This is a genomic window from Peribacillus sp. NPDC097224 (assembly GCF_044761985.1).
In the GTDB taxonomy this organism is placed as follows: Bacteria; Bacillota; Bacilli; order Bacillales; family DSM-1321; genus Peribacillus.
In genome coordinates this window covers 229,333-287,003 of record NZ_JBIWDK010000001.1, presented here as the reverse complement: position 1 = coordinate 287,003, position 57,671 = coordinate 229,333, and the positions used below count along the sequence as shown (strand labels likewise).

General features: G+C 41.4%; 55 protein-coding genes (1 of these 55 running past the window's edge). 10 read left to right on the top strand and 45 right to left on the bottom strand.

All coding sequences use genetic code 11. The features are described from left to right. Positions 1-308, top strand: partial view of an aldo/keto reductase gene (locus tag ACIQXR_RS01475; RefSeq protein ID WP_403079357.1) — the end only. Its footprint begins 601 nt before the window's first position; 308 of the gene's 909 nt are visible here — the last part of the coding sequence; the start codon falls outside the window, past its left edge; the stop codon is at positions 306-308. A gap of 239 nt (positions 309-547) precedes the next feature. Then, a complete protein-coding gene (locus ACIQXR_RS01470) occupies positions 548-973 on the top strand; it encodes an Ohr family peroxiredoxin (protein WP_402869311.1) in 426 nt (141 codons plus the stop codon). A 58-nt stretch (positions 974-1,031) separates the two neighbouring features. Here the strand turns inward: ACIQXR_RS01470 and ACIQXR_RS01465 are convergent, their stop codons facing one another. Both ACIQXR_RS01465 and ACIQXR_RS01460 read right to left on the bottom strand, forming a co-directional pair. Beyond that, positions 1,032-1,469, bottom strand: coding sequence for a MarR family winged helix-turn-helix transcriptional regulator (locus ACIQXR_RS01465; protein ID WP_402869313.1), 438 nt, complete (start codon positions 1,467-1,469; stop codon positions 1,032-1,034). 251 nt (positions 1,470-1,720) lie between these two features. Continuing rightward, positions 1,721-1,984, bottom strand: a complete 264-nt coding sequence (locus tag ACIQXR_RS01460; protein WP_402869318.1) for a YqkE family protein — start codon at positions 1,982-1,984, stop codon at positions 1,721-1,723. 124 nt (positions 1,985-2,108) lie between these two features. On the opposite strand from ACIQXR_RS01460, the gene ACIQXR_RS01455 reads away from it, so the two are divergent. Beyond that, the gene (locus ACIQXR_RS01455) at positions 2,109-3,017 is read left to right on the top strand and encodes an alpha/beta hydrolase (RefSeq protein ID WP_402986135.1); all 909 of its coding nucleotides are present in this window, start codon (positions 2,109-2,111) and stop codon (positions 3,015-3,017) included. Positions 3,018-3,063: 46 nt separating this feature from the next. Here ACIQXR_RS01455 and ACIQXR_RS01450 read toward each other — a convergent pair whose 3' ends face one another. The 3 genes from ACIQXR_RS01450 to ACIQXR_RS01440 all read right to left on the bottom strand — a co-directional run bounded on the left by ACIQXR_RS01450 (position 3,064) and on the right by ACIQXR_RS01440 (position 5,107). Beyond that, positions 3,064-3,387 (bottom strand): iron-sulfur cluster biosynthesis family protein, encoded by a 324-nt coding sequence (locus tag ACIQXR_RS01450; RefSeq protein ID WP_402956617.1) that lies wholly within the window; start codon positions 3,385-3,387, stop codon positions 3,064-3,066. A gap of 102 nt (positions 3,388-3,489) precedes the next feature. After that, positions 3,490-3,822, bottom strand: coding sequence for a YolD-like family protein (locus ACIQXR_RS01445; RefSeq protein WP_402956615.1), 333 nt, complete (start codon positions 3,820-3,822; stop codon positions 3,490-3,492). A gap of 25 nt (positions 3,823-3,847) precedes the next feature. Then, positions 3,848-5,107: a Y-family DNA polymerase gene (locus tag ACIQXR_RS01440; RefSeq protein ID WP_403079355.1), complete on the bottom strand. Its 1,260-nt coding sequence runs from the start codon at positions 5,105-5,107 to the stop codon at positions 3,848-3,850. A gap of 396 nt (positions 5,108-5,503) precedes the next feature. Between ACIQXR_RS01440 and ACIQXR_RS01435 the strand changes: the two genes are divergently transcribed. Next, entirely contained in the window at positions 5,504-6,163 is a 660-nt protein-coding gene (locus tag ACIQXR_RS01435; protein WP_403079353.1) for an NlpC/P60 family protein, read from the top strand. A gap of 56 nt (positions 6,164-6,219) precedes the next feature. Here ACIQXR_RS01435 and ACIQXR_RS01430 read toward each other — a convergent pair whose 3' ends face one another. The 3 genes from ACIQXR_RS01430 to ACIQXR_RS01420 all read right to left on the bottom strand — a co-directional run bounded on the left by ACIQXR_RS01430 (position 6,220) and on the right by ACIQXR_RS01420 (position 8,690). Continuing rightward, positions 6,220-6,753, bottom strand: coding sequence for a DUF3221 domain-containing protein (locus ACIQXR_RS01430; protein WP_402869330.1), 534 nt, complete (start codon positions 6,751-6,753; stop codon positions 6,220-6,222). A 153-nt stretch (positions 6,754-6,906) separates the two neighbouring features. Beyond that, positions 6,907-7,698, bottom strand: coding sequence for an SDR family NAD(P)-dependent oxidoreductase (locus ACIQXR_RS01425; protein WP_402869331.1), 792 nt, complete (start codon positions 7,696-7,698; stop codon positions 6,907-6,909). Beyond that, entirely contained in the window at positions 7,695-8,690 is a 996-nt protein-coding gene (locus tag ACIQXR_RS01420) for an MBL fold metallo-hydrolase (RefSeq protein ID WP_402869333.1), read from the bottom strand. The genes ACIQXR_RS01425 and ACIQXR_RS01420 overlap by 4 nt, the downstream gene beginning before the upstream one ends. 521 nt (positions 8,691-9,211) lie before the next feature. On the opposite strand from ACIQXR_RS01420, the gene proC reads away from it, so the two are divergent. Then, positions 9,212-10,057: a pyrroline-5-carboxylate reductase gene (gene proC / locus ACIQXR_RS01415; RefSeq protein ID WP_402869335.1), complete on the top strand. Its 846-nt coding sequence runs from the start codon at positions 9,212-9,214 to the stop codon at positions 10,055-10,057. Between the two features lie 374 nt (positions 10,058-10,431). Then, positions 10,432-10,983 (top strand): MerR family transcriptional regulator, encoded by a 552-nt coding sequence (locus ACIQXR_RS01410; protein WP_402956605.1) that lies wholly within the window; start codon positions 10,432-10,434, stop codon positions 10,981-10,983. Between the two features lie 172 nt (positions 10,984-11,155). On the opposite strand, the gene ACIQXR_RS01405 is transcribed toward ACIQXR_RS01410, so the two are convergent. From ACIQXR_RS01405 to rnz, 5 genes are all read right to left on the bottom strand, one after another. Next, entirely contained in the window at positions 11,156-11,950 is a 795-nt protein-coding gene (locus tag ACIQXR_RS01405; protein ID WP_402869338.1) for an ABC transporter ATP-binding protein, read from the bottom strand. Beyond that, complete coding sequence (locus tag ACIQXR_RS01400) at positions 11,925-12,953, bottom strand: ABC transporter permease (RefSeq protein WP_402956603.1); 1,029 nt, start codon at positions 12,951-12,953, stop codon at positions 11,925-11,927. Before ACIQXR_RS01400 ends, ACIQXR_RS01405 begins: the two co-directional genes overlap by 26 nt. 33 nt (positions 12,954-12,986) lie before the next feature. Then, entirely contained in the window at positions 12,987-13,982 is a 996-nt protein-coding gene (locus ACIQXR_RS01395) for an ABC transporter substrate-binding protein (protein WP_402869342.1), read from the bottom strand. Positions 13,983-14,188: 206 nt separating this feature from the next. After that, a complete protein-coding gene (locus ACIQXR_RS01390) occupies positions 14,189-15,007 on the bottom strand; it encodes a squalene/phytoene synthase family protein (RefSeq protein WP_402869344.1) in 819 nt (272 codons plus the stop codon). A 65-nt stretch (positions 15,008-15,072) separates the two neighbouring features. Next, positions 15,073-16,005 (bottom strand): ribonuclease Z, encoded by a 933-nt coding sequence (gene rnz, locus ACIQXR_RS01385; RefSeq protein ID WP_402869346.1) that lies wholly within the window; start codon positions 16,003-16,005, stop codon positions 15,073-15,075. A gap of 216 nt (positions 16,006-16,221) precedes the next feature. Between rnz and zwf the strand changes: the two genes are divergently transcribed. Continuing rightward, positions 16,222-17,718: a glucose-6-phosphate dehydrogenase gene (zwf, locus tag ACIQXR_RS01380; protein WP_403079350.1), complete on the top strand. Its 1,497-nt coding sequence runs from the start codon at positions 16,222-16,224 to the stop codon at positions 17,716-17,718. Between the two features lie 42 nt (positions 17,719-17,760). Here zwf and ACIQXR_RS01375 read toward each other — a convergent pair whose 3' ends face one another. Next, a complete protein-coding gene (locus tag ACIQXR_RS01375) occupies positions 17,761-17,916 on the bottom strand; it encodes a hypothetical protein (protein WP_402986157.1) in 156 nt (51 codons plus the stop codon). A 269-nt stretch (positions 17,917-18,185) separates the two neighbouring features. On the opposite strand from ACIQXR_RS01375, the gene ACIQXR_RS01370 reads away from it, so the two are divergent. Continuing rightward, positions 18,186-18,359 (top strand): asparagine synthase, encoded by a 174-nt coding sequence (locus ACIQXR_RS01370; RefSeq protein WP_402956599.1) that lies wholly within the window; start codon positions 18,186-18,188, stop codon positions 18,357-18,359. Positions 18,360-18,454: 95 nt separating this feature from the next. On the opposite strand, the gene gndA is transcribed toward ACIQXR_RS01370, so the two are convergent. The 5 genes from gndA to mce form a co-directional block, all read right to left on the bottom strand. After that, positions 18,455-19,864, bottom strand: a complete 1,410-nt coding sequence (gene gndA / locus ACIQXR_RS01365) for an NADP-dependent phosphogluconate dehydrogenase (RefSeq protein ID WP_403079348.1) — start codon at positions 19,862-19,864, stop codon at positions 18,455-18,457. 28 nt (positions 19,865-19,892) lie between these two features. Continuing rightward, complete coding sequence (locus ACIQXR_RS01360) at positions 19,893-21,158, bottom strand: DNA polymerase IV (protein ID WP_402869356.1); 1,266 nt, start codon at positions 21,156-21,158, stop codon at positions 19,893-19,895. Between the two features lie 328 nt (positions 21,159-21,486). After that, positions 21,487-22,608 carry a tripeptidase T gene (locus tag ACIQXR_RS01355; RefSeq protein WP_402956969.1) on the bottom strand — a complete coding sequence of 374 codons (1,122 nt, stop codon included), beginning with the start codon at positions 22,606-22,608 and terminating at the stop codon, positions 21,487-21,489. A 147-nt stretch (positions 22,609-22,755) separates the two neighbouring features. Beyond that, on the bottom strand, positions 22,756-24,306 hold the full coding sequence (locus tag ACIQXR_RS01350) for an acyl-CoA carboxylase subunit beta (protein ID WP_402869359.1): 1,551 nt from the start codon (positions 24,304-24,306) through the stop codon (positions 22,756-22,758). Continuing rightward, complete coding sequence (gene mce, locus ACIQXR_RS01345; RefSeq protein WP_402869361.1) at positions 24,303-24,725, bottom strand: methylmalonyl-CoA epimerase; 423 nt, start codon at positions 24,723-24,725, stop codon at positions 24,303-24,305. Before mce ends, ACIQXR_RS01350 begins: the two co-directional genes overlap by 4 nt. A 169-nt stretch (positions 24,726-24,894) precedes the next feature. Here mce and prli42 point away from each other — a divergent pair, with 169 nt between their 5' ends. Continuing rightward, positions 24,895-24,990, top strand: coding sequence for a stressosome-associated protein Prli42 (prli42, locus tag ACIQXR_RS01340; protein ID WP_402869363.1), 96 nt, complete (start codon positions 24,895-24,897; stop codon positions 24,988-24,990). Positions 24,991-25,027: 37 nt separating this feature from the next. Here the strand turns inward: prli42 and ACIQXR_RS01335 are convergent, their stop codons facing one another. The 15 genes from ACIQXR_RS01335 to ACIQXR_RS01265 all read right to left on the bottom strand — a co-directional run bounded on the left by ACIQXR_RS01335 (position 25,028) and on the right by ACIQXR_RS01265 (position 43,861). Then, entirely contained in the window at positions 25,028-25,543 is a 516-nt protein-coding gene (locus ACIQXR_RS01335; protein WP_402869365.1) for a L,D-transpeptidase, read from the bottom strand. Positions 25,544-25,574: 31 nt separating this feature from the next. Continuing rightward, on the bottom strand, positions 25,575-26,564 hold the full coding sequence (locus tag ACIQXR_RS01330; protein ID WP_402986171.1) for an aromatic acid exporter family protein: 990 nt from the start codon (positions 26,562-26,564) through the stop codon (positions 25,575-25,577). A gap of 187 nt (positions 26,565-26,751) precedes the next feature. Continuing rightward, complete coding sequence (locus tag ACIQXR_RS01325; RefSeq protein WP_403079345.1) at positions 26,752-27,474, bottom strand: amino acid ABC transporter ATP-binding protein; 723 nt, start codon at positions 27,472-27,474, stop codon at positions 26,752-26,754. Then, positions 27,467-28,126: an amino acid ABC transporter permease gene (locus ACIQXR_RS01320; protein ID WP_402869370.1), complete on the bottom strand. Its 660-nt coding sequence runs from the start codon at positions 28,124-28,126 to the stop codon at positions 27,467-27,469. Before ACIQXR_RS01320 ends, ACIQXR_RS01325 begins: the two co-directional genes overlap by 8 nt. A 125-nt stretch (positions 28,127-28,251) precedes the next feature. Then, positions 28,252-29,055, bottom strand: a complete 804-nt coding sequence (locus ACIQXR_RS01315) for a transporter substrate-binding domain-containing protein (protein WP_402869880.1) — start codon at positions 29,053-29,055, stop codon at positions 28,252-28,254. A 325-nt stretch (positions 29,056-29,380) separates the two neighbouring features. Next, a complete protein-coding gene (locus tag ACIQXR_RS01310; RefSeq protein ID WP_402869372.1) occupies positions 29,381-29,818 on the bottom strand; it encodes a BrxA/BrxB family bacilliredoxin in 438 nt (145 codons plus the stop codon). A 127-nt stretch (positions 29,819-29,945) separates the two neighbouring features. Continuing rightward, entirely contained in the window at positions 29,946-31,103 is a 1,158-nt protein-coding gene (gene meaB, locus ACIQXR_RS01305) for a methylmalonyl Co-A mutase-associated GTPase MeaB (RefSeq protein ID WP_403079343.1), read from the bottom strand. Then, positions 31,103-33,295: a methylmalonyl-CoA mutase gene (gene scpA, locus ACIQXR_RS01300; protein ID WP_403079340.1), complete on the bottom strand. Its 2,193-nt coding sequence runs from the start codon at positions 33,293-33,295 to the stop codon at positions 31,103-31,105. Before scpA ends, meaB begins: the two co-directional genes overlap by 1 nt. Next, positions 33,292-35,175, bottom strand: coding sequence for a methylmalonyl-CoA mutase family protein (locus ACIQXR_RS01295; RefSeq protein ID WP_403079338.1), 1,884 nt, complete (start codon positions 35,173-35,175; stop codon positions 33,292-33,294). Before ACIQXR_RS01295 ends, scpA begins: the two co-directional genes overlap by 4 nt. A gap of 333 nt (positions 35,176-35,508) precedes the next feature. Then, a complete protein-coding gene (locus tag ACIQXR_RS01290) occupies positions 35,509-36,783 on the bottom strand; it encodes a dihydrolipoamide acetyltransferase family protein (RefSeq protein ID WP_403079334.1) in 1,275 nt (424 codons plus the stop codon). A 23-nt stretch (positions 36,784-36,806) separates the two neighbouring features. Further along, positions 36,807-37,790, bottom strand: a complete 984-nt coding sequence (locus ACIQXR_RS01285; RefSeq protein ID WP_402869381.1) for an alpha-ketoacid dehydrogenase subunit beta — start codon at positions 37,788-37,790, stop codon at positions 36,807-36,809. A 12-nt stretch (positions 37,791-37,802) separates the two neighbouring features. After that, positions 37,803-38,798, bottom strand: coding sequence for a thiamine pyrophosphate-dependent dehydrogenase E1 component subunit alpha (locus ACIQXR_RS01280; RefSeq protein WP_402869882.1), 996 nt, complete (start codon positions 38,796-38,798; stop codon positions 37,803-37,805). Positions 38,799-38,820: 22 nt separating this feature from the next. Next, positions 38,821-40,242, bottom strand: coding sequence for a dihydrolipoyl dehydrogenase (lpdA, locus tag ACIQXR_RS01275; protein WP_402869383.1), 1,422 nt, complete (start codon positions 40,240-40,242; stop codon positions 38,821-38,823). A 69-nt stretch (positions 40,243-40,311) separates the two neighbouring features. Further along, complete coding sequence (gene bcd / locus ACIQXR_RS01270) at positions 40,312-41,409, bottom strand: branched-chain amino acid dehydrogenase (RefSeq protein ID WP_403079333.1); 1,098 nt, start codon at positions 41,407-41,409, stop codon at positions 40,312-40,314. Between the two features lie 385 nt (positions 41,410-41,794). Continuing rightward, positions 41,795-43,861, bottom strand: coding sequence for a sigma 54-interacting transcriptional regulator (locus ACIQXR_RS01265; protein ID WP_403079332.1), 2,067 nt, complete (start codon positions 43,859-43,861; stop codon positions 41,795-41,797). Positions 43,862-44,034: 173 nt separating this feature from the next. Between ACIQXR_RS01265 and ACIQXR_RS01260 the strand changes: the two genes are divergently transcribed. Then, positions 44,035-44,271, top strand: a complete 237-nt coding sequence (locus tag ACIQXR_RS01260) for a DUF2627 domain-containing protein (RefSeq protein ID WP_402869389.1) — start codon at positions 44,035-44,037, stop codon at positions 44,269-44,271. 45 nt (positions 44,272-44,316) lie between these two features. Here the strand turns inward: ACIQXR_RS01260 and ACIQXR_RS01255 are convergent, their stop codons facing one another. From ACIQXR_RS01255 to xseA, 11 genes are all read right to left on the bottom strand, one after another. Next, on the bottom strand, positions 44,317-45,048 hold the full coding sequence (locus tag ACIQXR_RS01255) for a glycerophosphodiester phosphodiesterase (RefSeq protein WP_402869390.1): 732 nt from the start codon (positions 45,046-45,048) through the stop codon (positions 44,317-44,319). A 74-nt stretch (positions 45,049-45,122) separates the two neighbouring features. Further along, entirely contained in the window at positions 45,123-46,700 is a 1,578-nt protein-coding gene (locus ACIQXR_RS01250; protein ID WP_402869391.1) for a flagellar assembly protein A, read from the bottom strand. A 357-nt stretch (positions 46,701-47,057) separates the two neighbouring features. After that, positions 47,058-47,849 (bottom strand): sporulation transcription factor Spo0A, encoded by a 792-nt coding sequence (spo0A, locus tag ACIQXR_RS01245; protein WP_402869392.1) that lies wholly within the window; start codon positions 47,847-47,849, stop codon positions 47,058-47,060. Positions 47,850-48,160: 311 nt separating this feature from the next. Next, positions 48,161-49,462 carry a SpoIVB peptidase gene (spoIVB, locus tag ACIQXR_RS01240; RefSeq protein ID WP_402869393.1) on the bottom strand — a complete coding sequence of 434 codons (1,302 nt, stop codon included), beginning with the start codon at positions 49,460-49,462 and terminating at the stop codon, positions 48,161-48,163. Positions 49,463-49,615: 153 nt separating this feature from the next. Beyond that, entirely contained in the window at positions 49,616-51,331 is a 1,716-nt protein-coding gene (gene recN / locus ACIQXR_RS01235) for a DNA repair protein RecN (protein ID WP_403079330.1), read from the bottom strand. A 22-nt stretch (positions 51,332-51,353) separates the two neighbouring features. After that, the gene (gene ahrC / locus ACIQXR_RS01230; protein WP_402869397.1) at positions 51,354-51,803 is read right to left on the bottom strand and encodes a transcriptional regulator AhrC/ArgR; all 450 of its coding nucleotides are present in this window, start codon (positions 51,801-51,803) and stop codon (positions 51,354-51,356) included. 335 nt (positions 51,804-52,138) lie between these two features. Further along, entirely contained in the window at positions 52,139-52,966 is an 828-nt protein-coding gene (locus ACIQXR_RS01225) for a TlyA family RNA methyltransferase (protein ID WP_402869399.1), read from the bottom strand. Between the two features lie 4 nt (positions 52,967-52,970). Further along, on the bottom strand, positions 52,971-54,863 hold the full coding sequence (dxs, locus tag ACIQXR_RS01220; protein WP_403079329.1) for a 1-deoxy-D-xylulose-5-phosphate synthase: 1,893 nt from the start codon (positions 54,861-54,863) through the stop codon (positions 52,971-52,973). A gap of 247 nt (positions 54,864-55,110) precedes the next feature. Then, a complete protein-coding gene (locus ACIQXR_RS01215) occupies positions 55,111-56,004 on the bottom strand; it encodes a polyprenyl synthetase family protein (RefSeq protein ID WP_402869403.1) in 894 nt (297 codons plus the stop codon). A gap of 1 nt (position 56,005) precedes the next feature. Further along, the gene (locus tag ACIQXR_RS01210; protein ID WP_402869405.1) at positions 56,006-56,239 is read right to left on the bottom strand and encodes an exodeoxyribonuclease VII small subunit; all 234 of its coding nucleotides are present in this window, start codon (positions 56,237-56,239) and stop codon (positions 56,006-56,008) included. Further along, entirely contained in the window at positions 56,236-57,588 is a 1,353-nt protein-coding gene (xseA, locus tag ACIQXR_RS01205; protein WP_402869407.1) for an exodeoxyribonuclease VII large subunit, read from the bottom strand. Before xseA ends, ACIQXR_RS01210 begins: the two co-directional genes overlap by 4 nt. Positions 57,589-57,671 lie beyond the last annotated feature (83 nt).

Genomic DNA, 57,671 nt, shown 5'->3' with positions numbered 1-57,671 from the left:
AAGGGCTGCTAAGTGAAAAAATGCTTAACAAGGCTAGTGAGGACGGCTACCTCGACTATAGCTATCAAGCACTCAAGGACTTACTTCCACAATTAAAAGAGAAGATTTCCGGCAAGAAGCTGAATGCTGTGGCTCTGCAATATGTATTATCGAACCAAAGCGTTGCATCTGCCATAGCAGGGGCGAGCACGGTGCAACAGCTTCGCGAAAACTGTCAGGCTTACAACAGCCCTTCTCTTTCAAAAGATGAACTTGATCTGTTGAAGCAACTCACCAAAGCAAGCAAATATGCAAACCACCGGGAATAAATCTAACCTGAACACCCTTTAAAGACTAGCAATCATTTCTCTGTAAAGCTATCCTTTCCGTACACCTACGGTTGGATAGCTTTTTTTTATTCCGGGAGTCATACCCTACACTTTTAAATAACTCAGCTGCAAAAGTGTAGGGTGAGTTCTTTCTAAGATCTTTTCTGTTGCTATTTCTCAATTGATATTATACAATTCAATTGTGCACAATCTAAATGAAAAGATTGGGGAGATAAACAATGACAAAAACACTATTTACGACGTCCGTAACAGTTGATGGAGGAAGAGAAGGAACGGCCATTTCAGCTGATGGAAACTTTACGGTTGATATTGCAATGCCCGGAACGCCAAGGGCTAAACAGATGCCTGAAGCTTCAAATCCTGAACAGCTTTTTGCAGCAGGATATGCGGCTTGTTTTGATAGTGCTTTACAATCGGTTGGAAAGATTGAAGGTGCTACATTTACTTCAAACGTCACAGCCAATGTCAGTTTATTGATGGGTGATATGCATCAATACAGCTTGGCTGTAACATTAGTCGTAAAGGGATCAGGAATCGATAAAAATTCATTTGAAACTTTCGTTCATAAAGCTCACCAAATGTGCCCTTATTCAAAAGCAATCAACGGCAATGTGGATGTTGCTATTGAAATTGAAGTAGAATAAAGCAATTTCACAAAAAAACGCTTGGGTTTGAAGTGAACCCAGGCGTTTTTCTATTCCTTCAAAGTGCTTGCAAGGTTTTTAATAGTTGAAGCAGCGACGCTTTCAAATCCTCAACCACTTGCTTATCTTCACCGGACATATCCGAAATGCGTTCAGGAATGAAACAGGCTTCTTCCCTTAAATCAAGTCCCTTTCGAGTCAGCTGAATCATGACAGACCTTTCATCTTTAGTGGACCGTTCACGAACAATGAGCCCATTCTGCTCCATCCGTTTCAACATGGGAGTGAGCGTTCCTGAATCAAGTGCAAGTAACTCCCCTAATTTCTTCACTGTAAGCGTGTCTTGCTCCCATAGTAAAAGCAGAACGAGATATTGAGGATACGTTACGTTAAGTTTGGTAAGTAGTGGTTTATACTTCTTGGTCATTTCCCTCGAATTTGCATATAGAAGGAAGCATAGTTGATTTTCCAGTACAGATTCTATTCTTTTTTCCATTTCATCACCAACTAATAGTAGTCCATTCGATAAGCGGGTACCTATCAAACTTACTTTTAATATAATCGTTATGCTTTATAAAATAAAGCGATTCGGCCATCCAAACAGAATTACGAAGGAATTTAATTTGTTCCATGTCATTTTCTTCATACAAAAACATCCCCGTTATAAGTACATGGGTACCAACGAAGATGCTTTCCATTTATAGTTTTTTTGGTCGGGTCATAATAAACATCCCGATTTCTTTAAAATCATTTATAGTTTTTCCAGTTAAGATCACTTTCACCCAACAGCTCTTCGAATGATTTATTTTTCTCACGCTGTTTTCTTTCTTGACGTTTCTTTTCTTCTTCTGCTGCTCTCTTCTCTTGTTCCGCATCGTTTAATTCTTTTTGTTTTTGGCGAAGCTGCGACATGATATCTTGATTGAGCATATCACCAAGTTTCAATGATGACGATGCTTCTTTTTCTTGCTTTTTACTTTGATTTTGATTGCGCGGCTGTTTCTTTTTCATCCTTAAAACCCCCTGACATTATACATTATTATACCATGACTCCGGTTTTACCCGTGACGATTTCTTAACAGTATTTTCTTATTTTTCAACATGGTAAAATAAACTAAAAACAAGGAGGTTCACCATGAAAAAATGGGGTCTCGCAATTGCCGGCATCTTGACGTATATGGTCGGCATCGGTATTTATTTTTCTAATCGGCTCATGTACATGAAGAAGAAGGAAGATGATTTCATCAAAGATCGTGAAGTCTTGGCTAAACGGTTCATTCAAGAGGATTTTGATACCCTGCCTAAAAGCGAAATCTGGGTACCTTCTCCATCTGGGTATTCCTTGAAATGCATGTTTATTGAACCACATCCTACGAATAAGTGGATCATTATTGCTCACGGCGTGACAGAAAATAAAACGAACTCGATCAAGTACATGAACATTTTCCTTAAGCGTGGATTCAATGCGGTCATCTACGATCACCGTCGTCATGGAGACTCCGGTGGGAAAACAAGCAGCTATGGACATTATGAAAAATTCGACTTGAAAGCCGTGATTGACGAGTTAAAAAAACGTAAAGGTTCAGATCTTTTCTTCGGCATTCATGGTGAATCCATGGGGGCTGTGACCCTTCTTCTATATGCGGGCATGCTTGAAGATGGAGCAGATTTTTATATTGCCGATTGTCCATTTTCCAATTTTGAAAAGCAAATTCAACATCAAATCGGCATGGAAATCCCTTTTCCAACCTGGTCCATCTTTCCACTTGGGCGCATGTTCATCAAACTTCGTGATGGATATTGGACGAACGAAGTATCACCGATAGATTTCATTAGTACTATCGAAAAACCAGTGCTGTTCATTCACAGTGAACCTGATACTTTCATTCCCGCCTCCATGACACTTGAATTATATGAAGCAAAAAAAGGACCAAAACAACTTTACCTCGCAAAAAACGGGGCTCACGCACAATCATATAATGCTAATCCCAAGGAATATGAGGAACGGATCGACCAATTTCTCGAACAGCTTGTATTGAAATAGACAAAGGGAGAATCCCACGACTATCGGGATTCTCCCTTTGCTTTTTTTAGAGTTTATTAAAGTAACTCATCCTTGGATTCAAGATTTGATTCGGGCTTTTTAGCTGAAAGCAGTTTGCTTCGACCACAAAGTCTATTGTCATGATATCATCGAGAAAAATCATTTTAGATTTTTCGACATAAAGGGGAACTCCATTGGTCTCCACTTTTTGATTATCCTCCTCAAGCTCGTCAACGAGCCAAAGAGCTGTCACGCCACTTACTACGCAACCACAGCCATCTGTATCATATTTCAACTGTAAATGTCCTTCTTTTCCCTGTATTTTATCGGAAAGTTTTTCGGCTGCTCTATCTGTCCATTCAATGTACATCTCATTTCCCCCTATTCGTTCCATTCCCCCATTATAAACGATGAAAGGACCCCTGTCCTTTTCCCGCACTCTTGTGCATCCATGGGGATAATCCCACCATTCTTATTCCATCAATCTTACATCCGCTATATGGGAAAGTTGAATATAATGTGGTTGCTGAAAATGGTCAATAATATGAAGTCTTTGCAAGCATTCATCATAATAATGAATGCTTCCGATTAAAAGCTGGTATCGGGTTCTGTCATAATAGGCAATCATGACCTCTCTACCTTCTTCCATCGCTTCCCCCATCACAGCATTCATTTCTTCAAACTGCTGTTCATCGAGAATGCGTCTTGCTTCATGGCTATCCTCCGCCACCCAATCCCGCAACATCTTCACATGTTCCGGTAGCATCATGGATGTCCATTTGATACGCCCCCGATCATGAATCATTCTTTTTCCTCCTCTGACGACTTTGTCAAGCCTTATGCCCGCCAAGCAATCCGCTTCTATAAACGGCCGTCCCGGCTTTCGTATACGAAACCGCGCGCAACAGTGATTTTGAACCATATTTATGTCGAATGCGGTCAACGGTATAACTCAATTCCCGCTTTTTCCACCGTGAAGCATCAAATAAAGTCAGCTGCATCTCATTATCATCCACAATATTCGAGAGTGTGACCGAAACGCTACGAACCGTTTTTTGCTTATGATAGTTTTCATAAAAAAGTTCAAGACAGACTTTATACAATTCCATTGTGATATTTGTCGGTTCCTCAATCGAACGGGAGCGATGAAACCCACCGCCAAACTCATCCTTACTATAACCAATGCTCAGACTGATCGTCCGTCCAGCCTTCCTATGGGTACGAGCCCTTCTTCCGACTTCCTCACAAATTTCTACCATAACCTGCTTGATCTCGTGTTCTTCCTTGTAATCACGGAGTAAAATCTGACTTTTACCAAAGCTGACCTGCCCCTCGATGATCGGCGCCCCGAGATCTGACAAATCGATTCCCCAGGCATGATGATAAAGCTGATTGCCCATAATCCCGAACTTCGCTTCAAGCAATTGAAGGTCATAATTGGCAAGTTGCCCGACAGTGAATATTCCCATGCCATGAAGGGTCTTTTCCACCCTCCTTCCTATCCCCCACATTTCACGAAGCGGAGAAATCGGCCAAAGCTTAGCTGGTACGTCTTCATATGTCCACTCAGCTATTCCTGTATGTTTGGCCTCGAGATCAAGAGAAAGCTTCGCCATCAGCATGTTCGGCCCAATCCCGATTGCACTTGGAATCTGTAATTCCCTTTCAATGTCATCTTTTATTTTCCTGGCAATATTCCAGGCATCCCCCCATAAAGAAGCCGCTCCATCAACTTTCAAAAAACTTTCGTCCACACTGTATACATGAATCGCTTCTTTTGGAACATAGCGGTGAAACAAGCGCGTAATCTCCGTCGAAACTCTCAAATAAGTGGCCATTTTGGGTTCAACGACTAGAATGCGTCGATCTTTCGGTATCTCAAACTTCCGGGAACCGGTTTTTATACCGAATTCCTTCTTTAGCTTTGGAGAAGCCGCAAGCACAATGCTCCCCTCCCTATTCTTATCACCCACCACTGCCAAATAACATTCGAGCGGGTCCAATCCATGCATGACCGCTGAGCAGCTAGCATAAAAACTTTTCATATCAATACACATAATTGATTGTTTCGGCATCATGCTATAATCCATTTTTTCTTCACCCTATACAGAATATATGTTCGTGTTTATATTATATCCCTCATTCTAAACGAATAAACGTTCGCATTCAATGGAAGTTTCATGACAAATTTCCACCTATTTATGGGAACTTTTTAAATACCCATAAATACCCTTTAATTTAAAAGTAATCCATTATATCCAACTAGTTTTTATAAATATAATTAGTTGGTATCTTGCCTAAAAGGGGAACCGAGTCTTTTAACCCTTTTACTATTTAAGAAAAACGATTTCGCTGATTTTCACTAAGTATTACTACTTATTTTTTGTAATGAAAATGTAATCAAAAACTGGTTTGATTGTCACAATGGTATTGTAGGATAATATTGTTAAAGAAAAATAGAGAGATAGAGAGAGGAAATGAGATACATGAAGAAATGGATTGCCTCAGCTGCTGTTGCTTCTGCATTAATGCTGACGCCACTTCAGGCGTTTGCAAATATTGGAGATCAAACCCTCAGACCCGGAATGACACATAGTGATGTCAAACAACTACAGACCCTATTAAAAACTAAAGGTTATTTCACATATACTGGTTCATCGACTACTTACTACGGAACCTATTCAACAACTGCCGTAAAAAACTTTCAAAAAGCTAAAGGATTGACTGCCGATGGGATTGCAGGAAGAAATACCTTCAATGCGCTCGGTGTTTATAATGTCAATAATACAAGCATGATTAATTATGCAAAAACATTGATAGGCTCGCCATACAAATGGGCTGGCACGACACCAGCAGGATTTGACTGTTCGGGGTTCATCTATTATGTATTCCAAAAATCACAAGGAATTACCCTACCACGGACAACATCCCAGCTTTACGGGAATACCGGATTGAAAGTATCAACGCCATCAAAAGGCGATCTTGTATTCTTTGATACTTCTTCTGGAAAGACGGGTGTTTCCCATGCTGGAATCTACATTGGAAACAATCAGTTCATTCATGCTTCCTCTTCTAAAGGAATTACCATCACCGATATGAATAACTCCTATTGGGCGCCAAAATACCTGGGTGCAAAAACTTTATAAAAAAAACATGAGGTTAAAACAAAGCAGGGCAGAATCTATTTGATTCTGCCCCCTTATTATTTTAGATATAAGATTTCTTCAGTAGAATCGTCTACGGTCACAGTAAATGATGCGTCCAAGTTGGAGCGATTCATCATTTCAATATTGTATACATGCTCGGAAGGGAAATGAATGATTTCAAGAACCATGAAACGCTGACTAGGAGCTTTAGTCACATGCTCAAGTGCAGCAGTTACGGCCTTTTGCTCTTCTAGACTCTCTTCATCCTTTAAAATCCGTATCAATTCTGCATCCGCTTTCGAAGGAAATGATTCTTCGACCTCTCCACCGTACCATGGTTTAACTTTCATCCCGATTGCCAAGTCTGAATAACTGAGCTTTGCCCCATGTTCATCTTGTATATACGTATGATTTTTCACCTTGTAATACGTCCCTTTTATCAGAATCCGCTTATCATCTAAATCTGTAATGAATCCTTCTTCTCCCTTGCCAATGGACTTATGGGGTTGCTCTTCAGAGAAGGATTGACAGCTTCCCAGAATGAAAAAAAGGAATAAAAAGATAAAAGACTTTCCCATAACGAGCTTCATACAAAATCCCTCCTATAAAACAGACGAATTCACCAATGAAATGGTTACATAAGATGGAAAGATAATCCAAATAAATTCAAAAAAAGGGAATGTCAGATGACACTCCCTTAATTTCTTATTAAAATAGTAATCTTCACTTATATTTAGAAGTATCTATTTTTTAAAAAATGCTTTTTTCCCAACGGTCTCAGTGATTCTTGGAAACAAGGTATAAAACTTACTCACCATATTCATCCAGGCGGGCAGATTGACTTCCCGTTTATTAGTTAGCATGGCAGCAACGATTTTGGCTGCTACATCCTCAGGCTTAAGCATGAATTTCTTAATGCCCTTCATATATGTCCCGGATTCATCCGCTATAGTAAAAAAGTTGGTTTCGATTGGCCCAGGATTAACGGTGGTCACATGAATGTTGTCTTCCATCAATTCAAGCCGGAGAGCATTCGAATAACCAAGCACCGCGAATTTAGTGGCTGAATAAAGTGTGGACTTAGGTGTTGCAATTTTCCCTGCCTGTGACGCAATATTAATGATGTGGCCCGCTTGTTTGCGCTTCATATGTGGAAGCACAAACTTCGTACAGGCCATCAAGCCGATTACATTGACAGCAAACATCCCTTTACTCTCTTCTAAATCCGTATCAAGGACTTCTTTAAACGTACCGTGCCCGGCATTATTGACCAACACATCCACGGTGCCGACCTGGTCGTGGATGTCAACGAAGACCCTTTCCACTTGTTCTGTATCGGAAACATCCAACTTCCATACAAAAACATCGACCCCGTATTGGCTGGTCAGGCTCTCCTTCAGAGTCTGCAATTTATCCAGGCTCCTTGCCAAAAGAACGAGTCTTGCCCCAAGTCGGGCAGATTGAATCGCAATTTCCTTTCCAATTCCTCCCGAAGCCCCGGTAATGACAATGACTTTCCCGCTTAATTTACTCAATAGATTATCCCCTTAGAAACTGTCGTCGCACTTGAATATAAAATGACACCCGATTGCATTTCCAATTCGATTTCACCCAAATCCTCCAGATAATCCAACTGACCGACCGTTTCCGAGAGTGTCAAGTCGACTTCCTGACGATAAACTTTTGGGAAGAGACGCTGACACACTTCAAATCCCGTTAAAGGTTTTTCTTGGAGCATGCTTTTCACCTGCATGGCCCGATTATGCTGTCGCTCAAATCTATATCGAATCAAATCGGACACTTTCTCTCCATCAATTTCTCCCCCATGTCCTGAATAAACCTTAGAAATCGGAAAGTCTAATAGTTTTTGAAGGGAGGCATTGTATTGAAGCAATGGCCGTTGACGAACGCCACCCACAATCAAGGGTGGCTCCATTAATGGATTAGGCGAAATTCTTGCAAGTAAGTGGTCTCCTGCAATCATTAAGCCGTCACTCTCCCGATAAAAGGAAACATGGCTTTGCGCATGACCAGGAGTCTCGATCACTCGCCATCCTGGAAGGCCCGGAAGTTCGTCACCCTCAGCCAAATGTGCTTGCATGTTCCTTTTACTAAGGAATTGGATTTCTTCTTTGTCATGGGTCAATCTATGTTTCAATTCTTCAGCCACGCCCAATTTCCCTGCAAAGTCTAGAAAGAAAGAATTATGGGTGTCAAGGAACTCATCGCTTAGAGTCAGCCACCGCTGATTGTTTTTATGACCATACACCGGGACTTTCTTATCGAAGAAATCGAGTGCACCAGCATGGTCTGGATGATGATGCGTCAAGATTATTTGTTCAATATCAGATAGTTGCAGCCCTAATTCCCCAAGTCCAGCATTCAGTGCCTCTTTTGATTGTACGGTTTTAACCCCCGTATCAATTAAAGTTAAGGCATCTCCTTTAACTATGTAAACATTTACATCGCCCACTGCAAACGGCGTCGGCAGAGAAAGCTTTGCGATATCCCCATTCCAATTCACCATGTCTATTTCCACCTTAATATTATATTTAAATAAGCTTATATATCCGTAAAATTTGGTATTTCCTTATTTTATTAGAAAACTGTGTATGTAATCACTATTTTACATATAATCCTGAACATTGTCATTATTTTCACATAATTAACGACTATATTTTAAGGCTCAGCATATATTACTATTGACAGAGTACTCATGCATCCTTCATAATCACAAGTAATTAAAGACGGCACGGCTATGATTGAGGCCAAGTAAATAATGGATGGCGTAAAGAGAGTGAAGTTCTTAAATGTGCTGAAAAGCTTCACCGTCCTCTCTATTATTGAACCTACCTTATGAGCCTTCAGTAAAACTGACGTTCATCCCACGTTAGCGGATTCAAGTGCAACTTCCTTTTTATTTTGTAGGAGTTGAACAAAGGTGGTACCACGGAAGCCAGACCTTTCGTCCTTTATTGGATGAGGGGTCTTTTTTATTTTATTTGGGAAAACTGACCGTTACTAGTATGCATTAAAGGAGTGAGTGAAATGAAAAAAATAGCTTTTATCGGGGCTGGATCAATGGCCGAAGCAATCATTTCCGGTTTGGTCACTCAGCAAGTAATAAACCCGGCTGACATTTTTGTGACCAACAAAAAAAATGATGAACGATTCACTTATCTAACAGAACAATATGGGATTACCCCAACACGGTCTCTTCCGCAACTACTAGAGAATGCAAACATAGTAGTACTTGCAGTAAAGCCAAAAGATATTTTAACCACGATGCAATCCATAAAGGAATACATCCGGGAAGATATGCTGTTCATTTCCGTTGTGGCAGGGGTCCATACGGCAAGCCTTGAAGGGATTGCAGCCAAACCGGTCGCCATCGTAAGGGCTATGCCTAATACATCGGCAGCCGTTGGAAAGTCAGCCACTGCCCTATCGGCCAATGCACATACAACTGAATCGCAATTGCAGACGGCCATCACACTTTTCGAAACGGTGGGCTCAGTTGCCATTGTCGAAGAAACACAGCTTGATGCCGTAACGGGCTTATCCGGAAGCGGTCCCGCTTATATTTATTATTTGGTCGAGGCTCTGGAAAGATCCGCGGAATCCATTGGCCTTGATGCCGTAACAGCAAAGCAATTAATCCTTCAGACTTTAACCGGTGCAGCTGAGATGCTGCAGAAATCGCCAAAAACACCAGCGGTACTGCGAAAAGAAGTCACTTCACCGGGAGGGACAACGGAAGCTGGCCTGAAAGCACTTCAAGCCCATCATGTACAAGAAGCATTTATCTCCTGTGTTCAAGAAGCCACCGAACAATCCAAGCGGATGGGAAATCAAATCAGTAAAGAGCTGGCTAAATATGTAGTTCCCCAATAACAACAAGTAAACAGGCTGTTGATTCCCAACTGGGAGTTAACAGCCTATTGTGTCTAAATGGCCATGACTAAGATAATGAAGAGAAGCTGTCATCCATCCTTCAAGATTAACCCATATTTCAAATCGAATATTTCTAAAATCCCCTTCCCGCTTATCCAGCTTACTTGGCAAATATGTTTTTCCCTCCGAAATGATTGAATTACGTCGGGAAGAACACCCACTGGAAATACGACGGTACCGGTAAATAAAATCGACATGGCAGCAAAAACAGGTAGGAAATCCACTATCTTTGGCGAATCAGTACTTGTTTTGTCAACGGCAAAGGAATCGCTTCTTTTATCTAGAATTCTACAACCAAAAGGAGGGGAATCTAGATGAATACAAGTGCAGTTGCCAAGTTATTGAACGTTTCTCATAGTACCATTCAACGCTGGGTTACCCAATTGAACATGGAAGTAGAACGGAATCAGCTAGGTCATTACCAGTTTTCGGAGGAAGATATTGACTTATTGAGGAAAATCCAAGACCAGCTGAACGAGGGAGTGGTCTTACAAAAGGTGAGCATTTCAGAAAAGAAGACCAGAAAGGCCACTGTTAAACAACCTATTGAGTCGGAAAAAGGACAAGATCACCTAAACGAAAGAGTCTCCAGGCTCGAAAAAAGTCTGAAAACAAAAGCGGATGATGTTGTTTCCTATCAACTATTACAGCATAGAAGTGAAATGGAAGACATGCATAAGCTCGTCACTAAACTTGAAGCCCGTATTGAAGCATTAGAAGCGGCCACCATTCCACCAGCAGATTTTTATCTCGCTACCGAAGAAGCTGCCGCCGCTAAAAAAACAAAGAAAAAGTCCTTCATGAGAAACTTTTTTGGAACCAAAAAAGATGACAATTCTCCTTGGAGCACAGCTGATAGCGATTAAGCAGGAGGACCTTGAATTCTCTCCGAACGTCCACTGTCCTCTGCAGTCAACCCGTTCTCTTGGCCTTCCGTAAGGCGAGACTCAGTCACTCGATAGTAAACCCTTCCGATTCCGCCGAAAAAAGAGGCCTCGGTCCAAGGTCATTCACCTTGAGCGCTAGGCCTCTTTCACTTTATATCAACACCGCACGGTCATTTAGCATTTTTTCACCCTTGATACGCTGGAATTCATTCAAGAGCTTATCAACAGTCAGTGCCTGTTTTCTCGGGCCTCTTGCCTCGAAAATGATTTGGCCTTTATCCATCATGATTAAAGAATCACCAAGATCGATGGCCTGCTGCATATTGTGAGTCACCATCAATGTAGTTAACCGGTTCTTTTCAACAATTTCCTTCGTCAGGCTTGTAACAAGCTCTGCCCTGGATGGATCGAGAGCAGCTGTATGTTCATCGAGAAGCAGGATTTTCGGATCGGTGAAGGTCGCCATCAATAACGATAATGCCTGACGCTCCCCTCCCGATAATAACCCCACTTTTGCATTCATCCGATTTTCCAATCCTAAATGGAGTGTACTCAGGCTATCGTTAAAAAGCTCTTTCCGTCTTTTCGTTACCCCAAAGCCAAGACCCCTTCGATTCGTCCTGCCATACGCGATGGCCATATTTTCTTCAATGGTCATGTGCGGGGCCGTTCCGAGCATGGGGTCCTGGAAAACCCGCCCAATCATTTTCGCCCGCTTATGTTCTTCAATCGATGATACATTTTGGCCATCAATGATGACATCACCAGCATCGGGAAGGGTCTTACCGGAAATCATATTCATCAACGTGGACTTCCCAGCACCATTACTGCCAATGACCGTTACAAATTCACCCTTTGACAGCTGTAAATCCAGATTGCCAAGGGCAAGCTTTTCATCCGGAGTCCCTTCATTGAAGACCTTATAAATCTGATTTAGCTGCAGCAAATTCCTCTTCCCCCTTTGTAGGCTCGATACGGTGCAGTTGCAATTCTTTGAGTCTTTTTTTCTTACGACCTTTTTCTTTTTGTTTTTCGGAAATTTGCGGGATGACTAAGGCACCGATTACAATAAGCGCAGTGATTAATTTCACATCACCCGTATCAAGGAATTTTACACGTAGCGCCAATGTAACGACGATACGATATATGATGGCTCCCCCAATGACAGCTAGCGTGGCGCGTACAATCGTTTTTGCGCCAAATAACGCTTCCCCGATGATGACGGAGGCCAGACCGATTACGATGATCCCGATTCCCATCCCAATATCGCTAAAACCATTGTACTGGGCAACTAAAGCACCAGAGAAAGCAACTAGGGCATTCCCGATGGCAAGGCCTAATATCTTCATATTCCCTGTATGAGCCGAAAAACTCTTGACCATCGCTTCATTGTCACCAGTTGCCCGAAGCGCAAGGCCTACATCCGTTTTTAAAAAGGCGGACATCCCCAGTTGAATCATTACTACTACAATAAACATGACAATGAGAATGCCCCATGTTTTTGGCAAACTTTCACCAAGGCCAATGATTGAAAAAATCCCATTAAACATTTGATCCAAACCAGTATGAGACCATGCTTCTGAGATGTTCGTGATAATCGTCGTTTGAGAAAGCAAGGGAATGTTCGAAGCCCCCATGATCCTTAAGTTAATGGAAAAGAGCGCAATCATCATTAAAATACCGGCAAGAAGCGGATTTATCTTCCCTTTTGTATGCAGCAGCCCTGTCATCGTCCCTGCCACAAATCCGGCAAGCATGGCGCAAAACGTGGCCATAATCGGCGAGAAACCATTGACGATCATAATAGCGGCGACAGAAGCTCCTGTCACGAAGCTACCTTCGACCGTCATGTCCGGGAAATCGAGAATTCTGAATGTCAAATAGACTCCAAGTGCCATGATCGCATAGATCATTCCAGATTCAAAAGAGTTAAATATGGCTGTTGGCATTTTTATCTTCCTTCCCTGGAATAACGCAAAAGCTTATTTAACAAACTCAGCATTTGCTTTCCATTCTTCTTTTATTTCAACACCCATTTCCTTTGCAGCTGTTTCATTAATCACCAATTTTAATTTTTGAGGATATTGAACCGCGATATCACCCGGTTTTTTATCATCTTTTAATATTTCTACCGCTTTCTGGCCTGCTTCGTAGCCAATATCATAGTAACTGAAGCCATATGCTGCGAAACCGCCTGCATTCACGGAATCAAGTTCCCCGACAAATAAGGGGATATCCTGGTCATTCGCTACCGAAATCACCGATTCTAACGCTGAAACTACTGTATTATCCGTAATGATATAGAAAGCATCCGCTTTTCCAATCAACGATTCCGTTGCCTGCTTAACTTCGGCTGAAGTCGAGACGGATGCTTCCACGACTTTCAAGCCCGCTTTTTTTGCCTCCGCTTTCACATTTTTAATTTGAACGACTGAATTTTGTTCGCCCGTATTGTAAACCGTCCCTATTGTTTTCGCTCCAAGCTCTTCTGCCAGGAACTTCATGGAATTTTTGATGGCATCCGGATGAGAATCGGTCGTACCTGTCACATTTCCACCTGGTTTCTCCATGGACGTAACAAGTTCCGCAGCTACTGGATCAGTTACAGAAGTGAAGACGATTGGAATATCTTTAGTCGCATTCAATGAACTTAAAGCGCTTGGCGTCGAGTTAGCAAAAATCAAATCCACTTTATCCCCGACAAAGTTATTCGCTATCGTCTGGCTGTTGTTTTGATCGCCCTGAGCAATTTGGAGATCATATTTTGCTTTAATGTCACTATCCTTCAAAGCAGCCTGAAACCCTTCATATGCTTGATCCAAAGAATCATGCTGAACGATTTGTGTCACTCCGACTTTGAAAGCATCCTTATCACTTTCGTTTTTTGCCGAGTCTTTCTCGTTTTCATTTCCACACCCTGCAAGTAAAATTCCAGTAATCAAGGTCAAGGCTGCCGTTGAATATAATCTCTTTTTCATAATGTTCCTCCGCTTTTCTCTTTTTTTAAAATTCTGTCTCTCTAACGAAGTCAACTTTTCCGCTTTTATGTACTAAATTATAATCGTTTACTGCCACTATTCCAATGTATTTTTTAAAATTTTTAGAATTTTACGATTACTCTTATGAAGTAATAAAAAAGCTACTGTATAAAGTTGTATAAACTTTATACAGTAGCTTGCTCTTCTTAATTATCGACGACCTGGTTTACGATAGTGGTAACCGTTGACCGATCGATTTTTTCTTTTCCTTCTTTTAACGCCTTCAAAGTAGCTTTAGCCAATTCCAAAGGAATTTTACAGAAATGGACAATATCCTTTGTCTCGATGTCTTCAATGTACCTATCCGCCAATTCAAGATTATATTCTGTATGGCTCAGCATCTCTTTGAAGCCCCATCCATTCGGATAAAAATTCACGCCGCGTTCTGCATCTTCTTCACGGTTCCGTAGGATGTTGACCGTTTGAAGGCCCTGTCCAAATGCAATGGCAAGATTGCGATCCGTATCTGTTCCATCATACCATTTCCAAATATCAGAGAGCATCACCCCAACTAAACCAGCGACATAATAGGTATACTCATCAAGCTCTTCCTTATCATGTATTTGCCAATTCTTCGAAACCCACTTCGCCATGCCTTCAGCCATTTCCTTGGTAGACTCAAGGACCTTACCAAGCACACCTGGAGGACAATAATCCATCCAATCTCCAAGTTGCAAGGTCACTTCCGGAAGCACATCCTTATATGGTTCAAAAACAGCCTGGATGTCCTCTTTACGATAATCGGTTTTCAATAGGCTGCTAACAGCCTGCAATAGGGCGATTTTATCTTCGGCACCTAGATTCGGGTGGTCTTCAATTTCATCAATGGCCCGCATGCAAAGATATGCCGAACCAATGGCTTCCTGTAATCCTGATGGCAAGTAACTAATAGGGATAAAAAAAGTACGACTTGTTTTCAAAAGAAAATCCATCGCCTTGTTATGTAAATTATTTTGTTCAGTCATTTTTTCACCCTCCTTATATCCAATAAGCAATTGAACTATTATACCAAATAATCGTAATGATTTCCCTATTCTTGTACATATAAAGGGATTTTAATCGACAATAAATCTTCTGCCATGGTTGTATTCGAAAGGATTGCACTGCTTTCCTCTTTTAACCGTTCTGCATCCTCAAGAGTATAGCGTGAGGAGATATGTGTTAAAACAAGGTGCTTAACCCCCGCTTTTTTGGCAGTTTCAGCCGCTTGTATAGTAGTTGAATGGAAATAGGCCGTTGCCAATTCCGTTTCTTCCGCAGAAAAGGTTGCTTCATGGATGAGATAATCAGCTGAGTCGGCAAGGACGAGGGCATTGTCGCAAACCCTAGTATCACCAAGTATCGTAATAATTCTGCCCTTCTGTGGTGCACTAAGATAGTCTTTCCCATTAATGGTCCGGCCATCTTCAAGACGGACCGATTCCCCATTTTTCAATGCTTTATAAAGGGGACCCGGTGGCACTCCTTGTTTACGCAACTGGTCAACCAGTAAACTCCCCTGCCGATCTTTTTCCACGATTCGGTAACCGACACTATAAATGCCATGATCAAGTTCCAGGGCCGTCACGGTAAACTGGTCATCTTCGAATATGACGCCTTCCTCAATTTCAATGATTTCCAATGGATATTTCAAATGAGTGGCACTCACTTGTAAACTCGTCGTGATATAAGCATCAATGCCTTTTGGGCCGTACACCGTCAATTTTTCGACTCCACCCTGAAAAGACCTGCTGCTTAAAAGACCAGGAAGACCAAAGATGTGGTCACCATGCAAATGCGTTATGAAAATCTTTTCAATTTTACGTGGTTTAACCGCCGTTTTTAAAATTTGATGCTGTGTCGCTTCCCCGCAATCAAAAAGCCATACTTTTCCCCGTTCTTCTAATAATTGAAGGGCGATTGCCGTCACATTACGCGCCTTTGCCGGAACACCAGCACCCGTTCCTAAAAAAACAAAATCCACATTCCTACCTCCGTTGCAAAAACTTTATACCTTACTATAGCATAACAGAGGCCCTGATTCATTTTTCAACTTTTAAAATTCAGTCTCTTTGAAGATTTTAATGAAATTACGAAAAAATGCGCAAATAGATTGCTTTGAGGGAAAGCTAACCGTAAAATTAAGAATTAGTACATATCCAACTTTAAGACAGAAATTACAGAAAGTTGAGGTTCTAACATGACAGAAAATAAACCTACAGCATTAATCATGATTTTTGGCGCTACCGGAGATTTAGCGAAACGAAAGCTGTTTCCTTCGATATATCGACTATTCCAAAAGGAAAAAATCAATAAATTCGCAGTGGTGGGTGTCGCCAGAAGGCCATTAACCAATACTGAGTTTCAAGCAAGTGTAAAAGACTCCATCCTGACATTTGGACATGCGGAGGAAAAGGTCGATGAATTCGTTTCCCATTTCCACTATCATTCACATGATGTAACTAGTTCAGAGTCCTATTTACAATTAAAGCAGGTTGCTGATAATTTAGACGACCAGTATGATCTGGAAGGCAATCGTATCTTTTATTTAGCGATGGCACCGGAGTTTTTCGGAACCATTGCCGAACAGGTAAAAGCCCAAGGCTTGACCGATACCAAGGGTTACAAACGCCTTGTCATCGAAAAGCCATTTGGGCACAGTTTTGAAACAGCACAAATCTTGAATGAGCAAATACGTACCGCATTTGCTGAAGATGAAATTTATCGAATCGACCATTACCTGGGCAAAGAAATGGTACAAAACATTGAAGTCATCCGTTTTTCCAATGCCTTATTCGAACCACTATGGAATAACCGTTATATTTCCAACATCCAAGTTACTTCAAGTGAAACACTTGGTGTCGAGGAACGTGGGCGTTATTATGAAACGAGTGGCGCCTTACGGGACATGGTCCAAAACCATTTATTGCAAATGGTCGCCCTGCTTGCCATGGAACCTCCGATTGCCTTGACTACAGAAGAAGTCCGCAGCGAAAAGGTCCGAGCATTACGGTCACTCCGACAAATGAAAGTGGACGAAGTCAAAGAATATTTCGTCCGTGGTCAATATGGCTCAGGTACGGTAGGGGAACAAACACTCCCTGCTTATCGTGATGAATTGAATGTCGATCCTGAATCTAATACAGAAACCTATGTTGCGGGTAAATTGATGATTGATAACTTCCGCTGGGCGGGTGTTCCTTTTTATATCCGTACTGGTAAAAGAATGGATGTAAAATCAACGAAGATCGTTGTTCAATTTAAAGACATTCCAATGAATCTCTATTACAAAACCGAAGAAACCTTGCAACCAAACCTTCTTGTCATCCATATCCAACCTGAAGAGGGTATTTCCCTTTACTTAAATGTGAAGAAATCGGGAACGACGATGAATACGAAGCCAGTGAAGTTGACGGTTTCCAACAAAGGAATCGAACATATCAATTCACCTGAAGCTTACGAAAAGCTTTTATTTGATAGCATGCGTGGAGATGCCACAAACTTTACACATTGGGATGAGGTCGCACTTTCTTGGAAATTTGTCGATACCATTTCGAATGCCTGGGAAAATACGAAAGAAGCCTCTTTCCCCAATTATGAAGCGGGTTCGACAGGACCAAAAGCATCCGATGAGCTTTTAGCAGAAGATGGACATGTTTGGTGGCAAATCGAAAAAGAAAAAAGAAATAATCAGTAAACTAATAAGAGGATGCAGTGAACCTGCATCCTCTTCTCTATTTTATGAGGCACTCTTTTTGATGATTTTCTCTCGAATGGCATGGATAAAATCCTTCGATTCTGAATCTGTTCCATGATTAAGCCAAAAAGTCACACTTGATTCAATAACCACAAAAAATAAAACAAGGGCTACGATCATCCAGATGAAGTGCATCAATTCAACCACTCCTTTTCTTGCTTCACTATACGCTCATCATCCCATACATTTTATACAGGTACATAAACTGTTAAAGATGGTTGCTATAAATCTTACTACTTTCGGCATAAAAAAGAAATATACAAAGTACCCATTTTTTCATTGAGTTCAGTTTATTATTTCATCTCTCCTTTTTCCATATAGCCGAATGATACCGTCCAGCTGTGGTAACAATATAAATGGTGTTCTTTATCTGAATACCACTACTAACCGATGCGGAGGGATTTACGATGGATGTTCGTGAAGGATTAATTCCAACAGCGTTAGGAACTGCCGTAACTGCTGCAGGTTATGCCATGAAGCAGAACCGTGGCTCAAACAAGATGGTCGCTAATACGGTTTTTGGTTTCGGATTGGCACATGTTGTATTAGGGGTCATTGACCTTGTTGAGCATCGACGTTAGTAGAAGAAGGGAGCACACTTGTGCTTCCTTCTTTTTAAGTTGTCGAATAAAAAAACTGGCTAAAATAGAATGTCTATTCCAGCCAGTTTTTTTGATTATTTGTCCATCCATTCAGTGTGGAAGGTACCTTCTTTATCGATCCGTTCATACGTATGTGCTCCAAAGTAATCGCGTTGAGCTTGAATTAAATTGGCCGGAAGCGTTTCTGTACGGTAGCTATCGAAATAAGAGAGTGCAGAAGACAAGCAAGGAACTGGAATGCCGTTCAACACAGCGGTAGAGACCACTTCACGCAAAGCTCCTTGATAATTTTCGGCAATTTCTTGGAAATAAGGATCTAGAAGCAAGTTGTTCAAGTTTGCCTCGCGATCATATGCATCTTTGATTTTTTGCAGGAACTGAGCACGGATGATGCAGCCCCCACGGAAAATCATCGCGATGTCCCCATATTGAAGGTTCCAGTTATTCTCTTCAGATGCAGCCTTCATTTGAGCGAAGCCTTGTGCATACGAACAAATTTTACTCATATAAAGCGCTTTGCGAATGCTTTCAATCAAAGCCTTTTTATCACCGGTAAATTTAGCTTCCGGACCGCTGAGGACCTTGCTTGCTTCTACCCGCTCTTCTTTTATGGCTGAAATGTATCGTGCAAAAACGGATTCCGTTATGATTGGAAGTGGTACACCAAGATCCAGTGCACTTTGGCTCGTCCATTTACCTGTACCTTTTTGGCCAGCTTTATCTAAAATGACATCGACCATGGGCTTACCTGTCTCTTCATCATAGCGTTTGAAAATATCAGCAGTGATTTCAATAAGATAGCTATCCAACTCTCCCTTATTCCATTCAGTGAACACCTCATGAAATTCTTCAGCGGACAGACCCAGAAGATTTTTCAAAAGGAAATAAGATTCCGAAATCAGCTGCATATCACCATACTCAATTCCATTATGCACCATCTTCACATAATGTCCGGCACCACCTGGTCCGATATATGTACAACATGCATCCCCATCAACCTTGGCAGAAATATCCTTCAAGATAGGCGCTACCAAATCATATGCTTCCTTCTGCCCGCTTGGCATGATGGAAGGACCAGTCAGGGCTCCTTCTTCCCCTCCTGAGACACCAGTTCCAATGAAATGAATACCAAGTTCACTCAATTCCTCATTGCGGCGCTGCGTGTCCTTGTAGAACGTATTCCCGCCATCAATGACGATGTCCCCTTTTTCAAGAAGCGGCTTAAGTTGATCAATGGTTGCATCCGTAGCGGCACCCGCTTTTACCATCAATAGAATTTTCCTTGGTGTTTGAAGCGAATTCACGAATTCTTCAAGCGTATATGCCGGTACTACATTTTTGCCTTTCGCTTCTTCCATCATTTCGTCCGTCTTTGCAGCGGAACGATTATACACGGAAATTGAATACCCTCTGCTTTCGATATTAAATGCAAGGTTCTTACCCATTACAGCAAGTCCGATAACGCCAATTTGTTGTTTTGTCATGATTACCTTCCCTTCATTTGGATGTATGTCACCTTAGTCCATTTTTACTTCTGGTTCGCTCAAAAAAGTCTTTGCTAAAACTGGTATTCGTACCAATTGACCGTTCTTTCAAAGTAAGGCCCTTTTTAATAATATTTTCTCCATACTTATTTTGCAAGTGTTCCATCACTTCGTATAAAGGTTCTTTGTCAGCATCCTCTTCAAAGGAAAAGATATCGAGTTGTTTGAATGCAGATTCTTTTTCAATGACATCATAAGCCGTTACACCTAACAGGCGAATGGCCTCTCCATTCCAATTCTTCAAAAACAGCTCAGTAGCCCAATCCGAAATATCCGTTTTTTCAAAAAATGGATTGGAAACCATCTTACTTCTTGTAATGGTCCTCCAATCTTTATAACGGATGGTCACTCCAATCTTCTGACCTAGCAAACGTTTATTCTTCAAACGTACTGCAACTTTTTCCGAAAGCTTCTCCAATACCCCGACCAGCTCTCTTTGATTGGTAGTATCCTTAGGCAGGGTTGTCGAGTTCCCAATGCTTTTATGGTCAAAAATGGCCTCTGGATCAACAAGTCGCGAATCCATTCCGTTAGCCCGTTCCTTCAAACGGATGCCATTTATCCCTAGCAACTGTTTTAACTGGGTTTCGTTGGCCTTGGCAAGGTCTCCAATTGTCTGGATACCGATTGTCTGGAGTTTTTCTGCCGTTTTACCGCCAATCCCATGCATCTCCACCACCTGTAAGGGCCAGAGAACCTTGGGAACATCTCTTTTCCTTAGAACCGTGATCCCCATCGGCTTTTTCATATCCGATGCTGTTTTAGCCAAAAATTTATTTGGGGCGATGCCAATGCTACAAGGAAGATCCATTGTATTATATATACGCTCTTGAATACTTTTGGCAATTTCCAAAGGTGAACCCCATTCTGCACACTCACTGATATCCAGATACCCTTCATCGATGGAAACAGGTTCAACTATTTCCGTATACTGCCGCAATACTTCAAATATGGCGAGGGAAGCCTTTCGATATCGCTCAAAATTCGGCTTTTTAATGATTAATTGAGGGCATAGTTTTTTGGCCTGCCAAATGGGCATGGTCGTTTTAACCCCATATTTTCTAGCTTCATAACTACAGGTAACGATGATTCCCCTTCTTTCTTCAACATTACCGGCAATCGCTAATGGCTTCCCTTTCAATGATTCATCATAGGACATTTCCACAGATGCATAGAAACTATTCATGTCTACATGGAGAATGACCTTTCCATTTTTAGGATACATATCCTTCATGTGACTGTCACATCCTTGTTGGTACAAATCTCAGGAAATCGGGTCCATATAAACTAAATCTTCTTCATTAAGATACCCCAATCTAACCTTGATAACCATTGAAGTAGTGCTTCATTCTAAGAAAAACAGTCATCATATTACTGATGACTGTACATATATTCCTGTAGCCCTTTTATGTCCACTAAAGATGAACGAGTTTTTTTGGATCATTATTAATGTGACAAGTGACTTCCAATATGCGCTACACCCTGCATATATTCGGTTTTTTGGTGGCTAACACGCCAATTTACGATATTCTCGGGAAACTACTTCATCCATCTTCGCGTAATTATTCTGCGGAAACTTCCTGAATGATACTGATGACCATTTCAGCCAACTTTGTCAATTCTTCCACTGGAATTCTTTCATTCGTTGTATGAATGTCTTCATAGCCGACTGCTAGATTAACCGTAGGAATGCCAAATCCAGCAATTACATTTGCATCACTACCGCCGCCGCTTTTCACCAATTCGCATGGACGGCCAATTTTCTCTGCCGCTTTTCTTGCAACTTCGACCACATGGTCACCTGCTCCATATTTAAAGCCTGGATACATGACATTGACTTTCACTTCGGCCCGTCCGCCCATTTCGATGGCAGCAGTCTCGAAAGCTTCTTTCATTCTTGCTACTTGTTTTTCCATTTTTTCAGGAACCAATGATCTTGCTTCTGATAAAATTTCAACATGATCACAAACGATATTCGTTTGTTGTCCACCTTGGAAACGTCCGATATTGGCTGTCGTTTCATCATCAATGCGGCCTAAAGGCATTCTTGAAATGGCTTTGGCAGCAATCGTAATGGCAGAAACCCCTTTTTCAGGAGCTACGCCAGCATGGGCGGTCTTGCCTAAAATGGTTGCAGCTACCTTGGCTTGAGTAGGGGCAGCAACGACGATATTCCCAACTTTACCATCACTGTCAAGAGCAAAGCCGTATTTTGCCGTTACAAGAGAACGATCTAGAGCTTTTGCTCCTACTAACCCTGATTCTTCACCAACGGTAATGATGAACTCAATTGTTCCGTGCTCGATATTCTGCTCCTTAATCACTTTCAACGTTTCTAACATAACAGATAAACCTGCTTTGTCATCTGCCCCTAGAATCGTCGTTCCATCTGACACTATGTATCCATCTTTAATAGACGGTTTGATACCGTTACCTGGTACGACCGTATCCATATGTGATGTGAAATAAATGGTATCTACGCCAGGTTTCGTGCCTTTCAGCGTACAAATTAAATTACCAGCCCCATGACCTGTAACAGACATTGTATCATCTTCAAAAACATCCACGCCAAGTGCCGTGAATTTTTCTTTTAAAACTTTAGCTATTGCTGCTTCATTTTTAGTTTCTGAATCAATTTGCACCAATTCAAAGAATTCACTAACTAACCGTTCTTCATTAATCATCATTTAAACCTCCATAAAAGTAATCCTTTATAAGTATATCTCTAAAGCCGTTACCCGGCAAATAATCCGATAGGAAGATCTCCTTTCAATAAAAACATAAAAAAGCAAAAAAAGGAGCCTGGTTTCAGGCTCCCCTCATACTGGTACTTACAACGGAATATTCCCGTGTTTTTTCCATGGACGGGTTTCTTTTTTATTACGTAGCATTTCAAGCGATTGGATGATTTTAATTCTTGTTTCACGAGGGTCAATAACATCATCGACCATTCCAAGACTTGCCGCTACATATGGATTTGCAAACTTTTCACGATATTCCTCAATTTTCTCTGCACGTGTGGCTTCAGGATTCTCACTATTTTTAATTTCACGGGCAAATATGATGTTTGCAGCTCCAGCTGATCCCATCACCGCAATTTCAGCATTTGGCCAAGCAAACGTAAGGTCTGCCCCGATGGATTTACTATTGAGGGCCACATAAGCACCACCATAGGCTTTACGGAGAATGATCGTTAATTTTGGCACAGTTGCTTCTGAATAGGCATATAAAAGTTTCGCACCATGGCGGATGATCCCACCATGTTCTTGTTTAACACCAGGGAAAAATCCAGAAACATCTTCAAAAGTGATCAATGGTATATTGAATGAATCACAGAATCGTATGAACCTGGCAGCTTTATCAGATGAATCAATATCGAGTCCACCAGCCAACACTTTAGGCTGGTTACAAATAAGCCCCACTGATTTCCCTTTAATGCGTGCTAGACCAACCACGATATTCTTCGCAAACCCTGCTTGCACTTCCATAAATGAATCCTCGTCGACAATTTGATTGACCACTTTTCGGACATCGTATGGACGAATGCCTTCATATGGGACAACGTCCGTTAGATCTGGACGATAGTCGTCTTCATCTGTCGCTTCCAGAGCCGGTGGCTTTTCTTGGTTGTTTTGCGGGAGATAGCTTAAAAGACGTTTAACATCAGCTAAAACCTCTTCCTCCGAAGCACCCATGAAATGAGCATTACCACTGACCGTGTTATGTACCTTCGCTCCACCTAATCCTTCAGATGAAATTTTTTCCCCTGTCACCGTTTCGATAACTTTCGGTCCTGTAATGAACATCTGGCTTGTTTTCTCAACCATGAAAACAAAATCCGTAATGGCTGGTGAATAAACCGCGCCACCTGCACATGGACCCAATATGACAGAAATCTGAGGGATCACACCAGAATATATCGAATTACGATAGAAAATTTGACCGTATCCATCAAGGGAGACAACCCCTTCCTGAATCCGAGCTCCGCCAGAATCGTTCAACCCGATGAAGGGAGCACCATTTTCCGCAGCCAAATCCATAACATTGGCAATTTTCAGAGCATGCATTTCTCCGAGCGCCCCACCAAACACGGTAAAGTCTTGAGAGAACAGGTAAATGTCACGACCATTGACTTTCCCATAACCAGTTACTACTCCTTCTCCCGGTCCTTCTGCTTTTTCCATGCCAAAATTGGTGTTCCGGTGTTTGATAAAGGGATTCAGCTCAACGAAGGTACCCTCATCCACTAGAAGTTCGATTCTTTCCCTCGCCGTTAGTTTTCCTTTTTCGTGTTGCTTTTCAATTCTATCTTCCCCGCCGCCCATTTCTACCTTTCGGCGTCGATCGTACAAGTCATTGATAGTTTCATAGATATCAGTCATTTTTGCTCCTCCTTTAATTCAGTTCTTTCACATAGCTCATATAGGACACCCGACGTCGATTTAGGATGGATAAAAGCGACATCTGCGTGATGTGCCCCTTTTCTTGAAGTCTCATCAATCATACGAAGACCGGATTCTTTTATTTCCTGGATTCGATCCTCTATTCGCTCTACACCCAAAGCCACATGGTGAATCCCTTCACCCCGTTTTTCAATGAATTTAGCGACGGCACTATCAGGAGATAACGCTTCCAATAACTCTAAACGAGTATTCCCTGCTAGGATAAATGCCACTTTAACGCCTTGGCTCTCAACCGTTTCTATTCCTTCAAGCTCCAATTTCAATGTTTCAGTGTAAAGCGGCAAGGCTTCCTCTATTGATTTAACCGCAATCCCGATATGATCAATATTCTTAATCATTTTACTATTCCCCCATACTATGCACTATTTTCACTCTATTGAATTTTCTATCAATTCATTATGTAACTATACCATTCTTTTGAATAATGAGAATATTGCACTTTTGCTTGTTTCTCCTATATGTTCAAGTTAAAATGAAAATAATCATACTGTTTGAGGAGAGAACATAATGAAAAATAAAAAAGTAAGAAAAGTTGTTGTCTATCTCATGCTTATCTCGATGTTATTGACGACCTTACTATCAGGCATCGCATTTTTATTGTAATAGGCTGCAGGAGGGGAGCTAAAAGCTTCCCTCTTTCTTATTTGATAGCCCCTATATTTCTGGCTAACGTGTTGAAACTTTCATTTGATAGAGTTATTAGAACCTTTGTCCCAATCGGAACCTTGTCATATAACCGCTCTACATCCGGTTTATGCATCCTAACACAACCATTGGAAATGTATTTCCCGATTGAGGATGGTTGATTGGTTCCATGTATCCCATAAATCCTGCCATCTGTATTCCTGGCATCAAAACCAATCCATCTTGACCCAAGCGGATTTCTGGGATCTCCACCAGGGATATTCTTTTTTCGATAGTAAGGATTAACCGCTTTTACTTTGACGGTAAATAACCCTTCAGGCGTCAATTCCTGACTCTTGCCTGTTCCGACTGGAAGTATCTCTTGTACCACGTTGTCGTCAATGAAAGCCAGTTTATTATTCGCTTTATTGATAATAATGAATGGCTCTCCGTGATTTACGGTTTGAGCAAGGGCCTGAGATGGTACAGCTGACAAGACAAGCAATAACAATAAAGAAAGGATTCGTTTCATTTCTATCAGTTCCTTTACTTTTTTGCTTAGTTTAAGCCAACGGCCTCTTTTTCATTCTATTATGACTCTCCTTAGGGAATCCCTTGAAAGAATGCTTAAGCAATAAATAGCGTTCCATTTCCTTCATAAGCTGCAATAAAGCTGCACGTGATTCAAACTCTTCCCGGGTTTGAGGAAGTTCCATCCCCTTAAAAAACTCTTCCATTTCCTCAAGTTTCCTCAAGTAAAGGATCGCCGTATTTTGAGGATGAACATTTTCAGCCAAATCCTCTATAAAGTCTGCCAATATACCGCTTTGCTTCACTCTTAAAGGAATATTTGTGACCAAAGGGAGAATCCTCTCAATAATTTCGAATTGCTTTTCCCTCATTTTGAAATAATGATAATGGAGATCTTCTTCCCGAAGAAAATGATTCTCCACATCCCTAAAGGCAAGACTTTTGGCTTCATTAAGAAGATTTGCTGTTTTTGTAATTTCCTTTCCATCCCATGTATGGTCATTATCCCGTAAATAGCGGACAACTGCCATTAAGATAGCACTAAAATTCATCTCAATTCTATCCTGGTAAGCAATTAATTTTTTTTCCACACTAGGCATGTATAGATTCATGATAAGTGCCACACCCACTCCAACGACAATCAAAATCGTTTCATTGACGAGCAGTGCAATAGTAATCTTTCCAGAGCCATAGAGATGTAGGATGATGACACTGCTTGTAACTATTCCCTGGCTAACATTCAAGGCAACTGTAGTCGGGATGAAGATGAGAAGGATTAGCCCGATTACAAGGGGATGGAAAGCTATACCCTGAAACAGTAAAGTAGAATAAAGCATTGCGATCATACAAGCCAAAAATCGATGCCAGGAGGCAAATACCGATTTCCTTTTTGTAACCTGTATACATAAAATCGTTATGATGCCAGCAGAAGAGAAATTATTCAAACCCAGCAATTGTGCAATAATAATTGCGATGGATGCTCCCATAGCAGTTTTAATCGTTCTATACCCGATTTTGAACATTGTTATGTATCACCCTGCTTCTTTCACTTCTATTATAATACTATCAGCTATTCAGATAATTTTACAGTCCTTTATGAAGGAAAATTCTAAATTATTAATAATTCGTTATACCTATGATACATTATTTGGATAAAATAAAAAAGGTAACTAAAGTTACCTTTTTTCACTACATGTTCATTTTTTCATTCTAAAGCACTTTTTGAAGAAAATCTTTGGCACGCTGGCTTTTCGGGTTGGAAAAGAACTCTTCCGGAGCACCTTCCTCAACAAGCAAGCCGCCATCCAAGAATAGAACCCGATCGGCCACTTCTTTAGCAAATCCCATTTCATGCGTAACAATTAACATTGTCATCCCGGTATGGGCCAGTGACTTCATAACGTCCAATACTTCTTTTACCATTTCCGGGTCTAATGCGGAAGTCGGCTCGTCAAACAGCATGACTTCCGGATTCATGGCCAATGCACGTGCTATGGCAACCCTTTGTTTTTGCCCGCCGGAAAGACGATTTGGATACGTTGTTTCCTTATCAGCCAATCCAACTTTATTCAAAAGCTCTCTTGCCTGTTTCACAGCGTCTGCTTTGGATAACTTTTTCACCTTCATAGGCGCATATGTCAGGTTCTCAAGCACCGTCTTGTGTGGGAATAAATGGAAATGTTGAAATACCATCCCGACATTCTCACGGACTTTCATAATATTAGTCTTTTTATCCGTAATATTTTGATCTTTGAACCAAATCTGTCCATCAGTAGGTGTTTCAAGCATATTGATACACCGGAGAAAAGTCGACTTTCCTGATCCGGAGGGACCGATTATCGCTAGGACTTCACCCTGTCCAATTTCTGTACTGATTCCTTTTAGAACGTTAAGTTTGCCATAACTCTTTTGAAGCTGATCTATTTTAATCACTGCGTCTCATTCTCCTTTCGATCACTTTACCTAAGATAGTGAGAATCATGACCATCACATAATAAATGAGACCGGCAAATAATATCGGCTCGAAGAATTTATAGGTCTCACCACCGACAATATAAGAACGGCGCATAATATCGCCTAAACCGATGATGGTTACCACGGCGGATTCCTTCGTTAAGGAAATGATTTCATTCACTAAAGAAGGGAGAATGTTCTTGATGGCCTGTGGCAAGATGATATTCAACATCATACTTGAATAAGGAACCCCAAGGGCAAGCGCGGCTTCCCGTTGCCCTTTATCGACCGCTAATATACCACCCCTGATGATTTCCGAGATATACGCGGCAGAGTTTAAGCCGAAAGCCAAGAAAGCAGCCTGAAACGCTTCGATTTGAATCCCTAAAATTTGTGGGGAACCAAAATAAATAAGCATTAATTGTAAAACTAATGGTGTACCGCGGAAAATCGATGTATAAAAGTCAGCAATCCAATTTAACGGCTTAATTCTGCTGATTTTCAGTATGGATAAAATGATCCCCAAAACAAAACCGATTACAGCCGCAACCGCCACAACTTTTAGTGTAGTCGGTATTCCCTCCATGATATATGGAAGGGAAGGCATAATCCTTTCAAAATCCAGATTCACTCCATTCATCCTCTCTTATAAAGACCTATAAAGGCCTTCCTTATTCACTTTATACTCAATAAAGCGTGGAAAAACGCTCAGAAGGCGTATTTTATCACTTCTGAACGTTTTCCCTTTTCTCTGTATTATTTAGTTTCACTGCCACCGAACCATTTTAGAATTAATTTTTCCATTTCACCATTTTCCAACATTTCGTTCAGTTCAGCATTGAAATCTTCCGTTAAATCACTGCCCTTTTGGAATGCAATAGCGGAACCAGCGTCTTCTTCCCCAGTTTCCATCTCATATCCTACTAAATCCGGATTGTCTTTCAAATATCCTTTAGCAACTGTATCTTCAATAATCACGGCATCAAAACGTTTCGCAACCATTTCCTGGATGATTTCAGGAATACGATTCCGTTTTTCAATCTTCATCCCGATATTTTCATTTTTATTCAAGTCATTTGCCAATGTCTCTTGAATGGAAGCAAGCTGTACGCCTACCGTTTTCCCTTTTAAATCATCTACCGTTTTTATCTTGCTGCCATCTGTCGTAATGATCATGTTTTTCGCTGTATAATAAATATCACTAAAATCAACGGATTTCTCACGTTTCGGTGTTGGTGTCATTCCAGAGATAACAAAATCCACCGATTTATTTTCAAGTGATGGAACAAGACTGTTGAAATCAATATCCTTCACCTGGATTTCATATCCTAATTTCTTACCGATCGCTTTAGCGATATCTACGTCAAATCCTTTGATTTCATCGCTTTTGGATGTTTCAACATATTCAAACGGTGGATAATCCGCAGATGTTCCCATTACTAGCACTTTTTTATCTTCATTACCTGATGTATTCTCTTCTTTTTTCTCTGAGGTTCCACATGCTGCTAAAATACCTACTAATAAAACAGAAGTAAGCAACAATGCTACCCGCTTTTTCAATTTCATCATTATTCCTCCAAGTAGTTTTTGATTCTTGTATGAGCCAATGGCCAAATTACGATAAACTTAAACTCGTATGCGAACTAATATTCATGCACTCTTGTGTATTTTAACACATTCTTATAATTATTCAATAAGCTTAATGAAAATTTATTTTTTAGAATATTATTTTAACCAAATTCTAATATAATACTCTACCTACTATTAAATATACCTGGTTAACCAACCAATTTCTTCCGCACCCAAGCGATTCCAAGCAAAAAAAACCGCCGAACTCGGCGGTTTTCTTTAAAAATACTAATAAGCTTAATGCATAAGCAAAGTCTTACACTTCTTCACAATATTCATCAAAGTAAGCTTGCAGTTTTTCCACTACAGACATTGGATGATGACCCTCGATTTCATGACGCTCAATCATCGTGATGATTTTTCCATCTTTCAGAAGAGCGAATGATGGTGATGATGGTGGATATCCTTCGAAATAATCACGGGCCTTCTCAGTCGCTTCCTTATCTTGACCTGCAAAAACAGTTACAAGCTGATTAGGACGTTTATCGTTATGAATCGCATGGGCTGCAGCTGGTCTAGCAATTCCCCCAGCACAACCACAAACGGAATTGACCATAACTAGCGTCGTACCCTTTTGGGCCAATACATCTTCTACTTCCTCAGCAGTCGTCAGTTCTGTATATCCAGCAGTCTTAATCTCATCGCGAGCTTGTTTGACCACGTCATTCATTAAAAAATTGAAATCCATATTCATAGTATAGTGCTCCTTCCAGCTTTTTCTCTTCACCACTATCATAACAATTGACGAAGCCCGATTCAATCAATTTAACTGGCCATGATTAAAAACATCAAGATTCCAATTGGTGATAAGAAAGGGAGAGCTATATCCGTTCGTTATCTGTGGGACCGCATTCATTCGAACTTAAGGATTCAGAGAACGATTGAAATGCTTGTTGTACGGCTTTAGTGACCGTTTTATTACCGGACATCACTTCATTTTCAAGCTTGGGCAGTAAGCCTTTGACAGTATCATTTTTATAGAACATGGTTTTAAGCTGATGGTCTATTAATGAATACAACCACTCTTTGGATTGCATTCTTCTCCGTTCCTGAAAAACACCCGATAACTTTGTTGTCTGCGAAAAGTCCTGTAATACGTCCCAAATTTCAGGAATCCCTTTTCCTGTAACAGAAGAACATGTATACGCTTTTCCAGCCCACCCCTTAGTGGCAGGCTGAAGGAAATGGAGAATACGACTGTATTCCGACCTTGTCCTGTTCGCAAGCGGAATGTTTTCACCGTCTGCTTTATTGACCACTATACCATCAACAAGTTCCATGATTCCTTTTTTCATACCCTGCAATTCATCTCCGGCTCCTGTTAGGACAAGCAACATGAAAAAGTCGACCATACTTCGGACAATCGCTTCACTCTGCCCTACACCCACCGTTTCAATCAAAATCACATCAAAACCGGCCGCCTCACAAAGTAACATCGTTTCCCTCGTTTTCCTATGCACCCCACCCAAAGTTCCTTCTGATGGGGAAGGTCGGATAAAAGCTTGAGGATTCCGTGCCAGTTCCTCCATCCTCGTCTTATCCCCAAGGATGCTCCCTCCATTAATCGAGGAACTTGGATCGACAGCGAGTACCGCAACCTTATATCCTTTATTACATAAAAACGTTCCAAAGGTTTCGATGAATGTACTTTTACCAGCCCCAGGGACACCTGAAATGCCGATGCGGAGCGAAGCACCTGTGTGTGGGAGAATGGAATGCAATAGTTCCTGCGCCAACTCGAAATGATGTTCGGCATTGCTTTCCACTAATGTGATCCCTTTAGCAAGTTTTGCTCTCTCCCCTGTCAAGATTCCATCTTTCAATTCCGGTATCGAGATTCTCTCATTTTTCTTTTTGATAAATCTACTTTTTGATGCTTTATTATGACCAGCATCCAATTCCACACCAGGCTTTAACGAAGAAGCAAAACCATCCTGATTGTTAGGATCGACCCATTCCGGCTTCTTATCTTCACTCATTACTGTGCCACTTCCTCATATCCTAGGCGATGGTATATTTCTTGTAGCACTTTTTTAGCTGCCTGCGGGATGACCGTGCCAGGTCCAAAAATCGCTGATGCGCCGTTTTGCATTAAATAATCATAATCTTGTGCTGGGATGACTCCACCGACAATGACGATAATGTCTTCCCGGCCCAATTTTTTCAACTCGGCCATCAATTGCGGCAATAGTGTTTTGTGGCCGGCAGCGAGCGAGCTCATCCCAACAACATGCACATCATTTTCCACAGCCTGAAGAGCGGTTTCCTCCGGTGTTTGGAATAGTGGTCCGATGTCAACATCATAGCCTAAATCAGCAAACCCCGTACCAACCACTTTCGATCCCCGATCATGGCCGTCCTGCCCCATCTTAGCCATCAATAAACGAGGGCGTCTGCCTTCATTTTCAAGAAATTCGTCAGTCATGGCAATTACTTCTTCAATTTCCGCTTCTTTCGAATAAGCTGAGCTATAAACACCACTAATAGAACGGATGGTGGCCTTATGACGACCAGCCACTTCTTCAATTGCATCGGAAATTTCCCCAAGTGAAGCGCGGACTCGAGTTGCCTGTACTGCCAATTCAAGCAAGTTACCTTCACCAGTTCGTGCCGCTTGCGTCAATGCCTGAAGAGCTTCATCGACTTTCGACTGATCTCTTTTTTCTTTAAGGATGCTTAAACGCTTAAGTTGACTTTCGCGGACGGCGGTATTATCTATCTCCAAGATTTCAATCGCATCTTCTTTTTTCAGGCGATATTTGTTGACACCCACGATTGTTTCATCTTGAGAATCGATTTTAGCTTGACGTTTTGCTGCCGCTTCTTCAATCCTCATTTTCGGAAGACCGGTTTCAATCGCCTTTGCCATGCCCCCAAGACCTTCAATTTCTTCGATATGAGCCCAAGCCCTTTCAATCAGTTCATTTGTTAGCGATTCGACATAATAAGAACCTGCCCATGGATCGATGACCTTTGTAATGCCAGTCTCCTCTTGAAGATAAAGCTGTGTATTCCGGGCAATACGTGCTGAGAAATCGGTTGGAAGGGCAATGGCCTCATCCAATGCGTTCGTATGCAAAGATTGGGTATGGCCCAAGGCAGCTGCATGCGCCTCGATCAGTGTTCGTGCTACATTATTGAAAGGATCTTGCTCTGAAAGGCTCCACCCCGATGTTTGGGAGTGTGTTCGTAAAGCCATCGCTTTCTTATTCTTCGGTTCAAACTGTTTCATTAGTTTTGACCATATGAACCGTCCCGCTCTCATTTTTGCCACTTCCATGAAATAGTTCATTCCAACAGCCCAGAAGAACGACAAACGAGGGGCAAATTTATCAATATCGATACCGGCTTTCATTCCTGTCCTTGCATATTCCAGGCCATCCGCCAACGTATAAGCAAGCTCGATATCCGCAGGTGCTCCAGCTTCTTGTAGGTGATAACCGGAAATGGATATAGAATTGAACTTTGGCATATATTTTGAAGTATATTCAAATATATCAGCAATGATTTTCATCGACATCTCGGGTGGATAGATATACGTATTCCTAACCATGTATTCCTTTAAGATATCATTTTGAATGGTACCAGAAAGCTTATCCTGGGTGACTCCCTGCTCCTCGGCTGTAACGATATAAAAAGCAAGAATAGGTAAAACCGCTCCATTCATTGTCATGGATACCGACATTTGATCGAGTGGTATTCCATCAAATAGGATCTTCATATCCAAAATCGAGTCTATCGCCACACCCGCTTTTCCTACATCCCCAACAACACGAGGATGATCCGAATCATAGCCGCGATGTGTTGCCAAATCGAAGGCCACCGAGAGACCCTTTTGACCCATTGCTAAATTCCTGCGGTAAAATGCGTTGGATTCCTCTGCAGTTGAGAACCCTGCATATTGTCGTACTGTCCATGGCCGGTTCACATACATGGATGGATAGGGTCCCCTTGTATATGGAGCAATTCCCGGTACACTTTCCATGTGCTCCAAATTCTGACTATCTTCTTTCATATATAATGGTTTAACCTTGATTTGTTCATTCGTTTCGAATAAAAGTTCCTCGATGTTTTGTTCAACTGCTGCTTCTGCCTCTTGTTTCCATAATTCAACTGTTCCTTTACGCTCAGACTTAGCAGGATTTATGGTAGAGAAATTTGGTTTTTTCATTGTTCATTCACCCCTAGCTCTTGTAGTAGTTCTGTCAAGACCGCCACAACATTCGTTTTAACATGGATAAAGTCGTCCGCTCCAGACTCCAATAAAACGGTCTCCAATTCTGCCGATTGCTTTCCAGCGACATATAGCTTGATGTGTGGGTATTGCTGTTTAATCTCTTTTATGATGGATTCCGCCTTATCCGAGTAATCAAGATCACTTCCACATACACAGTATATGGAAAGCTTAGTTTCAGCTATATAATCCACCGCTTCCTTACTATCATGGCATCCTTCACTTTCCATCGTTTCAATTCCACCGGCTGCAACAAAGCCTTTTATAAAATCAGCACGAGGCTTATAAGATTTAAGTTCATTCAAGTTAATAAGGCCGATTGTCGGTGCTTTCCCGCCATTTTGTTTACACTCTTCACTTCGTAATCTTAACTGTTCAAATTGGGATGATATACGATCTAACTTGATTGGTGTAATATCTACTGGCCCCTGAACCACCATATATGATCTCTGTGTTTCAGTTGTAGGAACTTTGATTTTATCGGTAGGGTTCGGATAAACGTTGGTACCAATAATACTTTCTTTCCGTAGTGCCGCATTCTGGACCCTTTCCTCGTAGACTTTTGCTATGTCTGCTTGTAAAGCCCCTTGCATAATGGCATCAAGTACCCCGCCTGCCTCGTCAATCTCAAGGAACTTCACCCATGCTTTATCAGCCAATTCATCCGTCAATTGCTCGACATACCAAGATCCGCCGGCAGGATCGACCACCGTTGTGATATTCGTTTCCTCTTTAAGGATTAAATGCGTGTTGCGTGCTATTCTTTCCGAAAATTCATTACACTCACCTGAAGCATGATTAAATGGATGGATCTGCAAGTACTGAATCCCTCCAATTGCTGCAGCAAATGCTTGATTCGTGGTCCGCAGAATATTCACGTGTTGATCATAGAGCGTTTCTGTCAACTCGGATGTAACTGCATGTATAACCATTTTAAAATACTCGGCATCCTCTTCAAAAGCTTCCGCTAGACCAGCCCAAAGTCTTCTAGCCGCCCGTATCTTCGCAATCGACATAAAGTAATTGGAATCCACTGCAAAGGAAAACACGATCTTTCCGACAATATCCCGTACGGAAATCCCTTGTTTTTGCCCTTCCCATATATATTGGACAGCAACTGCCAATCCATAGGCAAGCTCTTGAATTGCATTGGCTCCTCCATTATGAAAACTAGCCGTGTTAACAAGAATTGACTTTAAGTCCGGACCAATCTGTTGATAATCTTGGATTGTTTTTGCCCATTCTGCAAAATATGTTTCTGTATCTTCAGGAACTTGACCACCGACTAACCATTCTGCAATCGGATCTTCTGCAAGCACACCCTTAATTTGCGCATTTTGTTGATTTGCAACAGCTTTGAATTGAGGGAATAGTTCCTTTTGCTTTCCCTTCAGGTCAATGAAAACGGGAAGTTCATTTAATGATAGGCCATTAAAAAGTTTTGAAACCCTCGCACCCTCCGCAAGAAGATGAGCTGGATAGACGATAATATTCTGACCGCGCTCTAGTGCGGCGTGCATCTTTTCATTTGCCTCGTCAGCCGTGATACCGCTTACAGGCTGTACGACAAACCATGGCTGCTCGTAATAACCGGTCGGAGCAATTCCACGTGTAAAGGGAGCAAATCCGGGAAGCTCTGTTTGTTCTCCATCTGAAACAGATTCCTCTGTATAGAGGGGATTTAAAGTAATGCCTTCATATGTATTCGTTTTTAATTTTTCGACACTTCTGCCTTTTAAACTAGTTTCTGCCGCTTCCTTCCACTCTTCTAATGAAGGTTTTGGAAAGGATATGTTTTTTACATCTTTCAATTCCATTTTAATCGCTCCCTTATATTTTGCTTTCCTACTGGTTCAATCGTCAATACGTAGACCGAACGCTCAGTCAATTACATAAGAAAAACACTCTCCCATCAATTTATATATATTCTATCATAATATTCTTATAATTTTAGCTAATATCAAAACCTGTTAAAAAAACCATATGATAGAAGATGGAGAATAATTATGAGAAGAGCCTCTATAAAATAATAGCAAAAATAAAAATATTGTCGACTATTTTCTAAATACTCTTATATTTCTATTCATAAACAGTTAAAGAGGCACAGAGAAAAGGAAGCACCTTTATGGTTACCTCCTTCTTTTTCCCTATTAATAAACAGATGTATTATCCGATGTTATTTTTTCAATGATTTCTTTTACTCGCGCTAAGAATCTGCCGCATACAAGACCGTCCAATACCCGATGATCTAGTGATAAACATAGGTTGACCATATCACGGACCGCTATCATGTCATTGATGACGACAGGTCTTTTTACAATGGTCTCCACTTGTAGAATCGCTGCCTGCGGATGATTTATGATTCCCATGGACTGGACCGATCCAAATGAACCAGTATTATTGACAGTGAAAGTGCCGCCTTGCATATCCTCGACTCTTAACTTTCCTGCTTTCACCTTTGATGCCAGGTCATTGATTTCCCTAGCAATCCCTTTGATCGACTTTTCATCTGCATTTTTTATGACCGGAACAAATAAAGCATCTTCCGTTGCGACCGCGATTGAAATATTAATTTCTTTTCTTTGAATGATTTTATCGCCTGCCCACATTGAATTGATCTGAGGAAATTCGGTTAGAGCCTGCGCAATCGCTTTAACAAAGAATGCAAAGTAGGTTAAGTTATACCCTTCTTTTTGTTTGAAATCCGATTTAAGTGAATCCCTAAGTTTAACCATATTCGTCGCATCAACTTCAACCATTGTCCATCCATGTGGAATCTCATGCTTACTTTTCGACATATTCGAAGCAATCGCTTTCCTTACCCCAGTTACGGGTATTTCTCTATCTCCAGTCATGCTAGGAATGACAGTTTCTTTCTCATTTGATGGCAATGATTGGGGCAGATGTTCTTTTGGCTCGGACGCAGTTCTTACACCAGCTGCCGATTGAGGGAGGTTTCCGGACTCAATGAGTTTCAATAAGTCTTTACGCGTTATCCTTCCTTCATTCCCCGTCCCATTCACTTGAGAGAGATCGATATCATGTTCCTGGGAGAGCTTTAGTACAGCGGGAGAAAACCGGACTTTATTCGGAGTCGGAGTTTCCACGTTAGGCTTCATGCTATTAACTGCATCATCATTTTTCTCTGCTGGGTCTTCTTTTTCCTCTTCCTTGGGCTTGGTTGATTCGACCTCAATGGAACATATAACTTCCCCCACAGCCAGCGTTTGATTCTCATCCGCCTTTAACTCCTTAACAATCCCCGTAAAAGAAGAAGGAACTTCAGCGTTTACTTTATCCGTCATCACTTCAGCTAGTGGATCATACTTCGTCACGTGATCTCCTGGCTGAACAAGCCATTTACTTATGGTCCCTTCTGTCACGCTTTCACCAAGCTGGGGCATTTTCATTTGTTCTATCGCCATCATTTAATCCTCCTTCTTTTCTATTAAAATTCAGCCAGTTCTCTCATCGTCTTCTCCACTTTATCAGGGGTAACCATAAAATATTTTTCCATTGTAGGTGCATAAGGCATTGCAGGGATGTCCGGACCAGCCAGTCGCTTGATTGGGGCATCCAAATCGAATAGGCAATGCTCGGCAATGATGGCTGCAACCTCACTCATGATGCTACCCTCTTTATTATCTTCTGTAACCAATAAGACCTTACCCGTTTTGGAAGCCGCTTCTATGATCGCTTCCTTATCCAACGGATATACGGTGCGCAAATCTAAAATATGCGCTGAAATACCATCCATTGCTAGTTTTTCTGCCGCTTGGAGAGCAAAGTGAACACAAAGCCCATAGGTTATGACCGTGATGTCCTCTCCCTCTCTTTTCACATCAGCTTTACCGATTGGCAGTACATAATCATCATTCGGAACTTCGCCTTTAATCAAACGGTACGCACGCTTATGTTCAAAGAAAAGTACCGGATCCTCGTCGCGAATGGCAGCTTTAAGCAAGCCTTTTACATCATATGGGGTTGAAGGCATCACAATTTTCAATCCTGGTTGGTTCGCGAACATAGCTTCCACGGATTGGGAATGATATAACGCTCCGTGAACTCCGCCACCATACGGAGCACGGATGACCATTGGGCAGTTCCAATCATTATTGGAACGATAACGGATCTTTGCCGCTTCGGAAACAATTTGATTTACAGCGGGCATGATAAAATCGGCAAATTGGATTTCGGCAATAGGTCGTAGTCCATACATGGCTGCCCCAATTCCTACACCAGCAATCGCTGACTCTGCAAGGGGCGTATCGATGACCCTTGATTCACCGAATTGCTCATATAGACCATTTGTCGCCTTAAAGACTCCGCCCTTTTTCCCGACATCCTCCCCCAAAACGAATACTCGCGAATCTCTTTCCATCTCTTCGCGCATTGCCATTGTCACCGCATCTATATAAGAAATTACCGACATCCTTTTCCCCCCTTACTTTTGTTCGTAAACATGATCCATAGCGCTTTCAGCTTTCGGATATGGAGCATGTTCGGCGTAATCTGTAGCTTCGTTCACTATTTTCATCACTTCATCATTAAGTTGTTTTTCAAGGGTTTCATCCATGATACCCGCTTCCTTTAAATACGCTCCAAAAGTCATGATGGAATCTTTTGTTTTCGCTTCAGCCACTTCTTCAGCTTCACGATAACTGCGGTCATCGTCATCACTTGAATGGGGAGTCAGCCTATATGAAACGGTTTCAACTAAAGTGGGGCCTTCTCCTCTACGAGCGCGATCAGCCGCTTCTTTAACCGCTTTATATACCTCCAACGGATCATTGCCATCCACCGTGATTCCAGGCATGCCGTATCCAATTGCCCGGTCCGATACCTTTTCACAGGAAAGCTGTTTGGATATAGGAACGGATATGGCGTATTGGTTGTTTTCACACATAAAGATGACTGGAAGCTTATGGACGCCTGCAAAGTTTGCCCCTTCATGAAAATCACCTTGATTGGATGAACCTTCCCCAAACGTGACGAATGTCACCAAGTCCTTTCCTTCCATTTTCCCTGCAAGGGCAATTCCCACTGCATGTGGTACCTGTGTAGTTACCGGAGAAGAACCCGTAACGATCCGGTTTTTCTTTTGTCCAAAGTGACCTGGCATTTGCCTTCCCCCGGAATTGGGATCCTCGGCTTTGGCAAATCCTGATAGCATCAATTCTTTCGCCGTCATTCCAAATGACAAGACGACTCCGACGTCCCGATAATAAGGCAATACGTAATCCTTTTGCCGATCCAAGGCAAATGCCGCTCCAACCTGTGCAGCTTCTTGCCCTTGGCAGGAAATCACAAAAGGAATTTTCCCTGAACGGTTCAACAGCCACATCCGCTCATCCATCCTACGCGACAGCAGCATGGTCCGATACATATCTAATACGGTTTCATCATTCAAGCCCAATTGTTCATGACGTGTTTCCACCATTATCAAAAAACCTCCTCCTTTTTTATGAGTGAATGGCAAGGCCATCCACTGCGAGAGCTGCCTCTCCGATTGCTTCCGAAAGACTCGGATGGGGGTGAATCGTCTTTGCCACTTCCCAAGGGGTGGCATCCAGTACCTTTGCCAGGCCAGCTTCGGAAATCATATCCGTAACATGCGGACCAATCATGTGGACACCCAGAATATCATTCGTTCTTTTATCCGAGATGATTTTGACAAATCCATCCGATTCCCCATAAACAAGGGCTTTACCGACAGCCCGGAATGGAAACTTTCCAATTTTCAATTCATATCCATCTTTTTTGGCCTGTTCCTCTGTCATGCCGACGCTTGCTGCTTCTGGACTTGAGTAGATGCATTTCGATATAAGCGAATAGTCGATCTTTTCCGGTTTTTTTCCTGCCATGTGTTCAACTGCCGTCAATCCCTCATGTGAAGCAACATGGGCCAACTGCAAACCGCCGATGCAATCTCCAATCGCGTACATATGCGTCTCTTTCGTTTGGAAAAATTCATTTGTGACAATATATCCATTTTCAATGACGATATCCGTATTATCCAAACCAATCGATTCAAGATTAGCCATTCTTCCAACGGAAACCAATAGTTTATCTGCCTCGAACTCCTCGAGTTTTCCGTTGATTTCTGCAGTGATGGACACTGATTTATCTTTTTTCAGCGTCTCTGGCAACACCTTAGCGCCTGTATGAAAAGTAATGCCTTTTTTCTTCAATAAGCGAAGCATTTCATCCGAAATTTCATGATCTTCTGTGGGAATGATTTTATCTGCATATTCTAGTACCGTTACTTCCACGCCAAAGTCATTTAACATCGAGGCCCATTCAATACCTATCACGCCTCCACCAACTATAATGATTGATTTTGGCAAGCTGTCTAGCTGAAGTGCTTCATCGGAAGAAAGGACAAGATCCCCATCAATCGATAAACCTGGTAATGATTTTGGGCGTGAACCGGTAGCAATGATGATATTTTGTGGAATCAGCATTTCATTTTCACTACCATTATTCATTTCCACGGAAATTGTTCCTGGCATTGGTGAAAAGATGGAAGGTCCAAGTATTCGGCCTATTCCTTCGTAAACGTGGATCTTACCTTGCTTCATCAAGTGCTGGACCCCTCTATAAAGCTGGTCGACCACCTTGTTTTTCCGTTCCTGGACTTTGCTGAAATCCACATTCACGTTTTCTGTGAAAATACCGAATTCCTCACTTTTGATAGCCGTTTGGTAAACCTCTGCACTTCTTAGCAAAGCTTTGGAAGGAATACAGCCTTTATGTAAACATGTCCCGCCTACCTTTTCTTTTTCAACGACTGCCGTTTTTAAACCAAGCTGTGCCGCCCTGATTGCTGCAACATACCCTCCGGTTCCTCCGCCAAGAATGACAAGATCATATTCTTCAGCCATGTTCATTCCTCCTTGTTGGAAATTCCTATGTCCATCCTGATAACACAGGAATCCAAGTTGTTTTTTAACTCATCTACGTCGGTTCAAGATATGTTTCTCGTCTCGTAAAAATTGACTTCTGGAATTTCTCATTCTTTCAATCCGCTCTTCTGCCATTCTATCAGCTGCTTTATAGGTCGGGATTTTATCCCGTTTTGCTATTTCAATGACTCTTTCAATGCTATCATAAACACCTTCAACTTTTTTCAAGGCTCTTTCCCGATTGTACCCTTTCAGTTCATCCGCAACATTTATGACACCGCCCGCATTAATGACATAATCAGGTGCATAAATGATTCCTTTTTCATGTATTTGGTCCCCATGAATCGGTTCCTTCAATTGGTTATTGGCCGCACCAGCAATCACCTTTGCCTTGATTTTACCGATCGTTCCATCATTTATGACAGCGCCCAATGCACAAGGTGCATAAATATCACAGTCCACTCCATAAATCTCATCCGGGTTTACAGCTTTGGCACCAAATGTTTCAACAGCACGATTTACACTCTCTTTATTAATATCAGTGACAATCAGTCTCGCTCCTTCTTCATTCAGGTGACGGCATAGATTATAAGCTACATTCCCTACCCCCTGAACGGCAATCACCTTTCCTTCCAAAGAATCACTTCCGAATGCTTCCTTTGCCGCTGCTTTCATGCCCCGGTACACACCATAAGCGGTGACCGGCGAAGGGTTCCCTGATGAACCGAACTCAGGTGAAATGCCTGTGACATAATCTGTTTCTTCATGGATAAGGTCCATATCTTCCACTGTGGTTCCGACATCTTCGGCAGTAATATAGCGGCCATTCAATCCCTGGATATACCTACCGAATGCCCTAAACATTTCTTCATTTTTGTCTGTACGTGGATCTCCGATAATCACGGTTTTTCCACCACCTAGATTCAAGCCTGCTGCCGCATTTTTATAAGTCATTCCTTTTGAAAGTCTTAGCGCATCTTCTATGGCTTCTTCTTCTGAAGCATATGTCCACATGCGAGTACCACCAAGGGCTGGGCCAAGTGTCGTATCATGTATCGCGATGATCGCTTTTAAACCTGATTGTTTATCTTGACAAAATAATAGCTGCTCATAGTCATATCGTTCTAAATAGTTGAAAATTTCCATAATGGAATCCCCCTCAGATGTTTTCAAAGTTGCCAAAAAAGAGAGGCTCATCCTGTATCCTCATTCTTTTCTGACATATAAAGGTTAAAGTCATATTGTTAGTTAGTGTTCTCTTGCCTATATGATAGTGCGCATTTCGCGATTTGTTACCCAAAAAATCCATATTCCATTCAATAACATGCAAATTACATGCCAACAAAATAAATATGGTGGATATATTCCTGTGAAAAGGGAGTGGGAATTGATGTAAAACGTGGAAGCAGAAGAGATATCCAATCCTATAAGTTTTTTAATTAAATACATTCCATCTGCTTATCGAAGAATAATAAACGCCAAGAACGTGCATTTTTTTGCACACTGTGCAATTATTTGCATGCATTTTTTTTCACACTCCCATTTTCTCCATTTTGTAATATAAACTTCTGACTGAAATGCCAAGCGCCTTTGCTGTAAGGGTTTTGTTCCCCTTATACGTATATATCGCCTCTTGAATAACCTTCGCTTCATACCTGTCCATTATTTCCATGAGCGTTTCTCCCGATACGTACGCTTCATTTCTTAATGATTTCTCTTGTATTAAAGGAATGTTATCTTCAATAAAGTCCGGAATGTGTTGGACATCCATGATGGTCTCGGTTAACTTCATGAAGATAATTGCTCTACCCAGGATATTTTCCAGTTCCCGAACATTACCTGGCCAATTATACATTTGCATTTTATGAATTGCTTCATCTGTAATTCCTTCGATGCTTCGCCCGTATTCCTGGTTGATCTTGTGAATCAAATGTTCTGCCAGTTCTTTTATATCTCCCTTTCGCTTCCGCAATGGGGCGATGAAAATGGGCATCCGGTTCAAACGGAAATAAAGATCTTCACGGAATGTCCCTTTTACTATGGCTTGTTCAAGGTTAATGTTGGTTGCAGCGATCACCCTGACATTAATAGGTATGGGATTGGTACCACCCACCCTTATCAGTTCTTGTTCCTGGAGAACCCGAAGTAATTTAGCCTGGATACTCGCCGGCAACTCACCGATTTCATCCAAAAATATACTTCCATGGTTGGCCTCCTCAAACAGTCCGGTTTTTCCGCCTCTTCTTGCTCCCGTAAAAGCACCCTCTTCATACCCGAATAGCTCACTTTCCAACAAAGATTCCGAAATTGCTGCGCAATTAACACGGACGAATTTATTGAACTTTCGATCACTTTCATTATGGATAGCATGGGCAAACAGTTCCTTGCCTGTTCCTGATTCACCTCTTAATAGAACGGTAGCAGGGGTTCTCGCAGACAATTTAGCCTGATCGATAGGTAACTTCATCTCTTCCGAAGTGCCAATGATATCATCAAAAGAATATTTTGCCTGAAGAGTACGGATGATTTGCCTTGCACGGTTCAATTCATGAGTTAACGATTGAATTTCAGAAACGTCATGAATGACTCCAACGCTTCCTTTCAATACTCCTTCAACAATGATTGGTGCAACATTCACAATTACTTCCTTATGTTTAGGACCAACACGCATGTTAACTCCGCGAACAGGCTTTCTAGTCTTAAGGACCTTCATATGCATGCTTTCCCCTTCATAAATATCAATGGCAGCCGGTTTGCCAATTACTTGATTTTTCGTCAATCCTGTTATCCTAGAGTAGGCTGGATTGATCAATAAACCATATCCCCGTTCGTCCACCACCGATATTGCTTCATCACTAGACTGAATGATGGCCTCAAGCATGGTCTGAATCTCTTTTAAATCCGTTATTTGTTCAGCTAGTTTTACCGCTTCCGCTTCCGTTCTTTTCTTAAACAGCGAGAATGCGCCTATCATTTCATTTTCGTGACTTACCAAGGGAATCCTGGACGTAATGAACTCCATACCCGATTTACTGATGGAAATATGTTGGTTTTCTTCTCGTTCCCTCGTCTCCATCACCCTTAATAACCCACTGGAAGGAACAAGATCGAGGATATGTCGGCCAATTACCGTTTCCCGTTTTGTATTGGTTATTCGTTCAGCATTGTGATTGAATAAGGTGACATAGCCGTCTTTATTGATCACTAACATGCCCTCACTCGCTGCATTCAATATCAAGTCCATTATGGAGGATGAATTTTCCAACTTATTAATCAGATGATTCTTCTCTTCGATGAGATTAACAAGAATATGGGCTACACTACCAGGAACCAGGATTGTTTGCTGTCCTGTCTTCTTTTTTATCTCCTTAAAAACAGCAGGGTCACCGGTTGTATCAATAATGATATCCAATTCCCTATCCATCGCACTTTCCCAATTTGATACTGTACAAATTTTTCGTGCCTTTGCAGCCAGGATCCCTTCAGCAGCCTCATTCGTATCAGCCATACAATCAATGAAAAGGGTTTTGCTTTCCAGTAGGAGCTCCAATACAGCACTGCCCCCTTTTCCTCCACCAACGATCATCACCTTTTGCATGACTTCCTCCTTCTGCGATAGTAAGTTCCCGCCTATGATATCTTTGATTTTACCATATTGATTCCAAAATGACCGTTCACACATTCCAATGATTTTCTCAATTACCCATACTTGACAAAAATATATTATCCTTTATCATTTTTTATATGGAATTTCTGGAAGGGACTTGACACATGAAACGTTTAATCGCTTTTTCCATCCTTTTTATCCCGGGAGCATTTGCCGCGTACGGAATTAAGATAATGCGGGATATGGTATTCGGCATTCTCCAACCTCCCTATCCCATGCTTTGGATCCAATTTTTAATTGGACTGCTGATAACGATAGGAGGGATAGCCTTTATCGCAGGGTTTATTCTTCACCGGGATCGTAAAAAAGACAAAGTTCAAAGTAGATTTAACAAATTTTAAACACGTCGAACAAGGGGGCATGAATCACATGGCCCCCTGTTTTTTTTACTTTTCATAATTTGCCCTTACTATTTTTGCTTTTTCCGGAAAATCAGTGATGATGGCACTGCAACCCAATTTGAATAACCGCTTCATATCTTCTTCTTTATTAACGGTATAGGGCCGAACCAGGATCCCATCGTCCATGGAAGATTGAATGATCGAGTCTGGGGCTGATCGGATACTAGGATGTATCGCACTTCCACCAATCGCACGTGCATATACCCAAGGCATATACATAAATTCCCGGTACAATGGTGCGGTTTCTATTTCTGGTGCCAACTGATGGCAAAAAACCAGACTATAATGATTAAAGGAAGAAATAATGATTCGTTCTTCCATCTCATACGCCCGGATGAGCCTAATGACCTTTGCTTCTAGTCCCGGATACATAAAAAAGGTGTTCTTCAACTCAATAATGCAAAAGAGATGGGTATGGTACAACCACTTCAACAGTCCATCAAGCGTAGGAATTCGCTCTTCACACCCTTTACCCGCATAGGATGAAGCCGCATTCAAGGTTTGCAACTCTTTTAATGTCCTGTCTTTCACAAAGCCAGAGACACCTGTGGTTCGATCAAGCTTTTCGTCGTGAATAACGACTACTTCGCCATCCTTTGAAAGCTGCACATCCATTTCAATTCCCTCCGCTCCAACACGAGCAGCCTCTCGGAAAGCCACCATCGTATTTTCAGGATGGGTTCCTGCCGATCCTCGGTGTGCGAAAATTAACGTCATAAAAACTGCCCCCCACAAAAATTTCAGTAGATCTTCAATTTTATGAAAAGGCGCAGTCGGATATTAATTTAAGATTAATCAAAATGCAAATAATTATTTTCCGCATAGAACGTTCCTTTTGTTAAGTCGTTCAATTTTTTCTCCATGCTTTTAATTTGCAGTCGAGTATCAGGAAATGCCATTTGCCCGATGGTAATTTCCCCATCCCCCTTGGATTCAAGTGTATCCATCAATGATTTACGTTTTTCATCGATTTGAAAAATCTCACCATTCAAGCGTTCAAGCTGTTCTTTGGTATGTTCATATTGATAATTTTGCGAAACATTCAATTGTCCGACGAACATTTCATAGACCTCCAGCTTTTCCTTCATTAATTCCAGCTCTTGAACCTTTGCCTTATAACGGAGTAAAGTTTCATTCAATTCCTCTTTTAAATTCATACGATTAAAGCCCTGTACATTTACGATAGTCTTCCGTTCCATTCTATTCCCGATGACGGCAGCCCTGACTTTTCCATGAGCTTCAATAACGCCCCCAATCAATTTTCCTTTCTTTTCATCTGTATAGATATTTTTTGCTTTCAGAAAACTTCCAAGCGAATAATATCCGATATGTATGCTTTCCCCTGCATGTAAATGGCTTTCATTAGCATGCTTTACGTAAATATTTCTACCTGCAGAGATTTCGGAAACCCCTTTTCCAAAAATACCACCTTTAATGAATACATCCCCCTTTTTCGAATAAATTCCTTTTACATTACTTATCCCCAGCTCACTTAAAATGGATATATCCTTGGTTGCGGTTACCGAAAAATTGTCAAGAACCGATCCTTTTATGGTAACGCTTCCTTCGAATTCGATATTACCTGTTTCGATTCCGACATCCCCCTCAATAACAAGGTGATTTCCTACACTGATTTTCCCGCCTTTGAACTCCACCACTCCATCTGTCATGGCCCTGAGAACGATTTTACCCTCACTTTCAATTGCCTCCACAGTTTTTTGGTCATATTGAAGCTTTTTATTTTTCCCCTTCTGTGCGAGAACAAAGTCCCCTGTAATGGACCTTCCCATCGTCCCTTCTGTAGGAGGGGTCTTTTCACCAAGCCACTCTCCCTTTTTTACTTCATCAAGGAAATTCATATCGTAATAATCGGCCTTTCCATCCTCCCGTATCGCAGGCTTTCTATCCGACCTTTTGTAATAGGTGACCACAGCATCCGTTCCATGAACCGGCTCAATGCCTTTAGCCACAACAATTGATTCTTTCACTTGTAACTGATTTTGCATGACATGCATTAAGATTCCTTCTGAAATATTCTCACGTTGTAGATCCTGTAAAATCATCCCCACTATTTCTGATTGGTGATTCATCAAATAATCCGCAGAACAATTAATCTTTACACTTGCTGTCAGCTTGTCTTCCGCTATCTTCCACTCCAAGAGTGGTTTTTGTTTACCCACTTTGATTTTTTCCCCGCTAGCCTGTATAAGTGCATCCTTTAAATCTTTAAAATTATCCAGTGAGATTTGTGGATATTTATTCAGGATTGGATTCATTTGCAGAATGGAAAAACCTTTTTGATAAACGGTCATATATACTATTTCTTCTTCCATTTCCAAGATGAAATATTGATTTTCTTCATAAATCACAAACTTTCCTCCTCGTGCCTACGAATATATACCTATAATTATAAGCCATAATCTCATAAAAAAATCTAAAAACATACATATTTTACTAAGTAATTTGATATTTGCAAAAATTCATCCTATATAAATCCCTATATCCAAACAAAAACGCCTTTTATTTATTGGATTCTTCAGGAATAATCCAATAAATAAAAGGCGTTTAATATAAAAAACTCATGGACTTACTCATACTTGCCTAAAAAAAGACAACTACACCTTATCAACTTAAAAGCGCCACGAGTTCTACTATATTTTATTTAGCGGCTCTAGCCTCTTTATGGTCAGTTGTTCATTAAAAACAATCCGTATCCCCTAACCCTGTCAAGAAGCTTTGTGTTCAAGACGTAGCTTATCTGCGACCATCGCAATGAATTCGGAATTCGTAGGTTTCGCCTTTGTCATGCTGACGGTATAACCAAATAAAGACGAAATCGATTCGATATTCCCACGACTCCATGCCACTTCTATGGCATGACGGATGGCACGTTCAACCCGGCTAGCCGTTGTATTATATTTTTTCGCGATATCCGGATACAGCACTTTTGTTATGGATCCCAATAACTCAATATCATTATAAACCATTGAAATGGCTTCCCTTAAATATAGATATCCCTTAATGTGTGCCGGCACTCCAATTTCGTGGATAATGCTTGTGATACTTGCATCAAGGTTTTTCGGTTTTGACTCATTTTGAGGACGGTAACTAAACTGACTATGGTTCTTTAGAACTGACTGTCCTTTGTTGCTCACTTGACGTATATGGTTGGACAAGTTCTCCATATCGAAAGGTTTCAGGATGAAATATGAAGCGCCTAAGTCCACAGCCTTCTTCGTAACATCTTCTTGACCGAATGCAGTAAGCATAATTACATTAGGCATGTTTCCCCGTTTAACTTCACGAAGTTTTTCCAATACCCCTAATCCGTCTAAATGAGGCATAATAATGTCAAGAATCAAAATATCCGGATCAACGCTTTCTAGCATCCCCATGCAATCTTGACCATTATGTGCAACACCGATTACTTCCATGTCATCTTGTGCAGAAATGTATTCTTCCAGAAGACCAACCAGCTCTCTATTATCATCTACCACGCATACCTTGATTTTTTTCACTCTTGATTTCCTCCTCAACTACAATGGTCTTTTTTCTATATGACTAAATTCTATTGTAATTGAACTTTTCGACAATGGAAACTAAATTCCTTTTATTTTCGAAAAAATAAAAGGAATTCAATATTATTCTCCGGATATCTCTTGTTTTCGACTTCGTTTGCTACCTGAAGAACTGCTTTGTCGAAAAATCTTCATTTATTTTCATTTTATCACATTTCTTTCAAAAAACCTCTTTTCCAAGATAAATCATTTTAGTTGCCATTGATATTGAACCAAGTAAAAAAAGGTATCCAGTTGGATACCTTCGATGGTTAGCTTGCTTTCTCATAATCCTCTTTGTCATATATATTGATACCGGCTTCGTTTAACATCCATTCAATATGGACTCCATATCCGCTTGTAGGATCATTGACAAATACATGGGTAACGGCACCGATTAATTTACCATTTTGTATGATTGGGCTGCCACTCATTCCTTGAACGATCCCGCCCGTTTTTTTGAGTAATTCTTTATCAGTCACTTTTAGAACCATTCCTTTAATTGCAGGAAACTTTTGTGGAATGGAGCTGACTATTTCCACATCAAAGGCTTCTACTTCTGAACCATCCACCACCGTAAGAATTTTGGCTGGCCCTTCCTTCACCTGGTGAGAAAGGGTGATGGGTAATGCCTTATCCATAACACCATTTTTGAAATCTTGATTTAGTTTCCCAAAAATCCCAAAAGGACTATTACGATTAATGTTACCTATTTTTTCTCTGTTAGCCGAAAAACGCGCCAATTTTTCTCCTGGGTCCCCATTACTCCCCTTTTCGATGGAAGTGACCATTGATTGTACAATCTGCCCATCTTTCACGACGATTGGTTTTTTTGTATCCATATCCGATATGACATGTCCCAATGCACCATACTTTTTCGTATCCGGGTGATAAAATGTCATCGTCCCGATACCCGCTGCTGAATCACGGATATACAGACCTAATTTGAAGATTCCTTCATTTTTATCTTTTAGAGGCATGAGCGAACTGTGAAGCACTTCATTATCACGATTGATCACGATCTTCAACGGTTCTCCCTTTTCACCTGCCTGCTGGACAAAAGGAGTGACGTCGCCCATCTTTTTTATTGTTTGGCCATTGATTTCCGTAATGATGTCCCCGACTTCCACTTTTGCTTTTTCACCAGGGGATTTTTTTCCTTGAGGTGTATCAACAAGATGATGACCGACCACGAGCACACCCAACGTGTTAAGTTTAACCCCTATTGACTGCCCACCGGGGATGACTTTAAAATCTTTCAGCACTCTTATATCAACCTTCTTGGCAGGTAAGCCTGCCACATCAAGCAACACCTCGTTCGTACCTGGCTTTTCGGCACCTAGTGTAATGGAGGCTTTCTCATCATGGACCGAAATTCCTTGACTTGAATCTGAAGCTTTTGCTGAAACAGGTAATGACTTGGAAATACTATAGTGACTACCCTCAAAGAGTACAAGCTGATTTGGAATTAAAAAATATTCACGAAATGGCTGGTATAACCCTAATGTTAATAGCGAAACAAGGAGAATTCCACCGATGATTCTGTTGATCCATACTAATTTCAATCCATTCACTCTCCTCGCTCTCTAAAACTTTATGGCTACCCCTTTAATTTAGCCCTCATGACAATCATTTATAACAGCTGGACAAAATAAAAGCTATCCGTTTTTGGATAGCTTTACAATGAATGCTTATGATAAATTATGATACCTTCTTACTTAGAAACATCATGAAGTGATTTTCATCTTTTTAGCAAGCTGAATCAATTCATTGGCATGCTGTTTGGTTAAATCCGTTATCTCGACACCGGATATCATCCGGCCAATTTCTCGGATTTTTTCGGTTTCTACCAGAGGCTTCACCGAAGTGTTGGTACGACCGGCCCTCACATTCTTGGCGATGAATAGATGAGTATCCGCCATCGCGGCAACCTGAGGTAAATGGGAAATGCAAAGCACTTGGGAACCCGTGGCCACTTTGTAGATTTTTTCGGCAATGGATTGAGCCACCCGGCCACTTACACCTGTGTCTACCTCATCAAAAATGATGGAGGTAATCCCTTGGTGCTTGGAGAAAATACTTTTCATCGCCAACATAATCCGGGACAACTCTCCTCCAGATGCAATCTTTGACAATGGTTTTAAAGGTTCACCAGGATTGGTGGATATATAAAATTCCATGTTATCGAGACCAGATTGATTAATCCCACGTTCTGATAGCTCATCAAAAGTATAGGCCGTTTGATGAAAATGTGGTTCGAATATGGTCTTTTCCATATATAGATCCTTTAATTCCTGATGAATGCTCTTCGTTAATTGCTGGGCGAATGTTTGTCTGAGCTCAGACAGATTTTTCGCTTCAATAATCAAATCCGCCTTTATTGATTTAAGTTCCTTTTCCAGTTTTAAGATATGACTTTCCCGATTTTGAAGCTTTTCGATTTCTTCTTCAATACCTGCACTATACTCTAAAATCTCTTCGATGCTGCGCCCATATTTTCGCTTCAATTGGTTAATTTCATTTAGGCGGCTTTCGATGAACTCCACCCGTTCCGTATCGTAATCCAAGGAATCCAATTGATCTCTAATAGTAGAAACCGCTTCCTCAAGCAGGAAATAACTATTTGAGACGGTTTCGGAGCTTTTTTTCAGTGCTTCATCCAAGTTGGCCGCTTCCTCCATATTACTCATGGCTACTGAAAGCCAATCCACGGCATGTTGCTCTCCATTTAAGGCATTATAACTTGTCTGGAGGGCCTCATGAATCTTCTCGAAATTGTTGATCCTTTTTCGTTCTTCCATCAACTCTTCATCTTCATGGAGCTTTAACTCCGCGTTTTGGATTTCATCGGACTGAAACTGGATCAAATCTAATCGATGGACCATTTGCTGTTCGTTCTGGCTCAAATTATTTAACTGCTTGGATGTCATTTCATAATTCTTATATAGCTTTTGGTATTCAGCAAGTGCGGCCGCGATTTTTTCCCCGCCAAACTGGTCCAGCAATGGAAGATGAAGTCGTTCATCCATTAATTCCTGATGTTCATGCTGACCATGAATATCGATTAATGTCCGCCCTATCTCTCGCAATATCGCGATCGTAACCAATTTTCCATTGACCCTGCATACACTTTTACCACTCAGTGAAATGTCCCTTCGCAGGATAGCCATTCCATCGTTCATATCGATGCCAAATTCTTTCGCCTTAACAAATACCGGATGGGTATCATCTTCTATTTGAAATAGGCCTTCTATCTCAGCCTTCGATTCACCATGGCGTATGAATTCTGCCGAACCACGCCCTCCAACCAATAGATGCACGGCATCAATGATAATGGATTTTCCTGCCCCAGTTTCCCCCGTTAATACCGTCAATCCTGTTTCAAAAGAAACGGACAGGCTATCAATGATCGCAAAATTCCTAATCGAAAGTTCTGTTAACAATCTAGATCACCTCTTCAAAATATTAGAGCATGTCCAAGAATTTGCCGGAAATGATCTTTGCGTCTTCTTCAGAACGGCAAATAATTAAACATGTATCATCACCGCCGATGGTTCCGAGTATTTCTTGCCAATTCAAATTATCTATCAGTGCACAAATTGCTTGGGCATTTCCTGGTAACATCTTCATGACTAGCAAATTATTTGCAGCGTCAATGCGAACAAAAGCATCAACCAGCATTCTTTTTAATTTCTGTAATGGATTAAAACGTTGGTCAGCCGGTAAGCTGTATTTATACCTGCCGTCAGATAACGGTATCTTTACAAGGTGAAGTTCCTTAATGTCTCTTGAAACAGTTGCTTGTGTAACGTTATACCCCGCATTTTTAAGTTCTTCCACTAAATCGTCCTGTGTCTCAATATCATTATTCGTAATTATTTCCCTTATTTTTATATGACGCTGTCCTTTATTCATAAGTAGAAGCACCTCTCAACTGTTGCTCATTTTAATTATCATCGTTGCCCTAACTTTAGCAAGCTGACCATATGTAATTGCTTTACTTTTCCTAATCCTCACAAACGTCCCTAACACACAAGAAAACCGTCGAAGAAAGAGGCTAATATTAATGTTAGCGGATTTTTATACAATTGTACAACTTTTTTCTCTAATATACATTTCTTATCCCTTATTTTGTACTAAAACTTTCTTTGCATACTTTTTCTAAACCTTGGTGCATGAACATGAACCATTTCAAGAAAAAAAGCTCCTTTAGCTAACCATTCAGCCAAAGGAGCCATACGAAGACTTATCTATTCTTTCTTAAATTGGGCATGGGCTTCCCCAACGATATCATCCACCGTTTTGGATAGTAGCATATCTCCCACTTCTTTTGGGCCCTCCCAAAATAAATGGAGCAGAAATTCTATGTTGCCGTCCCCACCAGTAATAGGAGAGAAGGAAGCATCTTTAATATCGTATCCTTCCATTTGTGCAAAGGAAATAATCTTGTTCAACACTTCTTTATGAATTTTAGGCTCACGGACAATCCCTTTTTTGCCAACTTGACCCTTCCCCGCTTCAAATTGAGGTTTTACAAGTGCCACGACGTCGCTTTTTGGAACAAGCAAGGTTTTTAACACAGGTAAAATCAAAGTGAGCGAGATGAAAGATACATCAATGCTTGCAAAGTTAGGCATCTGTCCATCTAAATCAGCAGGTGTGACATAGCGGAAATTAGTCCGTTCCATGACCTTAACCCGCTCATCTTGTCTTAGCTTCCATGCAAGTTGATTATAGCCAACATCAAGAGCATAAGACATGATGGCGCCATTCTGTAAAGCACAATCGGTAAAGCCCCCAGTGGATGAGCCGATATCCAGAAGGATCTTTCCATCGACGTGTAAATCAAATTCTTTCAATGCCTTCTCAAGTTTCAGACCACCTCTTGATACATAAGGCATCACTTTCCCTTTTATCGTCAATTCAAGATCAACCGGCACTTTTTCCCCTGGTTTTTCATATCTTTCTTCATTTGCATAGACAAGCCCAGCCATCACCATACGCTTTGCTTTTTCACGCGTTTCGGCCAATCCTTGTTCTACTAATAAAACATCTAATCTTTCTTTCGCTACTTTCATATTGTCAGGCCCTTTTTTCTTTTTTTGGCGTTATCATTTTAATCTTTTTCTTAACCGTATCCGTTGTTAGGCCGATTTCTTCCAGTAACTCGTCCACACTACCGTGTTCAACGAAGTAATCTGGTATGCCCATTCGGTCAATGATTGCCCCGTAGAACCCTTGGTCATGTGCATATTCAAGTACTGAACTACCGAATCCACCTTGAAGAATGGCTTCTTCAATTGTCAATATTGGCATTTTCTCGCCAAGTAAGCTGCTAAGCATCTTTTCATCAAGAGGCTTTATGAAACGAGCATTGATAACCTTTACAGAGTAGTCCTCTTTTTCAAGTTGGGCTGCTGCTTCAAGAGCCATCGGAATAGTTGTCCCAAATGTTAAAATGGCAACGTCCGATCCTTCTTTCAATACTTCCCATGAACCAATCGGGATTTGTTGTAATTCTGTATCCATGACGACTCCCTGTCCATTTCCGCGCGGAAAACGCATGGCTATGGGACCATCATCATAATTAATGGCTGTATTGACCATATGCTGACCTTCATTTTCATCTTTAGGCATCATCAATACCATATTAGGAACATGGCGTAGGAACGCGATATCGAACACACCTTGATGCGTTTCCCCATCAGAACCGACAAGACCGGCACGGTCAATGCCAATAAAGACATTCAAGTTTTGACGGCAGATATCATGTACCACCTGATCATACGCTCTTTGCAAGAAGGTTGAGTAAATCGCCAAAAACGGTTTCATTTTCTGGGTTGCCAACCCGGCTGCGAAAGTAGCGGCATGCTGCTCAGCAATTCCAACATCATAAAAACGCTCAGGAAATTCATTCGCAAAACCGACTAACTTCGATCCAACGGGCATCGCAGGTGTTATCGCGACGATACGTTCGTCATTTCGTGCAAGCTTGCGTACCGTTTCACTTACTAACGCACTCCAAGCCGGCCCTTTACTAGGTGATTTAACGAAGTCACCCGTTTCAATTTTGTATGGGCCTGTTCCATGCCAATTGCCTGTCGTATCAAGCTCAGCAGGTGAGTACCCTTTTCCTTTTTTGGTAATTACATGCAACAGGACAGGACCCTTAGTTTTCTTGGCAAATCTCAAGTTATCTAACAGTTCTTCATAATTATGGCCATCTACTGGTCCAAGATAGGTAAAACCTAACTCCTCGAAAAACATGCCGGACACCAACAGGTATTTCATACTGTCTTTCAAGCGTTCGGCCGTTGCTGCTAGTTTGCCACCGACTGCGGGAATCTTTTTCAAGAACATTTCCAACTCGTCTTTTGCCCAGTTGTATTTTCCTGCTGTCCTTAATCTTCCCAGTATCGAGTGCAAGGCGCCTACATTAGGGGCAATGGACATTTCATTATCATTCAATATAACGATCATGTCCTTTTTCTCATCACCGATATGATTCAAGGCTTCAAGAGCCATTCCACCTGTAAGGGCGCCATCCCCTATCACTGGTAGGATAAAACTCTTTTCTCCTTTGATATCACGGGCTGCAGCCATTCCCATGGCAGCGGAAAGAGAGGTCGAGCTATGTCCCGTTTCCCAAACATCATGAGGGCTTTCAATCATTTTTGGAAAACCACAAAGCCCTTTGTATTTCTTTAACGTATTAAACTCTCCGGCTCTTCCTGTTAAGATTTTATGAACATAAGATTGATGACCTACATCCCATAAAATTTTATCATTCGGACTATCAAATTCTTTATGAAGCGCGATTGTCAACTCGACCACGCCTAAATTGGGACCGATATGCCCACCAGTTACCGATAATTTCTCCACGAGGAATTTACGAATATCCACACTTAATTCGACAAGCTCTTCATTATTCATTTTCTTCAAAAATGAAGGGTCTTTTATAGATAGAAGATCCAAACAGGACCACTCACTTTCTGTCATTTCCGGTTGTAAGCATAATCAGAGCCTCAAAAGCGACTATTATAGAAGGCTTGACCGAAAAATTCTTTTTAAGTTAAAAAATAGCCGCCAACACCCAGGTGATTTCGGCGGCTTTATATACCAATTTTATCACGTATCGTCATTTATGAATTCATTTTATGTTGCATAAATTTTCACAATGAGTATACCATAAAACTTTGTTTGATAACAAATTTGGTAATGCTCAATGATCTCGATTCGCTATTAGATCCGTTAATTCATTCAATAGGCCCGTTTGTAATTTCGTTTCCGCTAAGGAAGCATGCGCCAATTGGATATGATGATTCAATTTGTCCTTGGCTCCCTGTAGCGTCAGCAGGGAAGGATAGGTGCTTTTGTGGTTCGCCGCGTCACTGCCGACAGGCTTACCAATAAGCTCGACCGAACCTTCAATATCCAGGATATCATCCCGGATTTGAAAAGCAAGTCCCAAGTGATAAGCAAAATCGCGGAGATGCTGACGTTGATTGGCATCGGCTCCAGCTAAGATGGCACCTGAAAGGATACTTGCCGCCAATAGTTTCCCCGTTTTATGTTCATGAATATACTCCATTTCACTAAGGGTCAGCTGCTTTTCTTCGCCTTCCATATCTGCTACTTGTCCTCCAACCATTCCTTCTGCACCGGCGGATTTTGCAATTTCAGTTACTAAATCCAACTTCATCTCCGCACTCACTTCGGGATCAGACATTTCAGCCACCAATTGGAAGCTATATGTAAGTAAGGCATCACCCGCGAGTACGGCCACCGCTTCACCGAAAACTTTATGATTCGTCGGTTTTCCGCGTCGGAGATCATCATCATCCATCGCTGGCAGGTCATCATGAATCAAAGAATACGTATGAATCATTTCAATTGCCGCTGCAGCCGGAATCCCCAACCTCAAATCTTTTCCGAATGCCGACAATACCGAGAAGACCAATAAAGGACGGATGCGTTTTCCGCCTGCCTCCAAGGAATAGGCCATAGCTTCTTTGACGCTTTCTGGAGCGTTCAATTTCTTCACATATTCAACGACTTCTTTCTCTATTAACGCTTTATACTCTTTCGAAAAAGTTTCGAACGTTGCCGTACTCATATTATTCTTCCTCCTGAACCGCAAAGTTTTCCAGTTCTCCATCTTCGCGTAAAATTTGCGTTAACTGATCCTCGACAGTTTTCAACTTGGTATGGCATAGTCTGGATAAATCCATTCCTTGTTTATAAATGGAAATGGCTTTTTCCAATGGTACATCTCCTTCTTCCAACTGTTCTACAATTTTCTCGAGGTTCTCCATCGCTTCTTCAAATGTAATATCCTTTTTGTTAGTCATGGCTCAATCCGCTCCTTTATTTCGGTTATCTCACATTCAAGTGTTCCGTCTTTTATCGAAACAGCTATCTTATCTCCAGTGGATACTTGCTGTGTGCTTTTAATTAACGTCTCATCTTCAGTAAAGACTAACCCATAGCCCCGCTCCATGATCTTCAGTGGGCTTAGGGCCGATAGAGTGGCAGTCATTGAAACGAATCGCTGTGATTTTTGACGATAGATGGCTTCCATAGTCTTACGCAGCGCTTTTTCGTACTGCTGCAGGTTTTCCTTTGAAGTCCTGACCAATTGCTCAGGATGCTGTTTATTCAGAACTTCAGTCATCTGATTCAATTCATCCCTTTTCTTCAGGAAATATCGCGTACTGGTTTTCCCTAACCTCTCTGTTGCCCTATCCAACTGTTCAAGTTTTTGTTCGTACATTTTATGAGGGTAACGGAATGCGTAAGACCTTTCAAGCCTACTCAAATGTGTACGATTGGCATTCACTTGCTCCTGGATGGAACGTGTCAAACGATTCTTGCGATTCATCAACCTTTCCAATATTTCATTCAGGTGAGGCACTGCAAGCTCCGCTGCCCCCGTAGGAGTCGGCGCACGCATGTCAGCAACAAAGTCAGCAATCGTGAAATCCGTTTCATGCCCCACTGCTGAGATAATGGGAATATCCGAATCATATATCGACTCAGCTACTATCTCTTCATTGAAGGCCCAAAGTTCCTCGATGGAACCACCGCCCCTCCCAACTATCAGCACATCGGATTCTGCTCTTGCATTGGCCAGTGAAATCGCCTGTGCAATCGATTTAGCAGCATTATTTCCTTGTACAAGAGCTGGATAAACAATGATTTTAGTAATGGGATAACGCCGCTTGATGGTCGTTATAATATCCCTTAAAGCTGCCCCAGTCGGTGATGTAATGACCCCAACCGATTTGGGGTATTGCGGAATCGCTTTCTTATGTTTAGCCAGGAATAATCCTGCTTCTTCCAGTTTTTTCTTTAACTGTTCATATGCAATGTATAGATCCCCCACACCGTCAGGAGCCATGCTTTTCACATAAAGCTGATACTGTCCACTGGCTTCGTATAGGGATATATCTCCCCTTACAAGTACCTTCATCCCATTTTCAGGTGTGAATTTCATCCCTTTGTTGTTAGCCGCAAACATGACAGCCAGCAAACGGGCTTTCTCGTCTTTTAAAGTAAAGTACATATGCCCGCTTGTATGCTGTTTGAAATTGGATATTTCCCCTTTTATGTATGCATTTTGCAAATGCGGATCCACATCGAACTTTCGTTTTATATATTTTGTTAAAGCCGACACACTTAAATATTGTTGGTCGCTCATATAATGTCTCCTTCCGACAGAATCGGATATAAAGGGAACCAGCCTTTACTGCAGACTTATAGTCCCAGTTAATCTTTACATAG

Excerpts from the sequence above, each read along its gene's own strand:
- ACIQXR_RS01350 (WP_402869359.1), bottom strand. The coding sequence starts at position 24,306 with ATGACTGATATCTATGAAACTATCAATGACTTGTACGATCGACGCCGA.
- ACIQXR_RS01355 (WP_402956969.1), bottom strand. The coding sequence starts at position 22,608 with ATGATTAATGAAGAACGGTTAGTTAGTGAATTCTTTGAATTGGTGCAA.
- ACIQXR_RS01430 (WP_402869330.1), bottom strand. The coding sequence starts at position 6,753 with ATGAAGCTCGTTATGGGAAAGTCTTTTATCTTTTTATTCCTTTTTTTC.
- ACIQXR_RS01335 (WP_402869365.1), bottom strand. The coding sequence starts at position 25,543 with ATGAAACGAATCCTTTCTTTATTGTTATTGCTTGTCTTGTCAGCTGTA.
- ACIQXR_RS01450 (WP_402956617.1), bottom strand. The coding sequence starts at position 3,387 with ATGTACATTGAATGGACAGATAGAGCAGCCGAAAAACTTTCCGATAAA.
- ACIQXR_RS01290 (WP_403079334.1), bottom strand. The coding sequence starts at position 36,783 with ATGGCGATAGAACAAATGAAAATGCCCCAGCTTGGTGAAAGCGTGACA.
- ACIQXR_RS01470 (WP_402869311.1), top strand. The coding sequence starts at position 548 with ATGACAAAAACACTATTTACGACGTCCGTAACAGTTGATGGAGGAAGA.
- bcd (WP_403079333.1), bottom strand. The coding sequence starts at position 41,409 with ATGGAAATTTTCAACTATTTAGAACGATATGACTATGAGCAGCTATTA.
- ACIQXR_RS01370 (WP_402956599.1), top strand. The coding sequence starts at position 18,186 with ATGGATGTTCGTGAAGGATTAATTCCAACAGCGTTAGGAACTGCCGTA.
- ACIQXR_RS01225 (WP_402869399.1), bottom strand. The coding sequence starts at position 52,966 with ATGAAAGTAGCGAAAGAAAGATTAGATGTTTTATTAGTAGAACAAGGA.
- ACIQXR_RS01440 (WP_403079355.1), bottom strand. The coding sequence starts at position 5,107 with ATGGATTATAGCATGATGCCGAAACAATCAATTATGTGTATTGATATG.
- ACIQXR_RS01395 (WP_402869342.1), bottom strand. The coding sequence starts at position 13,982 with ATGAAAAAGAGATTATATTCAACGGCAGCCTTGACCTTGATTACTGGA.
- mce (WP_402869361.1), bottom strand. The coding sequence starts at position 24,725 with ATGATTAAGAATATTGATCATATCGGGATTGCGGTTAAATCAATAGAG.
- ACIQXR_RS01410 (WP_402956605.1), top strand. The coding sequence starts at position 10,432 with ATGAATACAAGTGCAGTTGCCAAGTTATTGAACGTTTCTCATAGTACC.
- ACIQXR_RS01360 (WP_402869356.1), bottom strand. The coding sequence starts at position 21,158 with ATGAAGGATATGTATCCTAAAAATGGAAAGGTCATTCTCCATGTAGAC.
- prli42 (WP_402869363.1), top strand. The coding sequence starts at position 24,895 with ATGAAAAATAAAAAAGTAAGAAAAGTTGTTGTCTATCTCATGCTTATC.
- ACIQXR_RS01255 (WP_402869390.1), bottom strand. The coding sequence starts at position 45,048 with ATGACGTTAATTTTCGCACACCGAGGATCGGCAGGAACCCATCCTGAA.
- ACIQXR_RS01465 (WP_402869313.1), bottom strand. The coding sequence starts at position 1,469 with ATGGAAAAAAGAATAGAATCTGTACTGGAAAATCAACTATGCTTCCTT.
- lpdA (WP_402869383.1), bottom strand. The coding sequence starts at position 40,242 with ATGGCTGAAGAATATGATCTTGTCATTCTTGGCGGAGGAACCGGAGGG.
- ACIQXR_RS01435 (WP_403079353.1), top strand. The coding sequence starts at position 5,504 with ATGAAGAAATGGATTGCCTCAGCTGCTGTTGCTTCTGCATTAATGCTG.
- gndA (WP_403079348.1), bottom strand. The coding sequence starts at position 19,864 with ATGACAAAACAACAAATTGGCGTTATCGGACTTGCTGTAATGGGTAAG.
- zwf (WP_403079350.1), top strand. The coding sequence starts at position 16,222 with ATGACAGAAAATAAACCTACAGCATTAATCATGATTTTTGGCGCTACC.
- ACIQXR_RS01215 (WP_402869403.1), bottom strand. The coding sequence starts at position 56,004 with ATGAGTACGGCAACGTTCGAAACTTTTTCGAAAGAGTATAAAGCGTTA.
- ACIQXR_RS01265 (WP_403079332.1), bottom strand. The coding sequence starts at position 43,861 with ATGCAAAAGGTGATGATCGTTGGTGGAGGAAAAGGGGGCAGTGCTGTA.
- ACIQXR_RS01445 (WP_402956615.1), bottom strand. The coding sequence starts at position 3,822 with ATGATTCATGATCGGGGGCGTATCAAATGGACATCCATGATGCTACCG.
- proC (WP_402869335.1), top strand. The coding sequence starts at position 9,212 with ATGAAAAAAATAGCTTTTATCGGGGCTGGATCAATGGCCGAAGCAATC.
- ACIQXR_RS01310 (WP_402869372.1), bottom strand. The coding sequence starts at position 29,818 with ATGAATATGGATTTCAATTTTTTAATGAATGACGTGGTCAAACAAGCT.
- ACIQXR_RS01420 (WP_402869333.1), bottom strand. The coding sequence starts at position 8,690 with ATGGTGAATTGGAATGGGGATATCGCAAAGCTTTCTCTGCCGACGCCG.
- ACIQXR_RS01455 (WP_402986135.1), top strand. The coding sequence starts at position 2,109 with ATGAAAAAATGGGGTCTCGCAATTGCCGGCATCTTGACGTATATGGTC.
- ACIQXR_RS01400 (WP_402956603.1), bottom strand. The coding sequence starts at position 12,953 with ATGCCAACAGCCATATTTAACTCTTTTGAATCTGGAATGATCTATGCG.
- ACIQXR_RS01280 (WP_402869882.1), bottom strand. The coding sequence starts at position 38,798 with ATGGTGGAAACACGTCATGAACAATTGGGCTTGAATGATGAAACCGTA.
- ACIQXR_RS01390 (WP_402869344.1), bottom strand. The coding sequence starts at position 15,007 with ATGACTGAACAAAATAATTTACATAACAAGGCGATGGATTTTCTTTTG.
- ACIQXR_RS01260 (WP_402869389.1), top strand. The coding sequence starts at position 44,035 with ATGAAACGTTTAATCGCTTTTTCCATCCTTTTTATCCCGGGAGCATTT.
- ahrC (WP_402869397.1), bottom strand. The coding sequence starts at position 51,803 with ATGAATAAAGGACAGCGTCATATAAAAATAAGGGAAATAATTACGAAT.
- ACIQXR_RS01330 (WP_402986171.1), bottom strand. The coding sequence starts at position 26,564 with ATGTTCAAAATCGGGTATAGAACGATTAAAACTGCTATGGGAGCATCC.
- meaB (WP_403079343.1), bottom strand. The coding sequence starts at position 31,103 with ATGAGTGAAGATAAGAAGCCGGAATGGGTCGATCCTAACAATCAGGAT.
- ACIQXR_RS01285 (WP_402869381.1), bottom strand. The coding sequence starts at position 37,790 with ATGTCGGTAATTTCTTATATAGATGCGGTGACAATGGCAATGCGCGAA.
- scpA (WP_403079340.1), bottom strand. The coding sequence starts at position 33,295 with ATGAAAAAACCAAATTTCTCTACCATAAATCCTGCTAAGTCTGAGCGT.
- ACIQXR_RS01295 (WP_403079338.1), bottom strand. The coding sequence starts at position 35,175 with ATGGAATTGAAAGATGTAAAAAACATATCCTTTCCAAAACCTTCATTA.
- ACIQXR_RS01460 (WP_402869318.1), bottom strand. The coding sequence starts at position 1,984 with ATGAAAAAGAAACAGCCGCGCAATCAAAATCAAAGTAAAAAGCAAGAA.
- ACIQXR_RS01210 (WP_402869405.1), bottom strand. The coding sequence starts at position 56,239 with ATGACTAACAAAAAGGATATTACATTTGAAGAAGCGATGGAGAACCTC.
- xseA (WP_402869407.1), bottom strand. The coding sequence starts at position 57,588 with ATGAGCGACCAACAATATTTAAGTGTGTCGGCTTTAACAAAATATATA.